55 protein-coding genes (2 of these 55 running past the window's edge) are annotated in these 55,810 nt (G+C 67.3%); 24 read left to right on the forward strand and 31 right to left on the reverse strand.

All coding sequences use genetic code 11. From position 1 onward, the window contains the following. The 5 genes in view from ACZY08_RS27680 to ACZY08_RS27700 are tightly spaced (at most 32 nt apart) and all read left to right on the forward strand, a layout consistent with a single transcriptional unit that may run on beyond the window. A protein-coding gene (locus ACZY08_RS27680) for an urease subunit beta (RefSeq protein WP_463747805.1) crosses the window boundary here: on the forward strand, positions 1–300 show its 3' portion. It extends 15 nt beyond the left edge of the window; only the last 300 of its 315 coding nucleotides appear in the window; its start codon lies beyond the left edge, outside the window; it ends in the stop codon at positions 298–300. Further along, positions 297–2,030: an urease subunit alpha gene (locus ACZY08_RS27685; protein WP_463747806.1), complete on the forward strand. Its 1,734-nt coding sequence runs from the start codon at positions 297–299 to the stop codon at positions 2,028–2,030. Before ACZY08_RS27680 ends, ACZY08_RS27685 begins: the two co-directional genes overlap by 4 nt. Before the next feature lie 14 nt (positions 2,031–2,044). Then, positions 2,045–2,680: an urease accessory protein UreF gene (locus tag ACZY08_RS27690; protein ID WP_463747807.1), complete on the forward strand. Its 636-nt coding sequence runs from the start codon at positions 2,045–2,047 to the stop codon at positions 2,678–2,680. A gap of 32 nt (positions 2,681–2,712) precedes the next feature. Then, entirely contained in the window at positions 2,713–3,399 is a 687-nt protein-coding gene (gene ureG / locus ACZY08_RS27695) for an urease accessory protein UreG (protein WP_463747808.1), read from the forward strand. Further along, positions 3,399–4,046 (forward strand): urease accessory protein UreD, encoded by a 648-nt coding sequence (locus ACZY08_RS27700; protein WP_463747908.1) that lies wholly within the window; start codon positions 3,399–3,401, stop codon positions 4,044–4,046. The genes ureG and ACZY08_RS27700 overlap by 1 nt, the downstream gene beginning before the upstream one ends. Here ACZY08_RS27700 and ACZY08_RS27705 read toward each other — a convergent pair. The 3 genes from ACZY08_RS27705 to ACZY08_RS27715 form a co-directional block, all read right to left on the reverse strand. Further along, positions 4,043–5,416: an NAD(P)/FAD-dependent oxidoreductase gene (locus ACZY08_RS27705; RefSeq protein ID WP_463747809.1), complete on the reverse strand. Its 1,374-nt coding sequence runs from the start codon at positions 5,414–5,416 to the stop codon at positions 4,043–4,045. The two genes, ACZY08_RS27700 and ACZY08_RS27705, sit on opposite strands and share 4 nt — an antisense overlap. 98 nt (positions 5,417–5,514) lie before the next feature. Then, the gene (locus ACZY08_RS27710; protein ID WP_463747810.1) at positions 5,515–6,444 is read right to left on the reverse strand and encodes an LLM class F420-dependent oxidoreductase; all 930 of its coding nucleotides are present in this window, start codon (positions 6,442–6,444) and stop codon (positions 5,515–5,517) included. A gap of 19 nt (positions 6,445–6,463) precedes the next feature. After that, positions 6,464–7,138: an SDR family oxidoreductase gene (locus ACZY08_RS27715; RefSeq protein ID WP_463747811.1), complete on the reverse strand. Its 675-nt coding sequence runs from the start codon at positions 7,136–7,138 to the stop codon at positions 6,464–6,466. Between the two features lie 177 nt (positions 7,139–7,315). Between ACZY08_RS27715 and ACZY08_RS27720 the strand changes: the two genes are divergently transcribed. The 5 genes from ACZY08_RS27720 (at position 7,316) to ACZY08_RS27740 (ending at position 11,945) form a co-directional block, all read left to right on the forward strand. Beyond that, a complete protein-coding gene (locus ACZY08_RS27720; protein WP_463747812.1) occupies positions 7,316–8,110 on the forward strand; it encodes an ABC transporter permease in 795 nt (264 codons plus the stop codon). Beyond that, positions 8,107–9,195: a sulfate/molybdate ABC transporter ATP-binding protein gene (locus ACZY08_RS27725; RefSeq protein ID WP_463747813.1), complete on the forward strand. Its 1,089-nt coding sequence runs from the start codon at positions 8,107–8,109 to the stop codon at positions 9,193–9,195. Before ACZY08_RS27720 ends, ACZY08_RS27725 begins: the two co-directional genes overlap by 4 nt. A 241-nt stretch (positions 9,196–9,436) precedes the next feature. Next, complete coding sequence (locus tag ACZY08_RS27730; protein ID WP_463747814.1) at positions 9,437–10,465, forward strand: APA family fibronectin-binding glycoprotein; 1,029 nt, start codon at positions 9,437–9,439, stop codon at positions 10,463–10,465. A gap of 147 nt (positions 10,466–10,612) precedes the next feature. Next, positions 10,613–10,915 carry a GlsB/YeaQ/YmgE family stress response membrane protein gene (locus tag ACZY08_RS27735; protein WP_463747815.1) on the forward strand — a complete coding sequence of 101 codons (303 nt, stop codon included), beginning with the start codon at positions 10,613–10,615 and terminating at the stop codon, positions 10,913–10,915. A gap of 13 nt (positions 10,916–10,928) precedes the next feature. Beyond that, on the forward strand, positions 10,929–11,945 hold the full coding sequence (locus ACZY08_RS27740) for a zinc-binding alcohol dehydrogenase family protein (RefSeq protein ID WP_463747816.1): 1,017 nt from the start codon (positions 10,929–10,931) through the stop codon (positions 11,943–11,945). 8 nt (positions 11,946–11,953) lie between these two features. Here the strand turns inward: ACZY08_RS27740 and ACZY08_RS27745 are convergent, their stop codons facing one another. After that, positions 11,954–12,427, reverse strand: coding sequence for a hypothetical protein (locus ACZY08_RS27745; protein WP_463747817.1), 474 nt, complete (start codon positions 12,425–12,427; stop codon positions 11,954–11,956). A gap of 120 nt (positions 12,428–12,547) precedes the next feature. Between ACZY08_RS27745 and ACZY08_RS27750 the strand changes: the two genes are divergently transcribed. Then, positions 12,548–13,126, forward strand: coding sequence for a CGNR zinc finger domain-containing protein (locus tag ACZY08_RS27750; protein WP_463747818.1), 579 nt, complete (start codon positions 12,548–12,550; stop codon positions 13,124–13,126). On the opposite strand, the gene ACZY08_RS27755 is transcribed toward ACZY08_RS27750, so the two are convergent. Both ACZY08_RS27755 and ACZY08_RS27760 read right to left on the reverse strand, forming a co-directional pair. Continuing rightward, positions 13,123–13,887: a lysostaphin resistance A-like protein gene (locus ACZY08_RS27755; RefSeq protein ID WP_463747819.1), complete on the reverse strand. Its 765-nt coding sequence runs from the start codon at positions 13,885–13,887 to the stop codon at positions 13,123–13,125. The genes ACZY08_RS27750 and ACZY08_RS27755 overlap by 4 nt on opposite strands. A 38-nt stretch (positions 13,888–13,925) precedes the next feature. Beyond that, positions 13,926–16,295: a phosphoketolase family protein gene (locus ACZY08_RS27760; protein ID WP_463747820.1), complete on the reverse strand. Its 2,370-nt coding sequence runs from the start codon at positions 16,293–16,295 to the stop codon at positions 13,926–13,928. Between the two features lie 166 nt (positions 16,296–16,461). Here ACZY08_RS27760 and ACZY08_RS27765 point away from each other — a divergent pair, with 166 nt between their 5' ends. Next, positions 16,462–17,949, forward strand: a complete 1,488-nt coding sequence (locus ACZY08_RS27765; protein WP_463747821.1) for an acetyl-CoA acetyltransferase — start codon at positions 16,462–16,464, stop codon at positions 17,947–17,949. Here ACZY08_RS27765 and ACZY08_RS27770 read toward each other — a convergent pair. The 5 genes from ACZY08_RS27770 to ACZY08_RS27790 form a co-directional block, all read right to left on the reverse strand. Next, positions 17,919–21,071: a helicase HerA domain-containing protein gene (locus ACZY08_RS27770; protein WP_463747822.1), complete on the reverse strand. Its 3,153-nt coding sequence runs from the start codon at positions 21,069–21,071 to the stop codon at positions 17,919–17,921. The genes ACZY08_RS27765 and ACZY08_RS27770 overlap by 31 nt on opposite strands. After that, positions 21,071–21,718, reverse strand: coding sequence for a hypothetical protein (locus tag ACZY08_RS27775; RefSeq protein WP_463747823.1), 648 nt, complete (start codon positions 21,716–21,718; stop codon positions 21,071–21,073). The genes ACZY08_RS27770 and ACZY08_RS27775 overlap by 1 nt, the downstream gene beginning before the upstream one ends. Positions 21,719–21,869: 151 nt before the next feature. After that, a complete protein-coding gene (locus tag ACZY08_RS27780; protein ID WP_463747824.1) occupies positions 21,870–23,096 on the reverse strand; it encodes an NAD(P)/FAD-dependent oxidoreductase in 1,227 nt (408 codons plus the stop codon). Between the two features lie 11 nt (positions 23,097–23,107). Continuing rightward, positions 23,108–23,836 (reverse strand): DUF72 domain-containing protein, encoded by a 729-nt coding sequence (locus ACZY08_RS27785; protein ID WP_463747825.1) that lies wholly within the window; start codon positions 23,834–23,836, stop codon positions 23,108–23,110. Positions 23,837–23,845: 9 nt separating this feature from the next. Beyond that, positions 23,846–24,418 carry a hypothetical protein gene (locus tag ACZY08_RS27790; RefSeq protein WP_463747826.1) on the reverse strand — a complete coding sequence of 191 codons (573 nt, stop codon included), beginning with the start codon at positions 24,416–24,418 and terminating at the stop codon, positions 23,846–23,848. A gap of 55 nt (positions 24,419–24,473) precedes the next feature. On the opposite strand from ACZY08_RS27790, the gene ACZY08_RS27795 reads away from it, so the two are divergent. Then, complete coding sequence (locus ACZY08_RS27795) at positions 24,474–25,172, forward strand: DUF998 domain-containing protein (protein WP_463747827.1); 699 nt, start codon at positions 24,474–24,476, stop codon at positions 25,170–25,172. Here ACZY08_RS27795 and ACZY08_RS27800 read toward each other — a convergent pair. From ACZY08_RS27800 to ACZY08_RS27835, 8 genes are all read right to left on the reverse strand, one after another. Beyond that, positions 25,140–25,391 (reverse strand): hypothetical protein, encoded by a 252-nt coding sequence (locus ACZY08_RS27800; protein WP_463747828.1) that lies wholly within the window; start codon positions 25,389–25,391, stop codon positions 25,140–25,142. The genes ACZY08_RS27795 and ACZY08_RS27800 overlap by 33 nt on opposite strands. Beyond that, entirely contained in the window at positions 25,391–26,257 is an 867-nt protein-coding gene (locus tag ACZY08_RS27805; protein WP_463747829.1) for an oxygenase MpaB family protein, read from the reverse strand. The genes ACZY08_RS27800 and ACZY08_RS27805 overlap by 1 nt, the downstream gene beginning before the upstream one ends. A 14-nt stretch (positions 26,258–26,271) precedes the next feature. After that, the gene (locus tag ACZY08_RS27810; protein WP_463747830.1) at positions 26,272–26,496 is read right to left on the reverse strand and encodes a hypothetical protein; all 225 of its coding nucleotides are present in this window, start codon (positions 26,494–26,496) and stop codon (positions 26,272–26,274) included. Between the two features lie 68 nt (positions 26,497–26,564). Then, the gene (locus ACZY08_RS27815) at positions 26,565–26,897 is read right to left on the reverse strand and encodes a TfoX/Sxy family protein (protein WP_463747831.1); all 333 of its coding nucleotides are present in this window, start codon (positions 26,895–26,897) and stop codon (positions 26,565–26,567) included. A 15-nt stretch (positions 26,898–26,912) separates the two neighbouring features. Then, positions 26,913–28,343, reverse strand: a complete 1,431-nt coding sequence (gene cycA / locus ACZY08_RS27820; RefSeq protein ID WP_463747832.1) for a D-serine/D-alanine/glycine transporter — start codon at positions 28,341–28,343, stop codon at positions 26,913–26,915. A 62-nt stretch (positions 28,344–28,405) separates the two neighbouring features. Beyond that, complete coding sequence (locus ACZY08_RS27825; protein ID WP_463747833.1) at positions 28,406–29,197, reverse strand: lysophospholipid acyltransferase family protein; 792 nt, start codon at positions 29,195–29,197, stop codon at positions 28,406–28,408. 103 nt (positions 29,198–29,300) lie between these two features. Continuing rightward, positions 29,301–31,631 carry an endopeptidase La gene (lon, locus tag ACZY08_RS27830; protein ID WP_463747834.1) on the reverse strand — a complete coding sequence of 777 codons (2,331 nt, stop codon included), beginning with the start codon at positions 31,629–31,631 and terminating at the stop codon, positions 29,301–29,303. Positions 31,632–31,728: 97 nt separating this feature from the next. Next, the gene (locus tag ACZY08_RS27835; RefSeq protein ID WP_463747835.1) at positions 31,729–32,997 is read right to left on the reverse strand and encodes an HNH endonuclease; all 1,269 of its coding nucleotides are present in this window, start codon (positions 32,995–32,997) and stop codon (positions 31,729–31,731) included. Positions 32,998–33,104: 107 nt separating this feature from the next. Between ACZY08_RS27835 and ACZY08_RS27840 the strand changes: the two genes are divergently transcribed. Genes ACZY08_RS27840 through ACZY08_RS27850 form a run of 3 tightly spaced genes read left to right on the forward strand, consistent with a single transcriptional unit; the run spans position 33,105 to position 34,991 of the window. Next, entirely contained in the window at positions 33,105–34,031 is a 927-nt protein-coding gene (locus ACZY08_RS27840) for an NADP-dependent oxidoreductase (RefSeq protein WP_463747836.1), read from the forward strand. Between the two features lie 20 nt (positions 34,032–34,051). Beyond that, complete coding sequence (locus ACZY08_RS27845) at positions 34,052–34,774, forward strand: SDR family oxidoreductase (RefSeq protein WP_463747909.1); 723 nt, start codon at positions 34,052–34,054, stop codon at positions 34,772–34,774. A gap of 16 nt (positions 34,775–34,790) precedes the next feature. After that, positions 34,791–34,991, forward strand: a complete 201-nt coding sequence (locus ACZY08_RS27850) for a hypothetical protein (protein ID WP_463747837.1) — start codon at positions 34,791–34,793, stop codon at positions 34,989–34,991. A 9-nt stretch (positions 34,992–35,000) separates the two neighbouring features. Here the strand turns inward: ACZY08_RS27850 and ACZY08_RS27855 are convergent, their stop codons facing one another. The 4 genes from ACZY08_RS27855 to ACZY08_RS27870 all read right to left on the reverse strand — a co-directional run bounded on the left by ACZY08_RS27855 (position 35,001) and on the right by ACZY08_RS27870 (position 41,355). Beyond that, a complete protein-coding gene (locus ACZY08_RS27855; RefSeq protein WP_463747910.1) occupies positions 35,001–36,503 on the reverse strand; it encodes a molybdopterin-dependent oxidoreductase in 1,503 nt (500 codons plus the stop codon). A 142-nt stretch (positions 36,504–36,645) separates the two neighbouring features. Next, positions 36,646–37,641 (reverse strand): esterase family protein, encoded by a 996-nt coding sequence (locus ACZY08_RS27860; RefSeq protein WP_463747838.1) that lies wholly within the window; start codon positions 37,639–37,641, stop codon positions 36,646–36,648. Between the two features lie 163 nt (positions 37,642–37,804). Next, on the reverse strand, positions 37,805–39,205 hold the full coding sequence (locus ACZY08_RS27865) for a mechanosensitive ion channel family protein (RefSeq protein WP_463747839.1): 1,401 nt from the start codon (positions 39,203–39,205) through the stop codon (positions 37,805–37,807). After that, the gene (locus tag ACZY08_RS27870; protein WP_463747840.1) at positions 39,202–41,355 is read right to left on the reverse strand and encodes an adenylate/guanylate cyclase domain-containing protein; all 2,154 of its coding nucleotides are present in this window, start codon (positions 41,353–41,355) and stop codon (positions 39,202–39,204) included. The genes ACZY08_RS27865 and ACZY08_RS27870 overlap by 4 nt, the downstream gene beginning before the upstream one ends. Positions 41,356–41,416: 61 nt before the next feature. Between ACZY08_RS27870 and ACZY08_RS27875 the strand changes: the two genes are divergently transcribed. Next, positions 41,417–41,857 (forward strand): DUF1810 domain-containing protein, encoded by a 441-nt coding sequence (locus ACZY08_RS27875; protein ID WP_463747841.1) that lies wholly within the window; start codon positions 41,417–41,419, stop codon positions 41,855–41,857. Here the strand turns inward: ACZY08_RS27875 and ACZY08_RS27880 are convergent. The 3 genes from ACZY08_RS27880 to ACZY08_RS27890 are packed head-to-tail and all read right to left on the reverse strand — an operon-like array spanning position 41,841 to position 45,243. Further along, on the reverse strand, positions 41,841–43,148 hold the full coding sequence (locus ACZY08_RS27880) for an alpha-amylase family protein (protein WP_463747842.1): 1,308 nt from the start codon (positions 43,146–43,148) through the stop codon (positions 41,841–41,843). The genes ACZY08_RS27875 and ACZY08_RS27880 overlap by 17 nt on opposite strands. Continuing rightward, entirely contained in the window at positions 43,141–43,620 is a 480-nt protein-coding gene (locus ACZY08_RS27885; RefSeq protein ID WP_463747843.1) for a nucleoside deaminase, read from the reverse strand. Before ACZY08_RS27885 ends, ACZY08_RS27880 begins: the two co-directional genes overlap by 8 nt. 36 nt (positions 43,621–43,656) lie before the next feature. Further along, complete coding sequence (locus ACZY08_RS27890) at positions 43,657–45,243, reverse strand: hypothetical protein (RefSeq protein ID WP_463747911.1); 1,587 nt, start codon at positions 45,241–45,243, stop codon at positions 43,657–43,659. Between the two features lie 162 nt (positions 45,244–45,405). Between ACZY08_RS27890 and ACZY08_RS27895 the strand changes: the two genes are divergently transcribed. Beyond that, complete coding sequence (locus ACZY08_RS27895) at positions 45,406–46,035, forward strand: PaaI family thioesterase (protein ID WP_463747844.1); 630 nt, start codon at positions 45,406–45,408, stop codon at positions 46,033–46,035. Here the strand turns inward: ACZY08_RS27895 and ACZY08_RS27900 are convergent. Beyond that, positions 46,032–48,053, reverse strand: a complete 2,022-nt coding sequence (locus ACZY08_RS27900; RefSeq protein WP_463747845.1) for an FUSC family protein — start codon at positions 48,051–48,053, stop codon at positions 46,032–46,034. The two genes, ACZY08_RS27895 and ACZY08_RS27900, sit on opposite strands and share 4 nt — an antisense overlap. A gap of 85 nt (positions 48,054–48,138) precedes the next feature. Between ACZY08_RS27900 and ACZY08_RS27905 the strand changes: the two genes are divergently transcribed. Beyond that, positions 48,139–48,882, forward strand: a complete 744-nt coding sequence (locus ACZY08_RS27905; RefSeq protein ID WP_463747846.1) for an EthD domain-containing protein — start codon at positions 48,139–48,141, stop codon at positions 48,880–48,882. Between the two features lie 37 nt (positions 48,883–48,919). Then, entirely contained in the window at positions 48,920–49,675 is a 756-nt protein-coding gene (locus ACZY08_RS27910) for an enoyl-CoA hydratase/isomerase family protein (protein WP_463747847.1), read from the forward strand. On the opposite strand, the gene ACZY08_RS27915 is transcribed toward ACZY08_RS27910, so the two are convergent. Further along, positions 49,672–49,887 carry a (2Fe-2S)-binding protein gene (locus ACZY08_RS27915; protein ID WP_463747848.1) on the reverse strand — a complete coding sequence of 72 codons (216 nt, stop codon included), beginning with the start codon at positions 49,885–49,887 and terminating at the stop codon, positions 49,672–49,674. The genes ACZY08_RS27910 and ACZY08_RS27915 overlap by 4 nt on opposite strands. Continuing rightward, positions 49,887–50,522 carry a fatty-acid--CoA ligase gene (locus tag ACZY08_RS27920; protein ID WP_463747849.1) on the reverse strand — a complete coding sequence of 212 codons (636 nt, stop codon included), beginning with the start codon at positions 50,520–50,522 and terminating at the stop codon, positions 49,887–49,889. The genes ACZY08_RS27915 and ACZY08_RS27920 overlap by 1 nt, the downstream gene beginning before the upstream one ends. A 242-nt stretch (positions 50,523–50,764) precedes the next feature. On the opposite strand from ACZY08_RS27920, the gene bfr reads away from it, so the two are divergent. The 4 genes from bfr to ACZY08_RS27940 all read left to right on the forward strand — a co-directional run bounded on the left by bfr (position 50,765) and on the right by ACZY08_RS27940 (position 54,346). Continuing rightward, positions 50,765–51,244, forward strand: a complete 480-nt coding sequence (bfr, locus tag ACZY08_RS27925) for a bacterioferritin (protein ID WP_209916222.1) — start codon at positions 50,765–50,767, stop codon at positions 51,242–51,244. A 136-nt stretch (positions 51,245–51,380) separates the two neighbouring features. Beyond that, positions 51,381–53,444 (forward strand): MDR family MFS transporter, encoded by a 2,064-nt coding sequence (locus tag ACZY08_RS27930; protein ID WP_463747850.1) that lies wholly within the window; start codon positions 51,381–51,383, stop codon positions 53,442–53,444. Positions 53,445–53,486: 42 nt separating this feature from the next. Beyond that, positions 53,487–53,969, forward strand: a complete 483-nt coding sequence (locus ACZY08_RS27935; protein ID WP_463747851.1) for a carboxymuconolactone decarboxylase family protein — start codon at positions 53,487–53,489, stop codon at positions 53,967–53,969. An 11-nt stretch (positions 53,970–53,980) separates the two neighbouring features. Continuing rightward, entirely contained in the window at positions 53,981–54,346 is a 366-nt protein-coding gene (locus ACZY08_RS27940; protein WP_463747852.1) for a VOC family protein, read from the forward strand. Between the two features lie 12 nt (positions 54,347–54,358). Here ACZY08_RS27940 and ACZY08_RS27945 read toward each other — a convergent pair whose 3' ends face one another. Together ACZY08_RS27945 and ACZY08_RS27950 are read right to left on the reverse strand one after the other, a co-directional pair. Continuing rightward, positions 54,359–54,775: a nuclear transport factor 2 family protein gene (locus ACZY08_RS27945; protein WP_463747912.1), complete on the reverse strand. Its 417-nt coding sequence runs from the start codon at positions 54,773–54,775 to the stop codon at positions 54,359–54,361. Between the two features lie 31 nt (positions 54,776–54,806). After that, on the reverse strand, positions 54,807–55,810 hold the 3' portion of the coding sequence (locus tag ACZY08_RS27950) for an N-acyl-D-amino-acid deacylase family protein (RefSeq protein WP_463747853.1). Its footprint extends 787 nt past the window's final position; the window shows 1,004 of its 1,791 coding nt (coding positions 788–1,791); its start codon lies beyond the right edge, outside the window; its stop codon occupies positions 54,807–54,809.

The following is a 55,810-nucleotide window of genomic DNA, read 5'->3' on the forward strand; positions in this document are numbered from 1 at the left end:
ATCGTGTTCGGCGACGGCGGCATCGTGCTCAACGCCGGGGCGCCGCGGTTGATTCTCGACGTCGTCAATACCGGTGACCGGCCGGTCCAGGTCGGCAGCCACGTACACCTGCCGCAGGCCAACCCCGCGCTGGATTTCGACCGAGCGGCCGCCCGCGGGCACCGTCTGGACATCCCGGCGGGTACCGCGGTTCGCTTCGAACCCGGTGTGGCCCAGCGGGTTTCCCTGGTGCCACTGGGCGGCTCCCGCGAGGTGCACGGAATCAGTCTCGACGCTCCCGGCCGATTGGATGCCCAATGACCGAACTGACCCGTGCGCGCTACGCGGCGCTGTTCGGCCCCACCGCCGGTGACCGGATCCGGCTGGCCGACACCGACCTTTTCGTCGAGATCACCGAGGACCGCAGTGGCGGACCCCGGCACGCCGGTGACGAGGCGGTGTTCGGCGGCGGCAAGGTACTGCGTGAGTCGATGGGCCAGTCGAGGGCGACCCGCGCGGACGGCGCACCGGACACCGTCATCACCGGTGCGGTGATCATCGACCACTGGGGAATCATCAAGGCCGACATCGGGATCCGCGACGGACGTATCGTGGGGATCGGTAAGGCCGGCAATCCCGACATCATGTCCGGGGTACATCCTGCCCTGGTCGTCGGCCCGTCGACCGAGATCATCGGAGGCAACGGCCGCATCCTGACCGCGGGTGCGATCGACTGTCACGTCCACCTGATCTGTCCGCAGCTCATGGCAGAAGCGCTAGGGGGCGGCATCACCACCATCGTGGCCGGGGGTACCGGACCGGCCGAGGGCAGCAAGGCCACCACGGTCACGCCGGGCGCCTGGCATCTCGCCCGGATGCTGGAAGCGCTCGATTCCTGGCCGCTCAACGTCGCGCTGCTCGGCAAGGGAAACACCGTCAGCTCCGAGGCGATGTGGGAGCAGTTGCGCGGCGGCGCAGCCGGATTCAAGCTGCATGAGGACTGGGGCACGACTCCGGCGGCCATCGACGCCTGCCTGACCGTCGCCGACGCCGCCGGCGTGCAGGTCAATGTCCATACCGACACCCTCAATGAGGCCGGATTCGTCGAGGACACGCTGGCCGCCGTCAAGGGCCGCAGCATCCACGCCTATCACACCGAAGGTGCCGGTGGTGGGCACGCGCCCGACATCATCACCGTCGCCGCCCATCCGAATGTGCTGCCCAGTTCGACGAATCCGACGCGCCCGCACACGGTCAACACCCTCGACGAGCACCTCGACATGTTGATGGTCTGCCACCACCTCAACCCGAGTGTGCCCGAGGATCTGGCGTTCGCCGAGAGCCGGATCCGGCCGTCGACCATCGCTGCCGAGGACCTGTTGCACGATATCGGGGCCATCTCGATGATCGGCAGTGACTCGCAGGCTATGGGCCGGATCGGCGAGGTGGTGCTGCGGACCTGGCAGACCGCGCACGTGATGAAGCGCAGGCGTGGCGCCCTGGAAGGGGACGCGTGCGGAAAAGCTGGAGCGGACAACAACCGCGTCCGCCGGTACGTCGCGAAATACACCATCTGCCCGGCCATCGCGCACGGTCTCGACGATGAGATCGGTTCGGTCGAGGTCGGCAAGCTCGCCGACCTGGTGCTGTGGGAACCCGCGTTCTTCGGGGTGCGCCCGCATGCGGTTCTCAAGGGCGGCATGATCGCCTGGGCGGCGATGGGTGATGCCAACGCTTCGATCCCCACGCCGCAACCGGTGCTGCCGCGGCCGATGTTCGGCGCGGCGCCCGCCGCGGCGGCGGCCACGTCGATGCACTTCGTTGCCCCGCAGGCGATCGAGGACGGTCTGGCGGACCGTCTCGACATCCGTCGAAAGCTGGCTGCGGTCAAGAACGTTCGGCAGATCGGGAAGGCTCAGATGCCACTCAATGATGCGATGCCGCGCATCGAGGTCGATCCGGACACGTTCACCGTCCGGATCGACGGGCAGGTGTGGCAGGAACAGCCTGCCGTGGAACTGCCCATGGCGCAGCGATACTTTCTTTTCTGATGAGCAGCTTCTAGATGACCAGCCTGGCAACACTTCTGACCCTGGCCGATTCGCGGTTGCCGACGGGCGGACACGTGCACTCCGGCGGCGTCGAGGAGGCGGTGACCAGTGGCCTGCTCACCGACGTCGACACGTTGCGCGCGTATCTGGTCCGGCGCATCCGTACCAGCGGGGTAGTTGCTGCCTCGGTGGCGGTGGCGGTACACACCGGGGCCCTGGATCCCGAGGCTGCCGATGCCGAGACCGATGCCCGGACACCGGCTCCGGCGGCGCGTGATGCCTCCCGTGCCCAGGGCCGCGGACTTATCCGGTTGGCCCGGCGGGTGTGGCCGCTGCAGTCGTGGGAGGTGCTCGGTCCCCGTCCGCACCTGCCGGTCGCGGCCGGCTCGGTCGGGGCGGCCGCCGGGCTGGATCCGGATCAGACGGCACTCTCGGTGGTCTACACCACCATGACGGGTTCGGCGACTGCCGCGCAGCGGTTGCTCGCGTTGGACCCCGCCGACGTCGCGGCCTTGACCTTCGAATTGTCCGGGTTGTGTGACGAAGTGGCGGCCGAGGCGGTCACCGGGTTGGCCGACCTGTCCGATCCGTTGCTCGACGTCCTGGCGCAGCGTCACACCGAACGCGACCGGCCGCTGTTCGTCTCCTAACCCTGTCTGTCACCGCACTCGAAAGGCCCACCATGCCACCGCATTTCCTCGACGGCGAACCGCACACCCATGTGGACCGGCCCAAGCGGGTACGTCAGCCCGGTGAGCCGCTGCGCATCGGTGTCGGCGGTCCCGTCGGATCCGGCAAGACCGCCCTGGTGGCGGCGCTGTGTCGGCAGTTGCGCGACGAGTTGTCGCTGGCGGTGTTGACCAACGACATCTACACCACCGAGGACGCCGACTTCCTGCGCCGGCATGCGGTGCTACCCGACGAGCGGATCGCCGCGGTGCAGACCGGGGGATGCCCGCACACCGCGATCCGCGACGACATCACCGCGAACCTGGATGCCATCGACGATCTGATCGAGGCCAACCCGGCATTGGATCTGATTCTCGTCGAATCCGGCGGCGACAACCTCACGGCGACGTTCTCGTCGGGACTGGTGGATGTCCAGATCTTTGTCGTCGACGTGGCCGGGGGAGACAAAGTGCCACGCAAGGGCGGCCCCGGTGTCACGTACTCGGACCTGCTGGTGGTCAACAAGACTGACCTGGCGCCCCTGGTGGGAGCCGATCTGGACGTGATGCGCCGCGATGCGGCGAAGGTCCGCGCGCACCGTCCGACGGCGCTGGTTTCGCTGACCGAGGATCCGACAGCGGGCCCGGTGCTGGCCTGGGTGCGCGAACAATTGAGGGTCGCGCAGGCACTGCCGTCGTGATGCACTCCGAGGTCGTGATCGTGGCCTCGCCGGGGCGGTTGCCGCGGATCGAGGCGCGCGGCGGTCTGGCCGGACGGTGCACCGAACCCGACACGGTGCATCTGGTCTCCACGGCAGCCACCCCGCTCGGGGGCGACACCATGACTGTGCGGGTTGTGGTCGAAGCCGGTACCCGGCTGCGGATTCGCACTGCCGCAGCGACGATGGTGCTGCCCGGCGCGGCCACTCTACGGTCGACCGCGCACTGGGAGCTCGAGATCGCCGGGCAGTTGGATCTCGATCTCCAACCCACCGTGGTGGCCGGCGGTTCGGTGCATCACAGCACCACGCTTCTGCGGCTGGCCGAGTCGGCACAGGTCCGCCTCCGGGAGCGGGTGCAGATCGGCAGATCCGGTGAGCGGCAAGGGTTCTGGTCGTCCAGCTTGCATGCCGACGTCCAGTCGGTGCCACTGTTGCGTCACCGCATCGAGCTCGGTTGCGGCGCAGTGGGTGAAGATGTGCTGGCGACGCCCAGGGCGTGTATCAGCGAACTGCGCTATCCGGCACCCGTATTCGACGCTCCCGGAACCGTGCTGGCGCTGGCCGGCGGTGGCAGCCTGGCCACCTGGCAAGGTGACCGGCTGCCGCCTGATGCCGGAGGGCCCTAGGACGCCGCCTTCTCGGTTTCCTGCACCGAGGCGGCGATCTCTTCGAGCTCCTCGATCCTGGTGCGGGCGTAGGCCTGCTGTTCGGTGATGGTGAGCTGACCGCGCTTGGTGCTCAAGAAGGTCACACCCCACGACAGCACGGTCACCAGACGGCTCTTGAAGCCGACGATGTACACGAGGTGCAGCACCAACCAGCACACCCAGGCGAAGAACCCGGAGAACTCGACCGGGCCGACCTTGGCCACCGCCGAGAACCGGGACACCGTCGCCATCGAGCCCTTGTCGAAGTACTCGAAGGGGGCCCGGATCTTCGGGCTGGTCCCGGCGACCTCGCGTTTGATCAGTTTCGCCGCGTAACGGCCGCCCTGGATCGCTCCCTGGGCGACGCCCGGCACACCCTCCATCGCGGCCATGTCGCCGACCACGAAGACGTTGGGATGGCCCGGAAGCGTCAGGTCCGACCCGACCTTGACCCGGCCGGCCCGGTCGAGTTCCACGCCCGACTGTTCGGCCAGATCCTTGCCGAGCGGGCTGGCCGAGACACCGGCCGACCACACCTTGCACGCCGATTCGATACGCCGCAGCGTGCCGTCGGAGTCCTTGACCGTCAGACCGTTGCGGTCGACGTCGGTCACCATGGCGCCCAGCTGAACCTCGACACCCATCTTTTCCAGCCGTTCCTGGGCCCGCTTGCCCAGCTTCGGCCCCATGGGCGGAAGGACGGCCGGCGCCGCGTCGAGCAGGATCACCCGGGCCTCGGTGGGATCGATGTGACGGAAGCTGCCGCGCAGGGTCTGATCGGCCAATTCGGCGATCTGCCCGGCCATTTCGACGCCGGTCGGCCCGGCGCCCACGACGGTGAAGGTGAGTAGCTTGGCCCGGCGCACGGGGTCGCTGGAGCGCTCGGCCTGCTCGAACGCACCGAGGATGCGGCCACGAAGCTCCAGCGCATCGTCGATCGACTTCATGCCGGGAGCGAACTCGGCGAAATGGTCGTTGCCGAAGTAGGACTGCCCGGCGCCGGCGGCGATGATGAGGCTGTCGTAGGGGGTGGAGTAGGTGTGCCCGAGCAGCACCGAATCCACCGTCCGGTTCTCCAGATCGATGTGGGTGACGTCGCCCAACAGCACCTGGGCGTTCTTCTGCTTGCGCAGGATCACGCGGGTGGCCGGCGCGATCTCACCTTCGGAGATGATTCCGGTGGCCACCTGGTACAGCAGCGGCTGGAACAGGTGGTGGGTGGTGCGGGCGATCAGCTTGACGTCGACGTCGGCACGTTTGAGGGTCTTGGCGGCGGTCAGGCCGCCGAATCCCGATCCGATGATGACTACCTTATGCCGATCCGATGCCGTAGCTCCGGGATGGCTCATTGCTGCTCCTCGCGGACGTGTTTGCCACTCGTAATAACCGTTAGGTTAGTCGGCGCCATTCCTGCCTGTGCGGTGAGATGGGCAACCGAACCGAATGTTTACCCGAATAGCAGTGGTTTCAATGCCTCGCCGACCGCCGTGATATCGCCGGGACGGTAGCCGTGCAACTGAGTCGGCAGGTTGAGGACCACGCCGCCGATGCCCGCGTCGAGCACCTTCGTCTTGACCTGTTCGGCGATCTGCTCGGGACTGCCGGCGACGGTGCGCTGCCTGAACGCCTCGGGGACCGCGTCGACGGTCACGTTCTCGTCGACGAGCGAGGTGAGCAGGACGCTGGTTTCCAGCGTTGCGGGGTCGCGGTCGATCGCCTCACATTGCTGTTGGACCACCTCCACCTTGCGCCGCAACTCGTCGAAGCCGGCGATGACGTTGAGATGGTCGAAGTGGCGGGCCGCCAGTGGGATGGTCTTCTTCTCGCCGCTGCCCCCGATCATCAGCGGAATCTGGTCGCGGAAACGGGGGTTGGCCATCGCGTCCTGCACGCGGTAGTACTTGCCGTCGAAGGTCGGCCGCTGGCCGGCGAGCATCGGAAGGATGATCTGCAGCGCCTCGCCGAGCTTGTCGAACCGTTCGGTGAACGTGCCGAATTCGTAGCCGAGTTGATCGTGCTCGAGTTCGAACCAGCCGGTTCCGACGCCGAGAACAGCACGGCCCTGACTGATGACGTCGAGTGTGGTGATCGCCTTGGCCAGCAGGGTCGGATTGCGATAGGTGTTGCCGGTGACCAGTGTCCCGAGTTGCACCCGCTCGGTCGCGGTGGCAAGCGCACCGAGCGCGGTGTAGGCCTCCAGCATCGGCTGATCGGGGGTGCCGAGCCCGGGCAGCTGATAGAAGTGGTCCATCACGAAAACGGTGTCGAAACCGGCGGCCTCGGCTTCACGGGCCTGCGCGATGACAGTGGGGAAGAGTTCGGAAACCCCGGTGCCGTAGGAGAAATTGGGTATCTGGAGTGCGAGTCGGATCGTCACTCCGTCAACCGTAACCTTCTCAGCCGAGGGTCGCCATCGCGCCGCGGCTGACGTGCATGGTCTGACCGGTGATGTGGCGGGCCGCCGGGGTGCTCAAAAACACTGCGAGACGGGCGTATTCATCGGCAACCGAGGGCGGCGTGCTTCCCAGTCCGTCGTAGCCGGGTTCGGCGGACAGGCCGGTGGCGATGGCGTTGACGGTGATTCCGCGGGTGCCGAAGTAGGCGGCCTGACCGGCCGTCCAATCGCTCAGCGCTGCCTTGACCGCAGCTTCGATGCTGCCTTCACGCGGGCTCGCGGGTACGACGTTGACGATCGAACCGCCCGAGCGCAACTGGTCGCCGACGATCTGCACGGTCAGCACGGCCGAGACCACGGTGGCATCCAGCGCGTGGCGCCAGGCGGTGGCTTGTTCGGCCAGCGTGAACGTGCGGGGGTCCTTCGCCTCGAACAGCGGGGCCGGGACGTTGACGAGGGTGTCGAGGTAGTGGGGGAACTGCGCGCGGGCGTTCTCGACACTGGCGGGATCGGTGTTGTCGAACACGATCGAGGAGATGTCGAGCTGCTTGGCCGCCAACTCCAGATCTTCGCGGCGGGCGCCGGCGATAACCACGTTGTGGCCGGCGTCAAGGAAACCTGCCGCAATCGCGCGGCCGAGTTCGGTGTCGCCGCCGGTGACCAGCACCTCCGCCATGATGTACCTCCGTGTACCTGGGGTCGCCGCGCCGGGCGGGGGCGACCAACACTCAATGTTACTGGACAGTAGCTAGGTCGGGAAATTCGGCGCGCCAATCATCGGCTCGCATAAGGTGGCCGAGATGATCCGACCCAGCGCCACGACCGGCGTCGACGTGGTCGGCGAGGGTGTGTCGTGACCAATTCGCCACAACTTCCACGCTGGATATATCTCCCTGCCGCCGTGGGTGCGATCTTCGTCGTGCTGCCCCTGGTGGCGATGGTGGCAAAGGTGGACTGGCCGCAGTTCGGGTCACTGATCTCGAGCGCGTCGTCGACGGCGGCGCTGAAGCTCAGCCTGGAGACATCGCTGGCCAGCACGGTGTTGTGTGTCCTGTTCGGTGTCCCGTTGGCGTTGGTGCTGGCCCGCACCGGAGGCTCGGTCACCCGAATCGTGCGGCCATTGATCCTGTTGCCGCTGGTGTTGCCGCCGGTGGTCGGCGGTATCGCGCTGCTCTATGCATTCGGGCGGCTGGGATTGATCGGCCGGTATCTGGAGGCCGCCGGGGTGCACATCGCGTTCACCACGGTCGCGGTGGTGCTGGCGCAGACCTTCGTCTCCCTGCCGTTCCTGGTCATTTCGCTGGAAGGCGCCGCGCGCACCGCCGGCGCCGATTTCGAGGTCGTGGCCGCGACGCTGGGTGCGTCGCCGGGAACCGTGTGGTGGCGGGTGACTCTGCCCCTTTTGGGGCCGGGCCTGATCTCGGGAGCTGTCCTGGCCTTCGCGCGTTCCCTGGGCGAGTTCGGTGCCACGTTGACGTTCGCGGGGTCACGCCAGGGAGTGACCCGCACCTTGCCGCTGGAGATCTATCTGCAGCGCGAGAGCGACGCCGACGCTGCGGTGGCGTTGTCGGTGCTGCTGGTGGCGGTGGCGGCGGTGGTGGTCATCGGGCTCGGCAGTCGCCGGCTGCGGGCGGGTGGTTGGACATGACGCTGCAGGCGCGAGTCGTCATCGAAAGTCGTGGCCTGGAGCTCGAATTCGGTGTGGCGGCGGGGGAGGTCCTCGCGGTACTGGGCCCCAACGGCGCGGGTAAATCGACCACATTGCACTCGATCGCCGGACTGGTCGGTCTGGATGCCGGGAGAGTTCAGGTGGGGGACCGGGTGCTGACCGATACCGCCGCCGGTGTGCACGTGCCGACGCATGCCCGCCGGGTCGGCCTGTTGCTGCAGGACTCTCTGCTGTTTCCGCACCTGAGTGTGCTGGCGAACGTGGCATTCGGTGCCCGCAGCGCGCGCCGGACAGGTCGCCGCGCCGCCTATGAGACCGCTCGCCGGTGGTTGGCCGAGGTCGAGGCCACGGATCTGGCTGACCGGCGGCCCCGCCGGCTGTCGGGCGGTCAGGCGCAACGGGTGGCCCTGGCCCGGGCGCTGGCCGCCGATCCCGAGGTCCTGCTGCTCGATGAACCGCTGGCGGGATTGGACGTGGCGGTCGCGGCGTCGATGCGGAAAGTGTTGCGCCGAGTGCTCGCCACCGGGGGCAGGTGTGCGGTGCTGATCACCCACGAGCTGCTCGATGTCCTGACGCTGGCCGACCGGGTGATCGTGGTCGAAGATGGGCGTATTGCCGAAAGTGGTTCTGTCGCAGAAGTATTGGCTACACCGAAGAGTCACTTCGCAGCGCGGTTCGCCGGCGTCAACCTGATCGGAGGCACCGCCGCCGATCGGGCTGTGCTGACCACCGCGTGGCAGACGAACTGGTACGGCACGGCGGCGGCCGACGTGCAGCCCGGCGCGCCGGCCGTTGCACTGTTCTCACCGGCGTCGGTGTCGGTGTACCGCGACGAACCGCACGGCAGTCCGCGCAACACCGTCGCGGTGACGGTCGCCGAGCTCGACAGCCGGGGGCCCGGTATCCGGGTGCGGGCCGATGAGCAGCCCGACGGCGCACCTGGCCTGGCCGCTGACATCACCGCGGAATCGGCCGCCGAGCTGCGGCTGGCCCCGGGCGACACGGTGTACTTCTCGGTGAAGGCGCAGGAGGTTGCCATCCACCCGGCCGGACACCGGAAGTGACTAGGGGATCCGGTACGTAACGCGGGCGTGCGCAGGCCCGAATCACCTGTTGAGGGGACCGGCGCGGTGAGTGTCGGAAGCGGGTTGCCGGCACCGGCGTGGCGCCCGACGCAGCCGCGTGTCAGCAACCGGTCTATAGGGCATTTAACTGGATGTTTCCTGTGTACAGCAATCTCACTTTTTAGCACTCTAAGAGCAACTCACACTTGCGTCACGGCCGTAACACGGTAGTTTCATCCCCATGGACGAGTCGGATGCGATGTCACATCGGCGCAGAGGTCTGTCGAACAAACTGGCACTGGTCGCGATGACCGGCGTGACCGCCGCGGCCGTCGCGCTGCCGGCGGTGGCGTATGCGGATCCCGTGCCCCCGGCGCCCCCGGTGCCGGCACCCGCTCCCGCTGTGCCCGGTGCGCCGGCCCCGGCCGCACCCGGAGCGCCCGCGCCGGCCCCCGGAGCGCCCGCACCCGCGCCGGCCCCCGGAGCGCCTGCTCCCGTGGATCCCAACGCTCCGGCCGCCCCCGCCCCCGCCCCCGCCCCCGCACCTGCTCCCGCGGATCCCAACGCTCCGGTTCCCGCACCGGCTGACCCGAACGCTCCCGTCCCGGCGCCCGCACCGGAGCCCGGCCGGGTGGACAACGCCGCGGGTGGCTTCAGCTACCTCGTGCCTGGCGGTTGGAAGATCTCCGACGCGACCCAGTTGTCATACGGACAGGCGCTGTTGACCAAGATTCCGCCGGAGGGCACGCCCGAACCGCCGAACGACACCAGCGTGCTGCTCGGACGCCTGGATCTGAAGTTGTTCGCGGGCGCCGAGGCCGACAATGCCAAGGCGGCAGTCCGGCTGGCCTCCGACATGGGTGAGTTCTTCATGCCTTTCCCCGGAACCCGGGTGAATCAGGAGACCGTGCCGCTCGACGCGAATGGGCTCTCCGGTGTCGCCTCGTACTACGAGGTGAAGTTCACCGACACCAACAAGCCCAACGGCCAGATCTGGGCCGGAGTGGTCGGTGCGCCACCGGCCCCGGGTACCCCGCGCGGGCAGCGTGCTCCCGAGCGCTGGTTCGTGGTCTGGCTCGGCTCGGCGAGCCATCCGGTCGACAAGGCTGCCGCTGCGACATTGGCCAACTCGATCCGGCCGTGGACGCCGCCGGCGTCGGCCGCTCCTGACCCCAACGCACCGCCACCGCCGGCCGACCCGGCGCATCCCGGTGTCGGGGTGCCGGTGCCGGTCACCAACGCCCCGCCGGAGATGCAGCCCCCGGCCTGATGCCGGGCGTGCCGGATCCCAGGAATCCCGCAGACGAACGCTGATCGTTCCCAATTGGCCAACTGAATTGTTACGTTCGGGAGGTACATCTGGGGTGTGGCTCAGCGAGCCCGCTGGGCATAGCCAGTGACAGGTAGGAGACCTGCAATGGATGTAATGGCGTCGACCGAGTTTCTGGCCCGGTCCTCCACGCTGACCAGTGTCGGCTGGATCGGCTACATCATCATTGGTGCGATCGCCGGTTGGATCGCCGGCAAGATCGTCAAGGGCGGTGGCTCCGGCATCCTGATGAACATCGTCATCGGCGTGGTCGGTGCGCTCATCGGCGGATTCCTGCTCAGCTTCTTCCTCAACACCGGAGGCGGCGGCTGGTGGTTCACTCTCTTCACCGCCATCCTCGGATCGGTGATCCTGCTCTGGATCGTCGGAATGGTGCGCAAGGGCAGCTGATTCGGCGCCGGTGATGGACACGGGGACCATGACGGCCTGGCAGGTCGTCGCCCCCGGTCCGGTGAGTACGCATCCGCTGCAACGGGTAACCGTGACCACCCCGCGGCCCGGCCCTGACGAACTGCTGGTCAAAGTCCTGGCCTGCGGGGTGTGTCGTACCGATTTGCATGTGGCCGAAGGCGATTTGGCCGTGCACCGGCCGCGGGTGATCCCCGGGCACGAGGTCGTCGGCGAGGTTGTCGCGGTCGGTGCCGATACCGGCGGCGGGTTCGTCCCCGGCGATCGGGTCGGCGTGGCGTGGCTGCGGCACACATGCGGGCAGTGCGTCTATTGCTTACGAGGACGGGAGAACCTCTGCCCGTCCTCGCTGTACACCGGCTGGGACGCCGACGGCGGCTATGCCGAATTCACCACCGTCCCCGCGGCATTCGCGTTGCGATTGCCGGCCGGATACTCCGACGTCGAGCTGGCGCCGCTGTTGTGCGCGGGCATCATCGGCTATCGCGCTCTGTTGCGCACCGACCTACCGTCGGGTGGACGGCTGGGACTCTACGGCTTCGGCGGCAGTGCGCACCTGACGGCGCAGGTGGCGTTGGCGCAGGGGGCTCGCGTGCATGTGATGACCCGCGGCGAGCGTGCCCGCGAACTGGCGCTGACACTTGGGGTGTCGTCGGTGCAGGGGAGCGCTGACATGCCACCCGAACCCTTGGATGCCGCAATCCTGTTCGCTCCCGTAGGGGATCTGGTGCTGCCCGCGCTCGCGGCCCTGGACCGCGGCGGCGTCCTGGCGATCGCCGGAATCCACCTCAGCGATATCCCGACCCTGAACTATCAACAGCATCTGTTCCAGGAACGGGAGATCCGCTCGGTGACCGCCAACACCCGTGCCGATGCCCGCGATTTCCTGGCGTTCGCGGGTGCGCACCGGATGGCGGTGAGCACCCCCGAGTACGGCCTGGACCGCGCCGATGACGCGTTGGCCGACCTGGCCGCCGGACGCGTTGCGGGTGCTGCGGTGCTCCGCGGATAGCGGCCTCCTCACAGCGCAGCGAGCGCGGCACCCAGCCGACCGTCGAGATCTCCGCGACCGAATGCGTACAGGGGCCCGAGCCCGTCGTTGATCACCCGGTTCAGGCGCGCCATGCCGCGTGCTTCGACCGGCAACGGGGAATGCAGACGAAGGGTGATCGCGTCGATGGTCGCCTCGGCTGCGGCGATATTCTTGCGGTGCAACGGGATTCGTGATGACCACACGATGGTGTCGTTGGCGGATTCGACCACGCAGCGGCGCAGTGCACGGGCAATGGCTTCTCGTTCGGAGGTTGACGTCAACCGGTCCGCACGGGCCGCGATGGCGCTGCCCGGGGTCGTCGGCGTCCCGACGGCCAGCATGGCGTCGAGGCGCCCAGATCGAATACGTGCGGTCAGGCGGGCTCGGATGGACGGGCGCTGGGGGACGGGTGCACGCCGGGGCGTGAGCGCGGGTGTCGCAGAAATTCGGTTGTCGTTCATGGCGATACCTCGTAATTTTCGTGGTGCCCGAGTGCGGAGAACGTGACTACCTAAGACCGTACGCCGGTCATGAATGACTAGTCAAACCAATTTAGCGGTCACGGCGGTACGCTTGGTGTCATGACGACAAGGTGGGCCGGCGACACCGAGACCAAACCCGCGCCCGGGCCGCTGGCCCGGATTCAGGCCCTGGTCAACACGATCGAACTGCCCGCCGGAACGGACCGCCTTGCGCATCCCGACGACGCGGCACCGTGGCTGGCCGCCAACGGGTTGCTCACTGCCGGTGCCGGCCCGACGGAGGCCGAGCTCGACCTCGTGCGCAAGGTGCGCGAAGCGTTGCGTGCACTGCTGATCCACAATGCCGGCGGCCCGGCACCGCCCGCCGATCACCTTGCGGTGCTGCAGGCGCTGACCGACGTGTCCACTGCGAAGGTGGATCTCGCTCCCGACGGACAGGTGCAATTGTCAGCCGCGGGCGCGGCAGTGGGCGAGCGTCTGATCGAACTGCTGCTGGTGATGCGCGACGCGCAGCGGGACGGTACCTGGGCGCGTTTGAAGGCGTGTGCGAACGACGAATGTACGTGGGCGTTCTACGACCGGTCCCGCAACCATGGTGGTGCCTGGTGCGACATGGCCAGCTGCGGGAACATGCTGAAGAACCGTGAGTTCAGGGCGCGGAAACGCGCCGACGGTTAAGTCGACAGGTGCCACACGAGGGCGGCTGCCAGTGCGCCGATCCCGTTGAGTGACCAGTGCAGGGCGATCGGCGCGATCAGGCTGCCGCTGCGCCGACGCAGCCAGGTGAACACGAAGCCGGCGGCGCCGGTGGCCAGCACCGCCATCACCACGCCGATGACCGTGCCGAAGATCCCGCTGCCGAACAGCCGGGTGAACCCGACATTCCCGCTCGTCAGCCCGAGTGAACTTGCGATGTGCCACAGGCCGAACAACAACGAGCCGCCCGCCGCGACACCGCGGAAACCCCAGGCTCGGTCCAGGGCGCCGTGCAGGACGCCGCGGAACGCCAACTCCTCGGGAATTACGGTCTGCAGCGGGATGATGACCATCGACGCGATCAGCGCGCCGGAGATCGTCGCGTAGTGATCGTTCATGAACATCGGCCGCGTCCACGGCAGCATGGCGCCGATCGCGATCACCGAGACCACCAGGGCAACGGCGCCGAGCGCGTATCCGGCACCCGAGCGCCAGTGCTCACGGCCCAGTCCGAGTTCGGTCCAGCCGATCCCGCGGGCCCGGACCAGGACCAACAAGCCGAGCGCAGCGGCCGGGACGGTGGCGATACTCGCCCAGGGCGTCGTGAAATGGGCGATCAGGTTGGTCAGCGTCAAGATGACGACGACGATCCCGATGTCGGCATAGATGCGGAAATGGTGCAACGCCGAGAGCTGGGCCACCAAGGGATGGGGGTGCGCGGCCACGGCGCTCTGATCAGACATAACTTGCCAAGCGTACCGGTGGGGCGCAATTACCCAGGTCACACTGCATCCCAGGTCCAATCTGAGATCGCCGGGTCATCTTCGCCGTGCCGGCGGGTGTAGCTGCGGGCGGCCAGCCGGGCGTCGACCATCTCCTGCCGCAGCCCGGCCGCCCTGACCGCCAGGCCGTCGACCCGGTCGATCACGTCCATGACGAGGTGGAATCGGTCGAGATCGTTGAGCATGACCATGTCGAACGGCGTCGTCGTCGTACCCCGCTCCTTGAACCCACGTACGTGGAGTTGGTCGTGGTTGCTGTGCCGGTAGGCGAGCCGGTGAATGAGCCACGGGTAGCCGTGATAGGCGAAGATGATCGGCTTGTCCGTGGTGAAGATCGAATCGAACTCGCGGTCGGGCAGCCCGTGGGGGTGTTCGGACTCGGGTTGCAGACGCATGATGTCGACGACGTTGACCACGCGCACTTTCACCTCGGGAAGCCGGCGGCGCAGGATGTCGGCAGCGGCCACGGTCTCCAGCGTCGGGATGTCTCCGGCACACGCGAGCACCACATCAGGTTCCCCGGTCGTGTTGCTCGCCCACTCCCAGATCCCCAAACCGCGGGTGCAGTGCGCGACGGCCTCGTCCATCGTCAGATACGTCAGCGCCGGTTGCTTGCCCGCCACGATGACGTTGACGTACTGGCGGCTGCGCAGGCAGTGGTCGGCCACCGAGAGCAGGGTGTTGGCGTCCGGTGGCAGGTAGACGCGGACCACCTCGGGGCGTTTGTTGGCGACGTGGTCGATGAAGCCCGGGTCCTGGTGTGACGCGCCGTTGTGGTCCTGGCGCCACACATGGGAGGTCAGCAGATAGTTCAGCGAGGCGATCGGCCGCCGCCAGGTCAGGTGCGAACTGCTGGACAACCACTTGGCGTGCTGGTTCAGCATGGAGTCGACGATGTGGACGAAGGCCTCGTAGCAGTTGAACAGCCCGTGCCGCCCGGTCAGCAGGTAGCCCTCCAGCCAGCCTTGGCACAGGTGCTCGGACAGCACTTCCATCACCCGGCCGTCGGGGGCGAGGTTCTCGTCGACGGGAAGGGTCTCGGCCTGCCATGCCTTGTCGGTCTTCTCCAATACCGCAGCCAGGCGGTTGGAGGCGGTCTCGTCGGGACCCATCAGACGGAAGCGGTCCGAATTGGCGGCGATGACATCACGCAGAAATGTGCCGAGCACTCGGGTGGCTTCCGCGGTGCCCGTGGCGGGGCTCTCCACGGTGACCGCGTAGTCGGTGAAGTCCGGCAGGTCGAGGTCACGCAGCAGCACGCCACCGTTGGCGTGCGGATTGGCGCTCATCCGCCGGGTGCCCGAGGGTGCCAGGGCTCGAAGCTCGGGCCGCAGCGCACCGGTGTCGTCGAACAGTTCCTCGGGCCGGTAGCTGCGTAGCCATGTCTCGAGCTGGGACAGGTGCGACGGGTTGGTCCGGGTCTCGGACAGCGGCACCTGGTGCGAGCGCCAGGTGCCCTCGACCAGTTTGCCGTCCACCTCGTGCGGGCCGGTCCAGCCCTTGGGGGTGCGCAGGATGATCATCGGCCACAATGGACGGCCCGGCTCGCCGTCGAGGCGGGCCGCGCGTTGGATCGCCGCGATCTGGTCGAACGCCTCGTCCATGGCCGCGGCCAACTGCTGGTGGACGTTGGCCGGGTCGTCCCCGGCGACGGTGATGGGCCGGTAGCCGTAGCCGTAGAACAGTGATTCGAGTTCCTCGGCCGGAATGCGCGACAGCACTGTGGGATTGGCGATCTTGTACCCGTTGAGATGCAGGATCGGCAGCACTGCGCCGTCGACCACCGGGTTGAGGAACTTGTTGGAATGCCAGCTGGCGGCGAGCGGTCCGGTTTCGGCCTCGCCGTCGCCGACGACGCAGGCCACCACCAGGTCGGGATTGTCGAATGCGGCGCCATAGGCATGCACCAGGGCGTATCCGAGTTCGCCACCCTCATGGATGGAGCCGGGTGTCTCGGCGGCCACGTGACTGGGTATCCCGCCGGGAAAAGAGAACTGGCGGAACAGTTTTCGCAGACCGCCGGTGTCCTGCTCGATTCCGGTGTAGACCTCGCTGTAGGTGCCTTCCAGATAGGCGTTGGCCACCAGGCCCGGGCCGCCGTGACCGGGCCCGGTGACGTAGATGACGTTCGCGTCGCGCTCGCGGATGATCCGGTTGAGGTGGGCGTAGAGCAGATTCAATCCCGGGGTGGTGCCCCAGTGCCCCAGTAGGCGCGGCTTGACGTGCTCCGCGGCCAGTGCCTCATGGAGCAGCGGGTTGTCCAGTAGGTAGATCTGCCCGACGGACAGGTAATTGGCCGCCCGCCAGTAGGCGTTGAGCTGCTCGAGTTCCGTGTCGGTCAGTGCGGGTGATCCGGTCGCGTCGCTCATGTTCTCCATAGTGGCCGGTGTCGGTGAATGGCGCCCGCGATCTGGGTTACCCGAATTCGCAACGGTCAACCAACAGCACCCGAAACGCCCGGCCGCGATGGGGCCGGGTGATCGGTCGCCGACCAGATTCTGAGGTCCGTATACCGCGTCGGCTAGGTTCGTGGGCATGACCGCCCCCAGGACTCTCGACCCACAGACCCCGGTACTGATCGGCTACGGCCAGGTCAACCAGCGGGAGGAGAATCCGGATGTCGAGCCGGTCGATCTGATGGTCGCGGCCGCGCGGGAGGCTGCCGATCCGCGGGTGCTGGAGGCGGTCGACTCGGTGCGGATCGTCAATCTGCTGTCCTGGCACTACCGGGACCCGGGTTTGCTGTTGGCGCAACGCATCCGGGCCGACAAGGCCGCGACACGCTACACCGGGGTGGGCGGCAACGTTCCGCAGTCGTTGGTGAACGAGGCCTGTCGGGATCTGCAGGGCGGACGGGCCGAGGCGGTGCTGATCGCCGGCGCCGAGACCTGGCGGACGCGCAGCCGGCTGCGTGCCCGCGGCGAAAAGCCGGACTGGACCCGCCAGGATGAATCGGTGCCGGAGGCGCCGGGTGCGCATGAAGGTGTGCCGATGGCCGGTGAGGCCGAGATGCGGATCCAGCTGGACCGCCCGGCCCACGTGTACCCGATGTTCGAACAGGCACTGCGCATCGCGGCCGGCGAGACGAGCGACGAACACCGCAGACGGATCGGTGCGTTGTGGTCACGGTTCAGCGCGGTGGCGGCGGACAACCCGCATGCCTGGAGCCGGGAGATGGTGCCTGCCGAGCAGATCTGGCAGCCGGGCCCGGCCAACCGGATGATCAGTTGGCCCTACACCAAGTTGATGAACTCCAACAACATGGTCAACCAGGGGGCGGCGTTGATCCTGACCACCGTCGAGAAGGCAACGTATCTCCAGATCCCAACCGATCGTTGGGTTTTCCCGTACGCGGGCACCGATGCGCACGACACCTACGCGATCGGCGAGCGGGCGGAGTTCTACCGCTCACCGGCGATCCGGATCGCCGGTGAGCGGGTCCTGGAACTGGCCGGTGTGAGTCTTGACGACATCGACTTCGTCGACGTGTACTCGTGCTTCCCGTCGGCGGTGCAGGTGGCGGCGGCCGAAATCGGTCTGCCGCTGGACGATCCGGCCCGGCCGTTGACGGTCACCGGCGGGCTGACATTCGCGGGCGGTCCGTGGAACAACTACGTGTCCCACTCGATCGCGACCATGGCCGAACGGTTGGTGGCCAATCCGGGGACCCGCGGGCTGATCACCGCCAACGGCGGGTACCTCACCAAACATAGTTTCGGTGTGTACGGCACAGAGCCGCCGGCCCATGAATACCGTTGGCAGGACGTGCAATCCGAGGTCGACGCCGAGCCCACGCGGCAACTGGAGGTCGACTTCACCGGCACCGGGACGGTGGAATCCTGGACCACGCCCGTCGGTCGGGACGGTACCGCCGAGCGGGCTTTCCTGGCGGTGCGTACTCCTGACGACGCGCGCACGCTGGCCCGGATCGTCGACGAGTCACAGGCGGCCGCGACCATGTCCGAGGACATCGCCGGGGCCGCGGTGCAGGTTCACGCCGACGGCAGCGCCACCCTGCTCTGAGCGGCGAGCGCCAGCACTTCGTCAGTGGTCGGTGGGCTGGGCGGATGGTGTGACAGGCACCAGGGCGTCTGGATCTTGTGGAAGGCGTTGCCTTCCAGCGCGAGATAGAACTGGCCCGACCGCAGCTTGCTGATGTCGGGTACGTGGCCGCCCTTCACCCGGGCCATCTCCCGCGCCACCGCGATCTGGGCGGGGGAGTTCAGCAGGCCGTAGAACTGCGTGGTGGCATTGCCCGGAATGTGGTTGTGCAGGCCTCGTGGGGACTGCGTCGCGAACACCAGTCCCAGCCCGTACTTTCGGGCCTGCGAGGACAGTGCCAAGGTGCTGTGCGTCGAGGCAGTCGTGTGGCTGGACGGCGCGAAGTTCTGTGCCTCGTCCATCACCAGCAACCCGCCCAGCGGCCGGTCGCCGGCGGGGTTGCGCTTGATCCAGGCGAACAGCGCCATCTGTAGCTGGTTGACGAACCCTTCGCGTTGTTGATCGCTGGTCAGACCGACCATGCTGATCACCGACACCCGCGCCCGGTAACCAGGAGACGGTGTCAGGAGCACCCCGGGGTCGGCAGCGGTCCCGGTGCCGCCGAACAACGGATCGTTGACGGTTGCCGCGCGGAGGTTCTGGGCCAGCTCGGCGGCCAGCTTGTTCGCCCCGCCCAATGCGCTGACCTCGGTGGGCAGATCGGCGAGCAGGTCGATGAAGCCGTCCAGGCTGATCGAGGGCCTCGCCCCGTAGAACCGAAGCGCTTCGCGCAGCACCGCGCGGGACCGCTCGGCCTTGGCGGTGTTCCCGGCGATCAGGGCGCGCGGTTCGAGTGCGGCGACGGCAGATTCGACGGCGTCGGAGAACTCGTCGTCGTCATCGATGACACTGGCGAAGTCCGGTAGCGGCTGGAACGACAACGGCCGCCCCGTCGACCGGCGTGGCGTCCACACCACCACCTCGGCGTTGTCGAAATACGCGTCGGCGCGCTCGTCGTCGGCCGGGTTCCACCCCGGCGGGTTCTCGGGCCAGCGGGCACCGAGGCGGGACAGGTCGTTGTTCGGGTCCAGCACGATCGATGACACGCCTCGCAGCGCGCACTCCTCGACCAGGCGCCGGATCAGCACGGTCTTACCCGAACCGGAGCCGGCGAATATCGCCGTGTGCTTGCGCAGCGCGGCGAGGTCTACCGAGACCGGGCGGCCGCCGGGACTTTCCAGGCCCAGGGTCACCGCGGTGGGCGAGTGCTCGATCACCGGGGTGGGCGGCTGCACACGGATCGGACCGGTCGCGAGCTCGGCGTCCACATCGATCTGGGCCGGTGGCGGAGGATCACCCGCGATGTCCCCGAGGGCGGCGCGCAGCCAGCCGATCCCGTGGGCGGGACGGCGCCGCCGCAGCCACTCGGGCAGGTCGGGGTGGTTGTCGTCGATGAGGTCGCGCAGCGCCGTCATCGTGCGCACGTCGTCCTCGCTCATCGGCAGCACCCGGCCGCCGGCCGCCTCGAACTCGGCGATCATCACGGCGGTTTTGGCGCCCTTGGGCCACGCGGTGTTGCGCAGCAGGAACAGCTGCCGCCGGTCGGGGTTGAAACCCGTTGCTTCCCACGCCTTTCGGATCCGGTTCTGCACCGCTACGGCGTTGCCGGACGAGATGGAGCGGAATGCCCAGTGCCGCTCGTCGTCGGTGGCGGCGTCGAGGGTCTGACGGAGCCGACCGTGAAGCACCACCCGCTGGCCCGGAGGCGGATCGGGGCGGAATGCCTGTCCGGCTTCGCCGAGTTCGGTGATCCACGCATCCAGCGCCGCCGACAGCAGGCCGGGCATCGTGGTGTCCTCACCGTCGGGGTCGAGGGCGGCAACCGTCACCGCGCGGCGCCGGTAATCGGCGAAGCGCCGGTCCAGTTCGCCGGTGTCCCCGATGGCGGCGTCGCCCGTGGAGGCGTCGTGCGTGTCGGTCACCTCGGCGGTGAGTTGGACGAGTTCTTCGATCGTGTCGCGGTCCAGGCAGCGGCGGATATGGGTGTCGACGCGCTTGAGCAGCTGACGCGGGGTGTACTGGGTGGCCTCGTCGAACGCCGAGGGCAGGATCGGCCAGCTCGCGTACGGCGCGGTGAATCCGATGGCCGAGTAGCTGGCGGTGAACCGGCGTTCCAGGATGGCGCGGCCGACGTCGGGCGTCGGCAGGCCCTGCAACAGCGCGGTGGTGCGGAACCTGTCCTGCACGGTGGCGGTGGCGCGGTCCTGGATCGCCTCCCATGCCGCGGGGAGGCAGGCCACCACACCCACGGTGCGGCGCATGGTCTGGCGGATCGACATCAGCCCGTGGGCGACGTGTTCCAGATCCCCCGCGGTCTGGGTAGTTCGGCCGGCATCGGCGCCTGCGGTGTCGGTGCGCTCGATGGACTGGGCCAGCAGCGTGTCGATCTGGTCGAGGGCCAGCACCGACGGCCCGGCCAGGGCGATCAGGCGCGAGATGTCGCGGACCGATTCCTGCGCGGTGAGCGTCGGTGCCGGCAGGCCCCAGGATTCTCGTTCGCCGCTGCCGGTCAGGAATGCTTCGCCGATGTCTTGCAGCTCGAGATCGCCGGAGCCCAGTAGGACGAGCGCGCGCAGGGTGTGGTGCGCGCGTTTGACGGTGTGGCGGTGCACCTTGTGCAGGGAGTTGACGAAGTCGCTGAGGATCTCGGGCGTCAGGTCGTCGTCGCCGATCACGGCCCGGCGGTTGGCCCGGGAGATGTGGGCGACCGAGGACAGCTCCCACAGCACGTCTTTGAGTTGGGTCTCGCGCTCGCTGCCGGGCCGGCCCAGGCTTTCGAGGATCCCAGCGCGGGCGGACTGCCAGAAGCTCGCCGCGTCGAGCAGTTCGACCAGGAAGAAGTAACCGCCGCCGGTTTGCACCTGTTCGCGGACCTGGCCGAGGAGGTGGGTCTTGCCGGATCCGGCGGGGCCGCGCACCACAACGCCCAGCGGACTGGAGTCGGATTCCCGTTCGGCATCACCGAAGGCGGCCATCACATCGGCCATCGGCCGGTCGTGCATCCCGCGTACGTGCAGGGCGCCCTGTGAATGCCACAGATCGTCGGCCGTCGGCGCCCAGGTCAGGCGAAGCGCGCTGAGCGCTTCGCGGTGCTGTAACTCCATCAGGACTCGATCGCGATCAGGTGCTTGTTCTGGTTGCCTATCTCCACCGCGGCGTCGCGGTCGGCTGGGGTGAGCACCTTCTGGTTCTCCTCGGGGATCAGGCTGACGCCGGGTTGCTGGTAAAGGCTGATCAGCGCGGCGTCGACGGTGGGGCGGGGCAGACCGGGGACGGCCTGGCGCAGCCGCAGCAGGCTGACCCAGCTGCCGGGCCGGGTGGTCAGCCCGGCGTAGGCGGTGCGCAATTGGATTTCGGGGGCCTCGTCGGGGGCTTGGTCGGGGGCCGGGTCGGACGGCACTTCGGCAGGCAGGAACACGTCGGCGGGAACCAGGTCGGCGTGTTCGAAGTAGCGGTGCAGCGCACCCAGCAGTGTGTACAAGGCTTTGCCCTGCCCGGTGGACCGGGGCGGTGCGTCCGCCCCGAACAGGGATCGGCACAGCGCCCATCCCGCGTCGGTGAGTTCGTGGACGAGCGGCCGGGTGCCGGTGGTCTCGATCAGGCCCAACCGGTTGAGCCGGTCGCGCTTCGGTTTGTCGAGTTTGGGGCCGAGCCGCTCCAGCTCGGCGTTGGGCACCGGCCGGGACTCGGCCATCAGTACCAGCAGGACCGCCTGCTCGGTGCCGGTCAGCTCGTCGGACGCGACATTCACCGGATGCTCACCTTCCTGCCGTCGTGGATATTGCACGCGGGCGGGGTGATACCTGCACGTGTCTCATGCACGTTAGCGTGTACCCCGGACCGCGCGAGAATGTTGTTGTGCTGCACGGTATTCGCCCGCCCGGCGGGCGCGGTGCCCGCAGCTACCGGGTGACCAGCGGCTGCGAGGAGTCGGCGATGCGGTCAGGATCCACCGGGCCACCCGATCGGATCAGCGCCTTGACGTCGTCAAGGACGTCCCACACGTTGACGTTCATCCCCGCCAGCACCCGGTTGTCGGCGTCGAGCCAGAAGGCCACGAACTCGCGCCCAGCAACGTCGCCGCGGAAAACCACTCGCCGATATTCGGGGGCGTGGCCCACGTATTCCATTCCGAGGTCGTACTGATCGGTGAAGAAATAGGGCAGCTCCGCATATTCGGCGTGGTGTCCCAACATGCCTGCGACCGCCACCGCGGGCTGCTTGAGCGCGTTGGCCCAATGCTCGGTGCGGATCCGGACCCCGAACAGCGGATGCTGCGCGGCGGCGATGTCGCCCACCGCGTAGATGTCGGGGTCGCTGCTTCGCAACGACGCGTCGACGAGCACCCCTCCGTCTGCGGTCGCCAGCCCGGCCTGTTCGGCGAGCCCGATGTTCGGCGCCGCACCGACGGCGATCAGTACCGCGTCCGCGGCGACGCTCGAGCCGTCCTCGAGCCGCAGCCCGGTGGCGCTGCCGTTGTCGGTGGTGACCTCCTTGACCGACTGGTCCAGTCGCAGATCGACCCCGTGCTCGCGGTGCAACTGCGCGAACACCTCGCCGACCTCGGCGCCCAGGGCGGCCAGCAGCGGCAGGTGTGCGGACTCGATGACCGTGACGTTCACGCCGCGGCCGCGCGCACCGGCGGCGACCTCCAGTCCGATCCACCCGGCTCCGACGATGGCCAGCGTCGAACCGGGGGTCAGCGCGGCGCTCAGGGCGGCGGCGTCATCGATGGTGCGCAGATAATGCACACCGGCGGCATCCGATCCCGGGATTGGTGGTCGTCGTGACGAAGAGCCGGTGGCCAGCAGCAGCTTGTCGTAGCCGACTGTGGTGCTGTCGGGTAGTGCGAGGGTGTGCTCGGCGGCGTTGACGGCGCTGACCTCGGTTCCCAGCCGCAGGTCGATGTTGTGGTCGCGGTACCAGGACGCCGGATCGGTGGTGAAGTCGTCGAGTTTCTTCTTGCCGGCCAGGTACTCCTTGGACAGCGGCGGACGCTCGTAGGGCAGGTGGTCCTCGGCGGCGAAGAGTACGACATGGCCGTCAAAGTCGTTGTCCCGCAGCGCTTCAGCGGCCTTGGCGCCAGCCAGGCCCCCGCCGACGATCGCGAATGTGGACGACGTTGTCATGTCGATTCAGCCTACTCGCCCGAAACCAACTGCCTCAGCTTTCGGGCGTTGCGTACCGCGTGACCACCGAGATCGTTGTTGAAGTACACGACGACGCGGTGCTGGTCCCGGTCCCACCGGCGGACCCGCTGTGCCCACCGGTGCAGCTCGTCGTCGGAGTAACAGCCGGCGTACATGCCGTCGCCGCCCGGGCCGTGCATGCGGACGTAGACCAGGTCGCTGGTGGCCACCGTGCGGCACGTCAGCCCGGGACCGCTCATCACGACGTAGGCGGCGCCGAAGCGCTCCAACAGCCGGTACACCGCGGGCTTGTGCCACGAGGGGTGGCGTAGTTCCATCGCCACCCGCACCTCGTGGGGGAGTTGCCCCAGGAAATCCGCCAGTAGGTCGTCGTCGCGCTCGATGGCGGGGTGAAGCTGGACCAGCAGGGCCTCGTTGTGGGGGTTCATCAGTTGCCAGTACTGCTCGAACCGTGGGGTCCAGGTCTGCGGTGACCGCAACCGCCGAAAGTGGGTGAGCCCGCGGTGCGCCTTGACCGACATCGTGAAACCGGGCGGCAGCTGTCGGCGCCAACTCGTGAAGGTGGTGTCGGTGGGCCACCGGTAGAAGCTGCCGTTGAGTTCCACGGTGTCGAACTCATCGACGTAGTGGGCCAGCCGCGCGTTCGCCGGGGTGCCCCGCGGATAGAGCACCCCGGTCCAGTGGTCGTACGACCAACCCGAGGTGCCGATCCTGATCATCTGCCATCGCTAGGGGACGTCTGTGTAGTGCAGGGTGTAGCCCTCGGCCGAGAACGTGAAACCTCGGCCCGTCACCTCCCGCACGCAGGACACCCCGGACTGCTCCTGCACGTTGCACCGGAATCCGGCTACTGCCAGCACCTTCCCGAACGGCAACACCACTGCGGCCGATTGCGCGAAATCCGGCTGCGTCAGGTTGGCGAAATGTGCGTCGGTGTCCCGGTCGAGAACCAGCGCGTTGGGTGCTGCGGTTCCGCCGGTCGCGTCGGGCACGGTGGCGGGGGCGCCGGTCACGCTCATCGCCGAGGTACCACCTGCCGGCTGGCACCCGGCCCGGTCGCGCGGCAGGATCGCGCACTGCCAGCGCCCGCTCGGGGTGCTGAAGTAGTAGGCCTTACGACCGTTGACCTCGATGGCGTACTCAGCGGCGTCGACCAGGTTCGCGGTGCCGAACTGCGGTGGCGGAGTGGTGCTGCTCGTGGGCGGGCCGCCGGCGGCGTCGTCGGTGTTGACGACGGTTCCCGACGCGCATCCGGTGAGCGCCGCTGCGGCGGCGGCGACTACGACGAGGCAAGCCTTCACGACGCAAGACCCTAACCAACCTTCGGGGCGGCCGGAACGGTAGCGTCGACTTTCCGTGACTTCCCACGCGCGCCCGGCAGATGTCCGGGTCACCTCGGCCCTGCTCACCGCCGGCGTGGCGGCCGGCCTGTTGCTCACCGTGGTGTCGTACACCCTGGCGTTCACCCGTCCCGGCTTCGACCTGACCCGGCACGCCAATTCGATGCTGGTCCTTGGGGATTGGGGCTGGATTCAGTCGGTCGACTTCGTCGTCTGCGGCTTGCTGCTGATCGCGTTCGGTGCCGGGGTCTGGCGAGTGGCCGCCGGCGTCACGTCGGGCCGCGTCGCGGCGATGTGTGTGGCGCTCTACGGTCTGCTGGCCGGGGTCGTGGTGGGGCTGAACCCGACCGATCCGGGGTTCGGGTTTCCGCCCGGCGCATCCCAGGGCTATCCCGGCGTCGAGGAGGTGAGTACCTCGGCGAAGATCCACGGGGTGGCCGGCGGGCTGGGTTTCCTGGCCATGACGTGCGGATGCTTCGTGCTGGCAAGGTATTTTGCCCGCACTGGGGATCGGGCCTGGGCGGTCCTGTCTGCGGGGGTCGGCGTCGCGGTGCTGGCGGTGTGTGTCTACCTGGCCTCCCACGCCGGCGCGCAGACCGAGACCTTCAACTATGTGCCTACGTGGGTGGTCGGCACATTGCTGTGGCTGTATGTCGCGGGCCTGGCCGCGCGGCTGCGGCGCTCACATCGCGACGCACACGTCGGCGCCCAATAGCAGCACCGGCCACAGCAGCGTCACCTGGCCGAAGGCCACCAGATCGGCGCCGGCGGGAAACTTGGTGAGCAGGCTCGACTCGATCAGCTGCACCTGCTCGGGGTGGAAGAACGTCCAGACCAGGCCGATCACCAGGTAAGGCAGGGCCAGCCACATCAAGGTCTCGAGCATCTGCTCGACGCTGACCCGGTGGCCCAGGATCCGTTGGATCCGGTTCATCAGATCAGCGCCTTGTCGGCCGCCATCCGCCGGCGCACGTCGGCGAGCAGCAGGTAACTGCCGCCCTGGCGGATGAACACCGGCAGGAACCGGTTGCCCAATGCCACGGCCAGAAACAGCCATTCGAACAATCGCTGCCGGCCGCGGCCCCAACCGAAGCCGACGGCGTCGCGGAACACGGGCGCCAGAAATCCGGCGGTCAGGAATTTCAAGAGCGGCCGGAACGGTATTCGCAGCAGCGGGTTGATCATCCGCAGGTCCACCAGGTCGTGCAGATACCGCCTGACGACGTCGTCCATCTGTACCTGCCCGCACGCGGTGTCCCAGTACGTATCGAAATCGGACCGCGTCGGCGGCCACTGCTGCTCGGTGACCTGCAGGGTGGTGCCCAACGTGGCGGCAGATTGGTAGAACTGCTCGGCTTGTGCGTCGGTCATCTGGCCGCGGAGCAGTTGATAGACATCCTCGAGGCCGACGAACAGGCAGGCGGCCACCCACATCTGCAGGTCGCGGTCGAAGGCGTTGTACTGCACGGGACTTGCCGGCCCGGATCGGACCTGCCGATGAGCCACGTCGACCGCATCGCGGAACGCCGCCCGGTCCTCGGAGTTGCCGAGGATCGCCACCGCCAGATAGCTCAAGGTGGTGCGGGCGCGTTTCCACGGGTGCTTGAGCAGATTGCCGGAATCCACCGTGCTCTCCACGACGCCGTAGCCGACGCCGGGCGCGGACAGCTGCATGATCACGTTGGCCGCGCCCGCGGCGAAACCCCAGAGGTCCATCGCATCGGCGATGGTGACGTCGTCGTCGGACCAGCGCGAGGTGCGCCGGGTGATCGAGATCCGGTTGGCGGGGGCGGAATTCATGCGGAGTCTCCCCGTCAGCTCATGCACACGTTGGTGAACAGCAGGACCGGCCAGGACACGATGGAGCCCAGGAAGGACACCGCGGCATCGGCACCGTGCATCCCGGCCAGATGGCCGGTGTGGGTGAGCGACCAGATCAGGCCGATGAGCAGGTAGGGGACCGCGAGGATGATGGCGGTCCCGATCCACTCGGCGATGGTCATCTGGAAGCCGAGAATCTTGCGTACTGCGGTCAACATCTGAGTGCGCCCCCGTCGTTGTCAGGCGGGTTCTATGTTAATGGTGATTCTGACCGGCGTCCCGGAAACTACTTGGGCGGCAGGCTCTTGGCGTAGTCGATGCCGCGGGCAACCCACGATCGGAGCTGGCGCTTGGTCTTGATGCCGGGGCCTGCGATCCGCAACCATCCCCGCATCTCCCGGCCACCCATCACCATCGGCTCGACATGGTCACGCAGCAGCAGTCTGTCGCTGTCGGCCCGCGCGACCCGCACCATCAGGCCGCCCTCGCGGCTGGCCGCGACGGCCATGTTCCCGTTGATCAGAAACGCCAACCCGCCGAACATGCGCTTCTCGTCGAGACCGCTCTCGGTTGCGGTCAATTCGCGGATGCGGCCGGCCAGGTCGGCGTCGAAGGCCATGTCGGTTGAGACTCCTCAGTCGGAATTCTTCGACTCGAGCTCGGCGCGGAAGGCGGCTTCCCGGGCCAGATGCCCGGGGCGGCGCCGCAGCACCAGCCAGGCGATACCGAGCACCAGGAACCACACCGGGGTCACGAGTTCCGCCTGCAGGGTGTCCTCCTTCTGGGTGAACGCCCACAGCAGGAAGGCGAAGAAGGCCAGGACGACGTAGCACATCACCACGCCGCCGGGCATCTTGAACTTCGACGCCTCGTGCAGTTCCGGCCGGCGCCTGCGGTACACGAGGTAGCTGACCAGGATGATCGTCCAGACGAAGATGAAGCACAGCGACGAGATCGTGGTGACCAACGTGAAGGCCGCGACGATCGAGTCGCCGGCCGCCACCATCACCACCCCCGACAGCAGGAACACCCCGGACAGGAACAACGCGTTGGCCGGCACGCGCCGCGAGGTGAGCCGGCCGAACAGGCTCGGTGCATCGCCTTCGGAGGCGAGGCCGTAGACCATCCGGGAGGTCGAATAGATGCCCGAGTTGGCTGACGACGTCGCCGAGGTCAGGACCACGAAATTGACCACCGATGCGGCGATTCCCAGGCCCGCGAGGCTGAACATGGCCACGAACGGGCTCAGTTTGGGATCGATCTCGCGCCACGGTGTGACCGCGATGATGATGGTCAGGGCGGCGACGTAGAAGAGCATGACGCGCACCGGGATCGAGTTGATGGCCCTGGGCAGGTTCCGCTCGGGGTCCTTGGCCTCGGCCGCAGTGGTGCCCACCAGTTCGATGCCGACGAATGCGAAGGTCGCGATCTGGAATCCGGCGACGAATCCCATTGGGCCGGTGGGGAAGAACCCGCCGTCGTTCCACAGATTGGCGAAGGACGCCTGGGCGCCACCGGGTGCTTGGAAACTGGTGAAAACCATCACGAGGCCGATGACGATCAACGTCACGATCGCGATGATCTTGATCAGGGCGAACCAGAACTCGGTCTCGCCGAAGGCCCGCACGGTGGGCAGGTTCAATCCGATGAGCACGACGACCGTGGCCAGTGCCGGTATCCAGAGCGGCAGGTCCGGCCACCAGAAGGCCACGTACCCGGCGATCACCACGACGTCGGCGACGCCGGTGACGATCCAGCAGAACCAGTACGTCCAGCCGGTGAAGAATCCCGCCCACGGGCCCAGCAGGTCCGCGGAAAAATCGGCGAAGGATTTGTAGTGCAGGTTGGACAGCAGCAGCTCGCCCATGGCCCGCATGACGAAGAAGAGCATGAAGCCGATGATCATGTAGACGAAGAGCACCGACGGGCCAGCCAGGGAGATGGTCTTGCCGGAGCCCATGAACAGGCCGGTTCCGATTGCTCCGCCGATCGCGATCAGCTGGATGTGCCGGTTCGACAGCTGGCGGGAGAGATGGCGTTCGTCTGTGGATGTATCTGACGTCACACCGTGAAGGATTGCAGGCGGGGAGATGAGGGCTGCAGCCAGCCCGGCATTCTCCCCGGCTGCTAACCCAATATCGGGAACCGGCGCTGTGAGGCGAGCCGGTCCAGCGCCGTCTGCATGACTTCTCGGATATGCGAGTCGACGGCGTCGATGTCAGGATCGGCGCCGAACCGTGCGTTGATGTCGATCGGAGGCAGGACCTCGGTGACGATCTTGGTCGGCAGGGGCAGGTTGGGCGGCACGATGACGCTGAGGCCGAACGGAATCCCGATGCTCACCGGCAAGATATCCAGGCGGAAGCGTGGCAGCCCGAGCCGCTTGGCCAGCCAATTGCCCCGCGTGAGGAACAGCTGGGTTTCCTGGGCGCCGATCCCGACGGTCGGCACGATCGGGACCCCGGCGGCGAGCGCGGTGCGGACATACCCGGTTCGCCCGTTGAAGTCGATGGTGTTCGCCTCGGCGGTGGGGCGGTAGGCGTCGTAATCCCCGCCGGGAAACACCAGCACGACCGCACCGGCACGAAGGGCAGCCGCGGCGTTCTCACGGCTGGCGTGGACCACCCCGAGTCGCCGGAACAGATCCCCGGTCGGACCGAGCAGGACTCCGTAATGGGCCAGGGTGTACAGCGGTCGGTCGTATCCGAAGTGGCGGTAGAACTCCGGTGCGAAGACGAGGACGTCGGGTGTCAGCATGCCGCCGGAGTGGTTCGCGACCACGAGAGCACCGCCGTGGCCCGGAATGTTCTCCAGGCCGCGGACCTCGGAGCGGAACCACCACTTCGCGATCGGGCCCGCCAACGACTTCGCCCGCTGGGTGACGGCGGGATCCCACTGGTCGAGCTCGCTTTCGTCCATCGCCGCCAGATTGACCCGAATGCCGAACAAATAAACCGCCCGCCGTTGTGACCTCGGGTGTCACAACGGCGGACGGCAGTTTGGCGGCGAGCCCGTCGGCTCCTTATGCGGCGACCGACGCGCCCTCGCGGACCGGTTCCAGCGCCTCGGCGATGATGTCGGCCACATCGGTCATCGGCTTGACCTCCAAGGCCTCCAGCACCTCGGCCGGGACCTCATCCAGGTCGGGCTCGTTGCGCGCCGGGATGAAGACCGTCTTCAGTCCGGCCCGTTGCGCGGCCAGCAGCTTCTGCTTGACGCCGCCGATCGGCAGCACCCGGCCGTTCAGCGTGACCTCACCGGTCATGCCGACATCGCCGCGCACCTGCCGCCCGGTGGCCATGGACACCAGTGCGGTGACCATTGTGACGCCGGCCGAAGGACCGTCCTTGGGCACTGCGCCCGCGGGGACGTGCACGTGGATCTGGCGGTCCAAGGCCTTGGGGTCGACGCCCAACTGCTCGGCGTGGGCCCGCACGTAAGACAGCGCGATCTGTGCCGACTCCTTCATCACGTCGCCCAGCTGACCGGTCAGCTTCAGGCCCGGCTCGCCCTCGTTCGAGTTCGCCTCGATGTAGAGGACATCGCCGCCCAACCCGGTGACGGCCAGACCGGTCGCCACCCCCGGCACCGCGGTGCGCTCGGTGGATTCCGGGGTGAACCGCGGACGGCCCAGATAGTCAACCAGATTCGGCTCATCAACGATGATGTTCGTGGTTCCGCCGTCTTCCAACTTCGTCGTCACCTTGCGCAGCGCCTTGGCCAGCAACCGCTCGAACTGCCGGACGCCCGGCTCGCGGGTGTAGTCCGCGGCGATCTTGCGTAATGCCGCATCCGTCACCGTCACCTCGGCATCGGTCAGCGCCGCACGCTCGGCCTGCCGGGGCAGCAGGTAGTCACGGGCGATGGCCACCTTGTCGTCCTCGGTGTAGCCGTCGAGCTGGATCAGCTCCATCCGGTCCAGCAGCGCCGACGGGATGTTCTCGATGACGTTGGCCGTCGCCAGGAACACCACATCGGACAGGTCCAGATCCAGCTCCAGGTAATGGTCGCGGAACGTGTGGTTCTGCGCCGGGTCCAGCACCTCCAGCAGTGCGGCCGACGGGTCGCCCCGGTAGTCCGAGCCGACCTTGTCGATCTCGTCCAGCAGCACAACGGGATTCATCGAACCCGCCTCGCCGATGGCCCGCACCACGCGACCCGGCAGCGCCCCGACGTAGGTACGCCGGTGGCCACGGATCTCGGCCTCGTCACGCACGCCGCCCAGGGCGACACGCACGAACTTCCGGCCCAATGCGCGGGCCACGGACTCACCCAGCGAGGTCTTGCCGACCCCGGGCGGACCGGCCAACACCATCACGGCACCGGATCCGCGACCACCGACGACGGCCATGCCGCGCTGGGCGCGACGGGCTCGGACGGCCAGGTATTCGACGATGCGGTCCTTGACGTCGTCCAGTCCGTGGTGGTCGGCGTCCAGAATCTCGCGAGCACCCTTGAGGTCGGTCGAATCCTCGGTGCGCTCGTTCCACGGCAGCTCCAGCACGGTGTCCAGCCAGGTGCGGATCCAGCCGCCCTCGGGGCTCTGGTCACTTGAGCGTTCCAGCTTGCCGACCTCGCGCAGCGCGGCCTCCCGGACCTTCTCCGGCAGGTCGGCCGCCTCGACGCGGGCCCGGTAATCCTCAGACCCCTCGGGCTCACCCTCGCCCAGTTCCTTGCGGATGGCCGCCAACTGCTGGCGAAGCAGGAATTCCTTCTGCTGCTTGTCCATGCCCGAGCGCACATCCTCGGCGATCTTGTCGTTGACCTCGACCTCGGCCAGGTGCTCGCCGGTCCATTGGATCAGGTTGCTCAGGCGGGCGGTTGTGTCCTCGGTCTCCAGGAGTTCGCGCTTCTGGACGTCGGTCAGGTACGAGGCGTAGCCGGCAGTGTCGGCCAGAGCGGACGGGTCGGTGATCTTGTTGACCACGTCGACGATCTGCCAGGCCTCGCGCCGCTGGAGCATGGCCAGCAGCAGCTTCTTGTACTCGGCGGCCAGCGCCTTGGTTTCGTCGGTCGTGGAATCTGTGGTCTCGGCTGCTTCCTCCACCTCGACCCACAGGGCCGCACCCGGTCCCGTGGTTCCGGAGCCGATGTGAGCGCGGCGTTCACCGCGGACGACGGCAGCTTCCGCGCCGCCGGGCATCCGGCCGACCTGCACGATCGATGCGATCACACCGTGGGTCGGGTAGCGATCGTCCAGGCGTGGAGCGATGAGTAGCTTGCCCGATTCGCTGGCCTGGGCGGCGTCGACCGCCGCGCGGGCAGCGTCGTCGAGTTCGACGGGCACCACCATTCCGGGCAGCACGATTGGTTCGCTCAAGAACAGGACCGGCACCGCGTTTGCTTGAGACATCAAACCTCCAAAGTTCAGTCTGATGCGCTCAACCTTGCCGGGGTCGTGTTTGTTCCCGGCGCGTCCGGTGTCCGAGTTCGCCGTGAGTGAACGGAAGCTAAGCGGCGCGCTTGTTGATCACGACATGGACTTCGCGGGTGAGTATCCGGAGGCCTCCGGATAGCGGCGGCGCGGTGGATCGATAGGTCGCGCCGGTCGGGGTGATGTGCTCGGTGGTGTGGCGGCCCGATCTGTCGGTACGGGTGCGGACTTTCCAGCCAGGTGTTTCTTTGACGTAGTTGCAGTGCTCGCATAGTCCCTGACCGTTGGCGGCGGTGGTCGGTCCGTTGCGGTGGTGCGGTGTGATGTGGTCGATGTGGCGGATCGGGGCGTTGCAGTAGGGGCCGCGGCAGGTTTGGTCGCGGGTGGCGATGAACCGGGCCAGGCCTTTGGGGAAGCGTCGTGAGCGGGATTCCATGGCGACCAGTGCGCCGGTGTCGGGGGTGGCGTAGAGCCGTCGCAGGGTGGCCCAGGAGTTGTCGTGGGCGAGCGCGTCGCCGATCATGCGCCTGGCTGCCGCTGCGGGAATGGGTCCGTGGCCTTGCAGGTGGGCGGGTTGGATGCCGCCGGCGAACAGGGTGTCGTCGGAGAGTACGAGGTTGACCGCGACGGGCGCCGGTGTGGTGATATCGCGACCGGTGACGCGGGCGACGAGTGTGTCGGCCATGGTTTGGCCACGGTTGCGGCCGTCGGCGCAGCGGTCGGCCGCTTGGGTGAGGGTGTAGCGCACGGACGCCGCGTCGGTCGCAGGTAGCAAGGCGGTGAGGATGGCCATGTTGTCGGTGGCGGGCCGGAAGGTGACGCGGCGATCCTCGGGCGCTCTGGTGGCTCGATCGATGACTGCTGTCGGGTCGAGTTGGTAGGCAATGGTTTTGGCATCACCGCGGATGCGCGTGTCGCCGACGCCGATCAGGTTGGTGTGGTCGGCGCAGAGTTGGTGGTCGAGGCGGTGCCGGTCGGCGGGGGACAGGCAGGCGGCTTCGCGGATGATCAGCCGGGCGCGGGTTTCGGTGAGGACGCCGGTTTCGAGGGCGGCCAAGGTGTGGGGCAGATCGTGGACGAGAATGCGGGCGTCGGAGAGATGTTGGCGGCCGTTGGTGGGAGAGTCCATGCGGGCCAGTCCGATTTCGGTGCCGAGTCCGCGGCCGCGCCGTGCGACGGGGACTTTGGTGGCAGCTTCGGCGGCGTGGCGGGCGGACTCCAAGGCGACGGTGGCGCGAGCTTGTGCGGCTGCGGCGGCGGATTTGAGGCGTTCGAGTTCGGCGATGCGGTCCCGCAGTGCCGCCTCGCCGGCAGCGGCATCAACCTTCGCGATCAATTCGAACACATATTCGATAGTACGGCGCTGCGGTGACACTGCATCCCGAACCCCGCTACCGGAATGTTTTCGGGGCCGGCGCGGTCATACGAAGGACGGATGAAGGGGAAGCGATCATGAGCAGAGCAGTGCAGTTCGACCAGTACGGAGAAATCGACGTCCTGCAGGTCCGTGATGTGCCACGGCCCGTCCCTGCCGCCGGCGAGGTATTGGTGCAGGTCCGTGCCGCCGGTATCAACCCGGGCGAGGCCATGATTCGTCGTGGCGCGCTGCGCGACCGGTTCCCGGCCACCTTTCCCTCCGGGCAGGGCAGCGACCTCGCCGGCGTGGTGGCCGAGCGCGGACCGGGAGTGACCGGGTTCGAGGTCGGTGACGAGGTGCTCGGATTCACCGACGAGCGCGCCAGTCACGCTGAATATGTCACGGTGCCTGCCACCCAGTTGACTTCCAAACCCTCGGGCCTGCCGTGGGAGGTCGCCGGGTCGCTGTATGTCGCGGGCGCCACTGCCTATGCGGCGGCGCGCGCCGTGCGGCTTCGCCCCGGCGACACCGTTGCGATCGCGGGTGCCGCCGGCGGTGTCGGCACCATCGCGGTGCAGCTCGCGAAGCGCGCCGGCGCCACCGTGCTCGGCATCGCCGGGTCCGCGAACGATGAGTGGCTGACGACGCACGGCGCTGTCCCGGTCAACTACGGCGACGATCTGGCTGCCCGGCTCCGTGCCGCGTCCCCGTCAGGTCACGTCGATGCTTTCCTCGATTTCTTCGGCGGTGGATACGTGAAGCTGGCCGTCGAGGAGTTGGGTGTCCCGCCGGAACGCGTCGACACTGTCATCGACTTCCCGGCCATCGAGCAGTTCGGCGTCCAGGCTGCCGGCAATGCCGAGGGGGCCGACATCGCGATCATCGCCGAGTTGGCGGATCTCGCCGCCAACGGGAACCTCGACGTGCCCATCGCCGGCGTGTTCGCCCTCGACGATGTCAGGGCTGCGTACACCGAGCTCGAAAAGCGGCATACCCGAGGGAAATTGGTGCTGCGACCGTGACCGGTGACCCGATCGCCGGAATGGTGGTGGCGGTCACCGGAGCCAGTAGCGGCATCGGTGAGGCGACGGCACGCCTGCTGGCGGCGCGGGGCGCGAGGTTGGTGCTGGGCGCCAGGCGAGAAGACCGTCTCGAGCGGATCGCCGCCGAACTCGTGGCGGCGGGATCGCGCGTGGTCGCGCTGGCAGTCGATGTCACCCGCCGGGCCGATGTCGAAGTGTTCGTCGAAACGGCGGCAAACGAGTTCGGCAGGCTGGATGTGTTGGTGAACAATGCGGGCATCAGCAAGATCGGGCCGCTGTCCGACGGTGACGTCGACGGGTGGTCGGCGATGATCGATGTCAACGTGCGTGGCGTGCTGCACGGAATCGCGGCGGCCGCGCCGGTGTTCCGGCGCCAGGGTCACGGGCATTTCGTCACCACGGTATCGACCGCCGGGTTGAAGATCGTGCCGGACATGGGCGTGTACGCGGCGACCAAGAATGCGGTGCGGACCGTGATGGAGGCACTGCGCCAGGAATCCACCGACGGTGTCATCCGGACCACCTCCATCTCACCGGGATTTGTCCGCACAGAGCTTGACGGTTCGATAGATGATCCGGTGCTGCGCGCCCAGATCCGGGCCAATATGGACGAATTCGGCCTACCGCCGGAAGCGGTGGCGCGCGCCGTGGCATTCGCGATCGAGCAGCCACGCGGCGTCGAGATCGGCGAGATCGTCATCCGGCCCACCGTGCAGGGTTGACGCGTAACATCCAACTATGAACAGGGGATACGTTGTGACGTTCGCGGTCGGTGTGATCGTGGCGCTGTTCGGCCTCATCTGGGCGCTGCAGGGTTTCGGTGTGTTGCAGGGCAGTCCGATGAGCAACACCGTCACCTGGTCGGTGATCGGCCCGATCACCGCGGTGGTGGGCGCCGTGATCGCGGCATTCAGCTGGCGAAGGCTCTCGTCGAAGTGACGGCCGGTATCAGGCCACGGTGAAGTGCACCGAATGCCAGCCGGTGGCACCGTCGGGCACGGTAGGCGCATCGTCTGAAGTCTGCACCGCTCCGGTGTTGTCGGTGGCCCGCACCGTGATGGTGTGGCTGCCCGGGCCGTTCGCCTGCCAGGGCAAGCTCCACAGCCGCCACGTCTGGTCGGAATAGGCGGCGCCCAGCTGCGCGGGTTGCCATGGGCCGTCGTCGATTTGGACCTCGACACCTCTCACTCCACGGTTCTGCGCCCACGCCACGCCGCCGAAGGTCGTCGGCCCGGCCGTCACCTGTTGTCCTCGCTTCGGGACGTCGATGCGCGATTCGGTCTTGATCGGGCCGCGCGGTGCCCAGCCCTGTCGGGTCCAGTAGGCCTCCGCGCGGTCGAAGCGTGTCAGCTCGAGGTCGGTGACCCATTTGGTGGCCGATACGTAGCCGTAGAGTCCGGCCACCACCAACCTGGCCGGGTAGCCGTGCTCGACGGGAAGCGGCTGCCCGTTGAGGCCGATGGCCAGTATCGCGTCCCGGCCGTCGTTGAGGGCGTCGACGGGGGTGCCCACGGTGAATCCGTCCACCGAGGTCGACAGCAACATGTCCGCGCCGGGGTCCACCGCCGCCGCCCGCAGCAGGTCGGTCAGCCGATACCCGGTCCACATCCCATTCGAGATCAAGTCGCCGCCAACCGGATTCGATACACAGGTCAGCGTCACGGCCTTCTCGACGGCTTCGAACCGGGCCAGATCGTCGAAACTGTAAGTGATCTCGCGGCCGACCATGCCGTGAATGCGAAGCCGCCAGGCATCGCGGCTGAGCTGCGGAACGCTGAGTGCGGTGTCCACCCGGTAGAAGTCGGCGGCATCGGTGATGAAACTCGGCAGCGCAATGTTTTTCGGCTGGACATCGGGCGGGATCGACAGGGCCGGTACGCGCGGTCGGGGCAGGACCGAGGTGTCACGTTCTGCCGCGACCGAACTCGTCACCCGGCCGACGACGACACCGAGAAGCCCGGTTGCCGCCCCGAAACCGAGCAGGCCGGCGGTGGTCAACCACATCCGCCTGCTGGTGTCGAACTGCTCGGTGCCGTCGTCCGGGGCGGTCCAGAGACGCTGCACGAGCAGGCGCAGCACTGCCACACCACATGCGGTGCCCACCACTGTGGGCACGATGTCGAGCAGTGTCGCGCCGGGCCGAGAGAGCACGGCCGCGCAGGCGATCAATCCGGCCGCGATGAATATTGCGGTGCCGATCGGGCGCTGCCGGGTCTCGTACGTCGCGGCCAGTGCGGCGACGGCGGCGATCACCACCAGGACGACGACCGCCAGGAACAGTTTGTCCAGGCTGCCGAGGGCTTGGATCACCCATTCCTTGACCGGGCCTGGTGTCAGGTCCACGACCGCCGATCCGACGGCGTTGCGTGGATCGGCGGGTGGCCCGAACGGAATGCTGACGAGCTCGGCGATGCCGAGCGAGACCGCGGCGGCAGCAATCCCGCCGAGCATCCGTGCGTTCGGCGAGGAACTCGACGTGGACCCCGACGTGGACCCCGACGTGGACTGAGCCATCGTCACCAACCTACTACCGCGGACAAAGGCAGGGAGCCTGCCGTTGGGGTGACGACAGGCTCCCCGGGTGGGTGGATTTCTAGGTGGCCGACTGAGCGCCGAGCACCCGCTGGATGTCGGGCAGCATCTGCTGCAGCTGCTGTCCCCAGTAGCCCCAGGCGTGCGTGCCGTTGGCCGGGAAGTTGAACACCCCGTTCGTGCCGCCGGCCGCGATGTAGTTGTCCCGGAAGGTGACATTGGTGCGCAGCGTCAACCCTTCGAGGAACTGGGCTGCCATCAGGTTGCCGCCGTTGGTCCCCGAATCGAGATCCGACGGGGTTCCGGTGCCGCAGTAGATCCAGATGCGGGTGTTGTTGGCGACCAGCTGGTTGATGTTGACCATCGGGTCATTGCGCTTCCAGGCGGGGTCGGTCGACGGGCCCCACATGCTCTCGGCGTTGTATCCGCCGGCGTCGTTCATCGCCAGGCCGATCAGCATCGGCCACCAGCCCTCGGACGGGTTCAGGAAGCCCGAAAGCGTTCCGGCATAGATGAACTGCTGCGGGTGATGGATCGCGTAGGTCAGCGCCGCGCTGCCCGCCATCGAGATGCCGACGACGGCGTTGCCGGTCTGCGAGACGCCACGGTTGGCGGCGAGCCAGGTGGGAAGTTCCTGGGTCAGGAAGGTCTCCCACTTGTAGGTGTAGTCCTGACCGTTGCCCTTCGAGGGCTGGTACCAGTCGGTGTAGAAACTGGACTGCCCGCCGACCGGCATGATCACCGACAGACCGGACCCGTTGTACCACTCGAACGCCGGGGTGTTGATGTCCCAGCCGTTGAAGTCGTCCTGGGCGCGCAGTCCGTCGAGCAGGTAGACCGCGTGCGGTCCGCCGCCCTGGAACTGGACGCGGATGTCGCGGTTCATCGACGGCGAGAACACGTCGAGGTACTCGACCGGCAGACCCGGACGGGAGAATGCCCCAGCGGTCGCCGAACCTCCTGCGAAACCGATCAGCGCGGGCAAGGTAGCGGCTGCCATTGCTCCCGCCGCCAGTCGGCGCGTCCACGCTCCGCGAATCTTGTTGAGGAACTTCATAACGGCAACCAACCGTCCTTTCTGCACGTGTGCCAAGCAGTTTGCCGCTTGCTCCGGTAGTGAAACACGCGCCACATGAGTCACACGCGTAACAACACCGCTCGCGCAGATCGCGGTTTACTAACGGTTGGAACTCGGCACCGAGATCCTAGGGCTACGACCCTCAGCGTCCGGCCGCGGTCAGGGCCTGTTTGACGTTGGCCCGGCGCTCCTCGATCGCCCGGCCGATGTCCTGCAGCAGCACTGGCTTTCGCGATACGAGGTCCTCGATGCAAGCGCGGTCGAATTGCGCGACCGTGACCTCGGTCAGCGCGTATGCCGTGGTGGTGACGGGTTCCCGGGTCAGAGCGGTTTGACCGAGAAAGTCGCCCTGCTCCAAGGCGAGCACGGGGACGAACAGATCGTCCGCGTCGGCGACGGCCAGTTGCACCGTGCCGGCGACGATGAAGGTCATCTTCTTCGGAACTTGACCGACGACCTGGATGACCTCGTCCGTGCCGTAACGGGTGAGACGGGCGTGCGGCAGCAGATCGAGCTGATCCTCCGGGCTCAGACGCAGGGTCGGTGCGATGAGACGAAGCGTCTGCTCGACGCGTTCGGTGGTGGCGAACTCGTCCTCGGCCTCATCCAGATGCAGACCTGCGCGTCGCGAGGCGTACCACGTCCAACGCAGAAACGTGGATCTGGCGGCGAAGTCGTCGGCCGGCGAATGCAGCGGGATCAGGGTCTTGTACTGCAACGAGCCGGCGGCCACCGTGGACACCACACCGTCGCGACGTAGCTGGGGCAGTCGGCGCGCGACCTCGTTGAGTACGCGGCAGACCTCGTCGGGCGCGTCGTCCACGGCGAACACGGTGATCACGGTGATGGTGTGTGCGCCGGGGGGACGGCTCAGGTTGGCGAACGATCCGCCGGCCAGCACGGAGTTCGGGATCACCTGCAGGCCGCTGCCGGTGTCGATGTGGGTCGCGCGCCAGTTCACCTCTACGACCCGCCCGCGCGCGGACGGGGCGTCGACCCAGTCGCCGAGCCGGAACGGCTGCTCGAAAAGCACCAGAAGTCCGGAGATGATCTGGCCGACCGAGTTCTGCAGGGCAAGCCCAAGCACGATCGAGGACACACCGAGGGCCGTGAAAAGGCCACCGACGTTGGCGCCCCAGATGTAGGCGAAGATCAAACCGATGCCGACGGCGATCAGTGCGAACCGGGCGACGTCCAGGAAGATCGACGGAATGCGTTTGCGCCAGCTGCCTTCCGGGGCGCTCTGGAACAGCGTCGCGTTGAGCCCGGAAAGCAACAGGACCAGGACGACAAAGCCGAACACCGTCGCCACGATCCGCACCGGTGTGGTTTCACCGGAGATCTGCATCGCCTGGATCAGCAGGATCAGCAGCGCACCCAGCGGCAGGATGTAGGTGCGGACCAGGTGCACCGGTCCGGCCAGGAAGCTGCCGCGCCGGCGCAGCGCGCTGTGCAGTTCGGTGAGCAGAACCAGGCAGACCGGAAAACCGACTGCGACACCGACGGCCCAGTAGAACCACGGGGCGTCGAGCACGCTGTTCACCGTCGGTCCTGTAGTTGCCAGATCAGTTCGTCGGACCCGTCGACCTGCACCGTGCCGGCCGGCTGGAGGTCGCGGGTGTCGCCCATGGCTTCGAACACCCGCTCGGTGACGTACACGCCCGGCTGCGGTGAGCCACGTTGCACCCGGTAGGCGAGGTTGACCGCCGAACCCCACATGTCGTAGGCAAGGTTCGAGCGTCCGACCAGACCGCTGCTCACCGCGCCGGTGTCGATACCGGCGCGCAGGTCCAGTGCCGTCCCGGCCTCGGTGTTGAACCGTTCGATGATGCGCTGCATTTCGAGTGCGAAGTCGACGGTGCGTCGCACGTTGTCGAGCCTCGGCACGCTCAAACCGGAGCTGGCCCAGTAGCCGTTGCGCAGGGTGCGAACCCGTTCGACGCCCAGATCGTCTGCGGCGGCATCGAATTGGTGCACCAGACGGTTGACGATGGCCAGGGCCTCCTCCGATGGCATTCCGGACGTCAGTTCGTCCAACCCGACCGTGTCGGCGAACAGGACCGTCACGTTGTGGTGGTCCTGCGCGATCGTCTCTTCGCCGTCCCGGTAGCGCTGCACCACCGACTCCGGCATGAGGGTGCGCAGCAAGCGGTCGTTCTCCCGGCGCTGCTCGGCGAGCAGATCCTCCTTGATCGCCAGGTTGCGGCTCATGTCATTGAATGCTGTTGTCAGATCACCGAATTCGTCCCTCGATTGCACAGGCAGCGAGATGTCGTAATCGCCGGCGCCGATCTGCCGGGCACCGGCTTCCAGCCGGCGCAGTGGGCGGACGAACAACCGCGCCAACAGCATTGCCGCCAGACACACCAGGAAGGTGATGACGACGGTCGACAACACCAGCGTGCGGGTGAATGTCGCGACCGGAGCGAACGCCTCGGCCGTGTCGATCTTCGCGATCACCGTCCAGTTCAGCCCATGCAGATTGACCGGTGCGTAGGCCTGCAGAGTTTCATTGCCCAGATAGTCGTCCTCGATCACGGTGCCACTCTGGCCGCGTAGGGCCAGCCGGGTGGCCTCTGTCTCCACCGGTTGCACCAGTGTGGTTCCGTGCTGGCTGAGTGATTTCGCCGCAACAGCCGGGGGCGTTCCAGCGTCGATCACGTCATGTTCGAACTTCTCGGGATTCTCGATAAACAAGCGTGAGTCCGACCGCATCAAACCGTCGGGACCGACCAGGAATGTCTCGCCCGTCGCACCCATCCCGGCGGATTCCCACTGCTTGTCCGCTGTCATCATCCGGTTGATCTTGGAGATCGGGAACTGGAGTGCGAGGACCCCCTCGACCCGGCCCGGAGGGCCGACCGGGGCCATCATCCAGGCCGTGGGCTCGTCGGCAGGTTGGTAGTCGCCGAAGTCGGTGACCCCGACGTAGTCGACGGCGTTCGACGCCAGGGTCTTTTCGTATGCATCCCGCAGCAGGCTCTGCCGGTATGGGCCGGTGACGACGTTGGTGCCGAGGTCCACACCCTTGTAGGCGCTGTAGACGACATTGCCCGCGGTGTCGAGCAGGAGGGCATCCTCGAACTGGAAGCGTTCGACGATCTCTCGGAAGTAGTCGTTGAACCTCGCGTTCGCGGCCGACCAGGCGCTGCCGTCACGGGCATCGTCAACCCTGATCGCCTTTTCCGGGTCGGCAAACGGTGCCGTGTAGTAAGCCTGCAGATATTTCTGCGCGTTGGAGGTGGGCAGCAGTCGGGAGACGTCCACCGTGTCGCCGGTCTGCTGCTGTTCGTCCGGCTTGAACTGGGTGTTGTAGTAGTCGACGACCGATTGCCACTGTTGGGGGTTGGTCGTCGAGGTGTTGAGCTGACCGAAGCCACCGGAGAACGCCTCGACCGCTTCGATGGTGGTCGTCCCTCGGGTGTACACGATCAGTGAATCCTCGAGGTCGGCGAACTTCGATTCCAACTGCCGTGCCTGGGATTCCCGCAGCTCGGTCAGGCGGTCGAATACCGACTGCCGAAGCGATGACCTCCCGGACTGGTATCCGATCGCGCCGACGACGGCAGCCGACAGAATGCTGGTCACCAGCAGCATGACCAGCAACTTTGACTGGATGCTGATCCGGGACACCGCGCGCCGATGCGCACTTCCGGTGGGAGCGACGCGCTCGGCGTCGGCTGTTGTAGTCATTGAATCCCGAAGATTAGCTTGTCACGATGTATTACGTGGGGCTGCGCGACAAACTCCGGTCATGACTGACCAGTTCGACTTGCAGAGATTCGTCGACGCCCAGGCCGGCGTCTATGCCGGCGTTTGCGCCGAGTTGCGGGCCGGCCGCAAGCGCAGCCATTGGATCTGGTTCATCTTCCCGCAGTTGCGGGGGCTCGGTCGTAGCTCGACGGCCGACCACTACGGCATCGGGTCTTTACGGGAGGCCGGCGCCTACCTGGCCCACGACGTCCTGGGTCCACGGTTGCGGGAGTGTGTTCGGCTGGTTACGCAGGTCGACGGGCGGTCCGCCGAGCAGATCTTCGGCCGGCCGGACTGCCTCAAGGTCCGCTCGTCCATGACGCTGTTCGCGGTGGCCGCCGCCGATGAGGCCCAGCGAGCAGACTTCCAGGCCGTGCTGGACAAGTTCTATGACGGGCTCGGGGATCCGTTGACCCTCGAAATGCTCAGTGCGGCTGGATGATCAGCCATCCGTGCGGAGGAATTTCCGGGTGGCTGATGTCGTCCTGCGGTGGGGCGCCCGAACCGGCGATCATCCGGCCCGACGTCACCCCGAGGTCCGGCAGCGACACGGGCAGCGGCGCGTCGTCGATGTTGAGCGCCACGATCAGGGCCTCGGAGCCGGCGTGGGTCCGATACACGTAGCCGGTGTTGGTCAGCAGCATGGGCGCGGTCCGCGCCGTGTGCAGCCAGGGATGGCGCCGGCGCAATCCGATCAGGTACTGGTGCAGCCGCAGTGAATCGGAATCGTCTGGGGGAGTGGTAAATTCGGGCCGGACGGCGTCGTCGCCGCCGCGGCGTTCCTCTTTGAGGCCGCGGTAGGCCGACTCGTCGCCGGCGTAGATGCTCGGGGTTCCGCCGCTGGTCAGCAACAACACCAGCGCATGCTCGAGGTGTGCTGAATTCTGTAGCTGGCTGGCGATCCGGGTCACGTCATGGTTTCCCACGAAGGTCAGCGGTACGAACGTGTCGAGAAAATCGTTGTGCCGCTTCAGCGCCCAGTCCAGTTCGTGGAAGTTGCCGTCGTTGAGGCTGCTCCAGGTCGCCTTCCACAGCTCGTACTGGGTCACCGAGTCGAAGGTGGAGGCGTGGACGGTCGCGGCGTAGTCACCGTGGATCACCTCGCCGACGAACCACGCTTCGGGGAACTCGCCACGCACCGACGGCAGCACCTGCGCCCAGAACCGGTCGGGTACCGCGTACGCGGCGTCGAGGCGCCAGCCGTCGGCGCCGCGGCCCAACCAGTGCCGCATCACCGCGGCGGTGTGGTCCACCACCTCTGGCTCGTCGTGGTTGAGCGCGATCAGCTCGTCGTGACCTTCGAACGTATCGAATCGTGATGCCTTGCCGCGGCGGCGAAACCAACGGGACGCGGGGTGGTCGGGGCCGCCGTCGACGGCCTGCCGGTACTGGTCGAATTCGGTGCCCACATGGTTGAACACGCCGTCGAGCAGGATGCGCAGCCCGCGTTGCCGGGCCTCGGCCACCAGATGGTCGAAGTCGCTCTCGTCGCCCAGGCGCGGGTCGATGCGGAAGTGGTCGGTGGTGTCGTAACCGTGGGTGCGTGAAGCGAAGATCGGGCCGAGCGCGATTCCGGAGGCACCGAGTTGCACGGCGTGATCCAGCCATCCGACGACCCGGCGCAGCCGGTGCTCGTCGGGCGACGGTCGTGGATCTGCGGGGAACGCGCCGACGAAACCCAGTGGATAGATCTGCCACCAGACGGCATGCGCGACCCAGGACGGCTCAGACACGAAACTTCGCCGCGTACAGATCTTTCATGGTCTCTGCCAGGTCCCGCGCCGGCCCGTCCACCTCGAGGCCGGGGGCCACGGTGGCGATCGGCAGGGCGGCCACCGGACCGGCCGGCACACCCCATTCGGACAGCCAGCCCACCAGCTGCTCCGACGAGGTGGCGTAGACGATCCGGCCCAGCCCGACCCAGGCGTGCGCCGCGGAGCACATCGGACAGTGCTCACCGGAGGTGTACACCGTGGCGCGGGCGCGGTCCTGGGGGCTCAGGTGCTCGACGGCCCAACGGGCGATGGCGAATTCGGGATGCTGGGTGGCATCGCCGTCCTTGACCCTGTTGCGGTCGGCGAACACCGTGGCTCCGGTGTGATCGACCAGGATCGACCCGAAGGGCTCGTCGCCGTCGTCCAGCGCTTCGCGGGCCAACTCGACACATCTGCGCAACTGACCGAGGTCGTTCTCGCTGATAGCCACGTCGGCGAGTTTACGCCCGGGGCGACGCCGGACCGATCAGTCGCCGCCACAGCAGGCGTTCGTCACCTGCAGGCGGCACGCGCAGGAGGCCTGCACCGCGACGTCCGCGCGGGCCAGCGCCAATTCGAGTTGCTGCCCGATGATGGCGGCCTCCGCGTCGCGGCCCAGCCGGCGCAGGCATTCGTGGTAGCCGTGCAGGCTCCACACGTTGTTCGGGTGGTGGCTGGACCGGCTCAGCGCGGGGTCAAGGCCCAGGTCGGCGGCGTAGACGACGGCGGCCTCCTCGACATGCCCCTGCTCGAGCAGCAGTGCCCCGTATGCGTGGCGGGTGGGCTGCATCCATCCCCATGGCTCGTCGTAGGGCAGCGCGTCGTCGAGTTCGATTGCCCCGCGCAGATGGGCGAAGGCCGTCTCGTAATCGCCTTCCCGGTAGGCGATCTCACCGCTCAGCATCTTCTCGGCGATGGCCAGGATGTCCCGACTGGTGTTGTTGAACAGATACCGCGTGTCCGGGATGCGCCGGTATGCCGCGATGAAGTTGTCCCGCTCGGTGCGGGCCTGCTCAACCTGTCCGGTGGCGGCGTACGCGACGCCGCGGCCGTAATGGATGGTCGCCGTCGTGGTGCAGTACAGCTCCGGATCCGCGGGCAGCGGTTCGGAGATCAGATCGGCCCAGCGACCGAACCGCACCAGCACATGCACCCGCAACGGGACAAAGGCCTCCAGCCAGTCCGCCATCGGCGGCGAGGCAACCGAGAGCACCTCGGGGGTCAGCTGTGCGGCCAGTTCTTCGGCCGCGTCCAAGGCGATCTGTGAACTGCCCTCGAACATGGCCGAATACACCACGAAATGCAGGTCGTGCGCCCGGTACAGCGAATAGAAGTTCAGCGCACCCTCGCGTGCGACGAATTCCCTGTCGGCTTGTACCGCAGCCAGATTGGCGTTCACGGAGTTGCGGTAGTAGCCGCACAACACGTCGATGTGGCTGGCCATGTGTTGCAGATGCCCGGCGTCGGGCACCAGCCCACGCAGCAGGTCGGCGGCGGGTAGCGCGGCCTGCGGTGTCGTCGACATCTCCATCGCGTGGATGTAGAGGTGCAGCACGCCAGGATGTTGCCGGCCGGCGGCGGTGGCCAGCGCGGCGTCGAGGATCCGTTTCGCTTCCACCACACGCGATCCCGGCGCCGGCTCACCGGTGCGGCCGTCCCACAATGCCCACGCGGTCACGTTGAGGAGGGCATCGGCAGCCAACGTCTGCACATCGATGTCCTCGGGATGGGTCACGGCCAGCGCCACCATCGCGTCGGCGTAGGCGGCGTGCCCGGCCGTCAGGGCGTCGGTGTCATCGGGGTCGGCGGTCGGAAATCGCTTCTGGAGAGCGCAGATCAGGCCGCGCTCCACCACCGAGGCGCGGCCCGCTCCGGCGCGGTCGAGTTCGGTCCGGGCGCGGGCCAGCGAGGTGCTCAGATCTGTCGGGTCGAACGCGTCCCACGCCTTGTTGTAGTTGGGGCCGACGGCGTAGGCGATACCCCAGCGGGCGAGGGCAAAGTCCGGGTCGAGGTGCAGGGCACGCTCGAAGCACCGGATGGCCTCCTCGTGGTTGAAGGCATACGACCAGACCATGCCGCGGTCGAACCAGACCTGGGCCGGGACCGAGGGCGTCTCCGTCGGCCGGTGATAGCTCCCCAGCCGGTAATACCGTTCGGTCTCGGCGGGATCTGTCACGGTCCCGACGCTACCCCGGGTGGCTCGACACCGGAGCGTCGAACATGTTCTAGTGCTGGGATGCCGGGTTACACCCATGTCGAGGGTCTCAGTTCTGTGGACGTGCAGCGTCTGCGGTCGGTGTGGGCGCCGTTGGCCGGTTCGGTGCGTGCGCTGATCGACGCCAGCATCCGCTCGGAGGTCGACGCTGACGAGGTGGCCGCGGTCCGGGCCCAGATCGACGACGCGACCGCGCGGTTGCGGGCCAAACAGATCGACGGCCCGTTCGGTGTCCGCTACACCTCCGAGGGTGACCGGATGCCGTGGGGCAACCCGGCGATCGGTATCCGGAACCCGATCGCGCCGCCATTGGTCATCGTCAAGGATCCCGACGGCGGGGTGCGGACCGATTTCCACCTGGGTGCGCCCTACGAGGGCCCGCCGGGTCACGTGCACGGCGGGATGGTGGCGATGGTGCTCGATCATGTGCTGGGCGAGGTGGCTGCCAGCGACTCGGATCGCCCGAGGTTCACCGGCACCCTGACCATCCGTTACCTGCGCGCCACGCCGCTGGGCGATCTGCACGCCGAAGGGCGGATCACGCGCACCGACGGGATCAAAGCCTTTGCCTCCGGCCATGTTTCCGACGCCCAGGGAATCACCGCCGAGGCTGAAGGGGTGTTCATCCTGCCGAAATGGGCGCGGGGCTAGCGCGCGTCATCCGCGGGTTCCACCCGATCGATCGCGATGTCCTGCAGGCTGCGGGTGATCGTGGTCAGTTCGCCGATCAGAATGCGCGCAGCGCCGTTGTCGGCGGACAGCGTCGAGGCCACGTTGTGCACCCGCCGCAGGGCTGTCGACAGTTCAGCGGTGTCCAGGCTCCAGGGCACCGCGGGGCTCGGTGGCGCGCCGCGCAGGGCCTCCACGTAGTCGTCCACCGCAGCGATGAACTCGCTGTGGAGGGCCGACGAGGGGTGCGTCGGCAGGCTGTTCTCCAGCGTGGTGCAGGCGCTGGTCACCGAATTCAGCGCGGCGCGGTAGGTCCGCAGCCAGCGCCGCAGGACCGGAGGTTCCAGGCTGGTGGCGCCCCACGCGGCCTCGAATGCCGCGCGGGCCCGGAAGGCCCGCTGCCAGGCCGCCGACAGGATCTCGGCCGGGTGGTCGATTTCGTGTACGAATGCCTTGATCACGAGTGCGGCGTAGTCGATCTCGGTCATCAGCAGTTCCCCGGCGCGTTGGCGCAACCGGATGAGGGCGTGGTCGGGCAGTGCCACGTGGGCCATTACGGCCAGGGTGCCGCCGATCATCACGGCGAACAGTCGGTCGGTGTTGCCCGACCAGGGCGCGGACGCGCTCACCCCGACCGCGAACATGACGATCGCGCCCACCGTCGCGCCGACCGCGAGATAGCCGAACTGCGCGACACCGTAGGCCAGTCCGACGAACGCCAGCGCGCAGATCGTCGAACCGATCGGCCCGGGTTGCCACATGAGCGTGAGGATCGAGGCGACGACGATGCCGACGCCGAGGCCGGCCATCCGTCCGGCGCACCGCGTGTAGGTGTGCGCCGTTTCCGGCCGCAGCACCACCACGACCGTCAGGGGCATCCAGTAGCCGTGCTCCAGCCCGCCGTAGCGGGCTGCTGCCACCGCCAGCGCGGTGGTCACCGACAGCCGGATGGCGTGCCGCAGGATCGGCGAGGTCCAGGTCAGGTGCGATCGGACCACGGACGGTGCCGAGGCCAGCGAGCCGATCAGGTCGGGCCGGTGCAGCTGGCCGAACCTCAGCACCGCGGCCTCCCGCAGCTGTTCGCAGAAGCGTTGTGCCAGCGCCGCTTCGGGTCCGGTCACGGCGGAAGTGGCGGTGTGAACCCGCACCAGGGCGTGCTCGGCGTCGCGGCGCGCGGTGTGACCGTGGTCGGCGATCGCGTCGAGCAGCACCGCTGCGGCGGTCAGCAGCTGGGGTAGGCCCGTGCCGCCCTGGTTCTCGACGTCGGTCGAGCTGTCACGGTCAGCGGTGGAGCGCAGGGACGCCAAGGTGCCGGCGAGACGCTCGGGGAGGCGATATCCGCCGTGATAGGCACGTGGCCGCTGGCTCACCTGACTGTCGGCGAACACCTCACGTAGCCACGTCAGCGGGGCGTCGTCGACTGTCGCTGTGCAGTCGGCGGCGACGTTGCGGGCGTCACCGGCCAACGACTGGTAGGCCCGGGTGAGTCCGTCGCGCTGGGCGCGCCAGCGTCGCGGTGGCCACACGGCGATCAGCGCCGCCTGGACCACTCCGGCGACGATGACCAGGGCGGGCGCCAGCAGTGACTGGCCCACCGTCGGTGCGACCGGCGGCGCCAGTACCAGCAGCGCGCTGGCCGCTGAGGCCACCAGGCCGGCGTTGGCACCCAGCGACCACTGCATGCCCGCGGCGAAGCACCACAGGGCCACCACGCCGATGAAGATGGGGCTGTGCCCACCGGCGAGGGTGCCGAGCAGCACTGCGATGGCCAGTTCCACGGAGCCGGTCACCACCAGTGGCACCCGGCCGCCGGGACTGCGCTGCAGCGCGATCGCACCGGCGATCACGCCGCCGCCCAGTGTCCACATCGCTGTCGCACCAGAACCCAACGCCAGGGCGAGCGCAGTCACCGCCAGAACGCCGATCAGGCTTCGGGCCACCGCACCGGCGTCGGGGGTGTTGAGCCGGAGCGCGTCGGCTGCCTGCCCACCTGTGTGCACCGCACCATTCTCACTCGCAACCCGCCGCCGGTGGTACAACCGCCCACGCGTGGCGCGGATCGGTTCGCCGGTAGGTTCTCCCTTCGTGGAGAAAGTCATCGTTCTGCTACGTGCCCCGCATTCGGATCAGCAGTGGTGTCAGCGGCTGCGCACAAGTGTCGCCGACGAACTGCTGGCGCTCGGGCTGCCCGGCCTGACCATCAATGTCCGGGACGACGCGGTGCGGGAGTCGTTGATGACGCTGACGACGTTGGATCCTCCGGTGGTGGCGGTGGTCAGTCTGTGGGCCCGCCAGTACTACGGCGAACAGGTTTCGCGGGCGTTGGAAGTGCTTGCTGCCGAATGTGATTCGCTCGCGGCCTATCTGGTGACCGAATCGGTCCCGATGTGCGCGCCGGCGACCGGGGTGGGCGAGCGGACCGATGGTCTGGCCAATATCGCGCTGCTGCGCCGGCCCGTCGACCTCGATGAGGCCACCTGGCTACACCGCTGGCACCGCAACCACACCTCGGTGGCCATCGAAACCCAGGACACCTTCGGCTACACCCAGAACACCGTGGTGCGTGCGCTCACCGAGGACGCCCCGGCGATCGACGGCATCGTGGAGGAATTGTTCCGCCAGCAGGCGGTGTCGGATCTGCACGCGTTCTTCGGTGCTGCCGACGACGACGATCTGGCCGATCGCATGCGCAAGATGGTGGCCAGCACCGACGCCTTCGGCGCCAGCGCCAACATCGACACCGTGCCGACCAGCCGGTATGTCTACTCCAGCCCGTTCGCCGGCCCGCCGGTAGACCCGGGCGACGAGAGTGGAACGTGTTCTAGTTAGGCTGCAGCGGTCACGGCGCGAACTCGAGGAGTGAGAGATGACCCTGCTGATCGAGGACAACAACCGGGTTCGCACGTTGACCCTCAACCGCCCCGACGCGCTCAACGCGTTCAACGAGGCGCTGTACGACGAGACGACGGTCGCCCTACGGGCGGCCGCCGAGGATCCCGACGTCGCAGTGGTGTTGCTGACGGGTGCCGGCCGGGGGTTCAGCGCGGGCAACGACCTCGTCGAGATGCAGGCCCGTATCACCAACCCGGAATCCACCCCCGGTGAGCACGGGTTCTACGGAATGCTCGACGTGCTCGCGGATTTCCCGAAGCCGTTGATCTGTGCGGTCAACGGGGTCGGCGTGGGTATCGGCGCCACCATCCTCGGGTTCGCCGACCTGGCGTTCATGTCGTCCTCGGCGCGACTGAAGTGTCCGTTCACCAGCCTGGGCGTGGCGCCCGAGGCGGCCTCGTCGTATCTGATGCCACGGCTGCTCGGCAGGCAGAACGCCGCGTGGCTGCTGATGTCCTCGGAGTGGGTGAGCGCGGCCGAGGCCCGCGAAATGGGTCTGGTGTGGAAGGTCTGCGAGCCCGACACGCTGCTGACCGAGGCCAGGGGATACGCAGAAATCCTTGCGGCCAAGCCGATTTCCAGTTTGATCGCTGTCAAACAAGCCATGATGGCGCCGATCCGCGACCAGATCTCGGCGGCCGTGGAGCGGGAGAAGGCACTGTTCGTCGAACTGGTGGGCGCGGCGGCCAACGTCGACGCGCTGGCTCAGTTCGCCGATCGCAAGCGCTAGCGGGTGGCCCGCGACGGGCAGCCGTTGAATGGGGTGGGGCACCCCTCGGCCGCCTGATGGGCGGCGATGATGGCGCGGATGGTGCGCCGGCACCGTCCGCAGTCGGCGCCGGCGCCGCAGGCCTCGGCCACTTCCTTGGATGTGGTGGCGCCGGACTCCACGATCTCGTTGACAACCTGACTGGTCGCTCCGGTGCAGAGGCAGACGAACATCAGTCGTCCTGTCCGTCGACGTCCATGATGTACGCCAACTTGCCCACGAACAGGCTGGGGTATGCCCCGAATCCGGCCGTCGTCATCCACTCGGCGGCGGCGTCCGGGTGGTCGATCCACTGTCGTGCGCTGACCTCGTCGGAGACCTCCTGCAGGATCATCACTTCCTGGCCGTCGTCGAGCGCCTGATAGACCCAGATCTTGCGGATGCCGCCCTGCTCGAAGCGCTCCAGACCGTCGTGCACCTTGCGCATCAAGGTGGGAACGTCGTCGACGGTGGCCACCGCTCCGACGATCACGCCCGCCACGTGCCCCTCCGGGGACGGCTCGGTCAGGTCGATCTTCTCGACCACTTCGCCGCCGAATATCGGCGGAATATCTTCGACGCCGGAAATATCGAACCACTCGAAAATTGCGGGCGAACGCAGGACATCGCGGATGGACCGGGCATGGCGAATGCCTATTGTCACCAATACCCGGCCCGGTTCCCAAATTGATTTGTAGAGCACCACGTGATGAGCGCCGATAGACAACAGTCCTGAGCGATGTTTCCTCATCCATTTCCACATTTGTTCGACATCGTCGACGCGGAAATCGCAGGACAGAATGAGCGAGTGCAAGTCGTACTCACTCATTTCTTACCGGCCTTTCTTTCGTGGTGTCCCAAGAGATTAGCGCAGTCTAACCTTAGTTAGGACAGCCAGTCCACTCTTCGTGGCCACGCCTCGGTCCCACTGCCGCCGAGGGTCGGGCAATGTCGCACGAACACGCCGAATTGGGTGTTAATCATTGCGTCACGCCAGGCTTTCTGGACTAGATTGGATGTGCACGGCAGACGGCAACACTTGACCAGCCCTCAAGGTGCTTAGGAGCGACGATGCAAGGCGATCCCGATGTTCTGAAATTGCTCAACGAGCAATTGACGAGCGAACTCACTGCAATTAACCAATATTTCCTGCATTCGAAGATGCAAGATAATTGGGGATTTACCGAATTGGCGGAACACACCCGCGCCGAGTCCTTCGAAGAGATGCGGCACGCGGAGACCATCACCGACCGAATCCTGCTTCTGGACGGTCTGCCCAACTATCAGCGGCTGTTTTCGCTGCGCGTGGGTCAGACGCTTCGGGAACAGTTCGAGGCCGATCTGGCGATCGAGTACGAGGTGGTCGCTCGGCTGCGTCCGGGGATAATCATGTGCCGCGAAAAAGAGGACGCGACCTCGGCGCGGATCCTGGAAACCATCTTGGGTGACGAGGAAGGTCACATCGACTACCTCGAGACCCAGCTGGAGCTGATGGAGAAGTTGGGCGACGCGCTCTATGCAGCGCAGTGCGTCTCCCGCCCGCCGCAATAGCTTCGGCGTTTCGGTTCAAGCCGCCCTGGGTAGCCGGTCAGCCGCCGGTTGCCTGGGGCGGCTTTGTCCGTGCTGTAACTTTCATAGGCTATCTAACGATATCGCTGGTGAACCGGCAGGCCGGCGAAAGGAAGTTATGACCAGCCCGACAACGACAACCGCCGAGCAACCCGCCGGCGGTCCGATCCTGAGCGTGCGCAGACGCAACCTGGTGTTCGTCGCGGTCCTGCTCGGAATGCTGTTGGCCTCCCTCAACCAGACCATCGTCGCCACCGCGCTTCCCACGGTCGTGGCAGACCTGGGCGGTGCCGGTCATCAGGCATGGGTCGTGACCAGCTACCTGCTGGCCTCCACCGTCGTCACCGCCGTTGTCGGGAAGGTCGGCGACATCTTCGGCCGGAAAGTGGTGTACCAGGGCGCGGTCCTGTGCTTCCTCGCCGGATCGGTCCTCAGCGGCCTGTCGGGATCGATGGCCATGTTGGTCGCGGCGCGGGCGCTGCAGGGGATCGGCGGCGGCGCGATCATGGTGACATCCTCGGCGCTGATCGCCGAGGTCATCCCGCTCCGGGACCGCGGGCGGTATCAGGGTGCGCTCGGCGCCGTATTCGGCGTCACCACCGTTGCCGGCCCGCTGTTGGGCGGTTTCGTCACCGATCATCTCGGCTGGCGGTGGGCCTTCTGGCTGAGCATCCCGGTCGGCGTCGTGGTCCTGATCGTCGCGGCCGCCACGATCCCGGCAATGGCCTCCCGTGGCCCGCGCCCGCTGATCGACTATGCCGGAATCGTGTGGGTCGGGATCGGGGCCTCCGGTCTCACGCTGGCCACCAGCCTGGGCGGCGAACTGGCCTGGACCTCGCCGGCCATCATCGGATTGGTCGTCGGGTCCGTCCTGGCGCTGGCGATGTTCGTCCGGGCCGAAACCCGGGCGGCAGAACCGATTCTGCCGATGCGCCTGTTCCGAAATCCGGTGTTCACCACGTGTTGCGTGCTGTCGCTGGTCGTCGGCTTCGCCATGCTGGGTGCCTTGACGTTCATGCCCACTTTCATGCAGTTCGTCGACGGCGTATCGCCGTCCGAATCCGGCCTGCGCACCATGCCGATGGTCATCGGGCTGCTGATCACCTCAACCGTCAGCGGCAGCCTGGTGGGCCGCACCGGCCGGTACAAGATCTACCCGATCGCCGGTACCGCGATCATGCTCGTCGGGTTCGTCCTGCTGTCGCGCATGAACGCCGCGACCCCGATTCCGCTGCAATCGCTGTATCTGCTCATCCTGGGCGCCGGTATCGGCATGTGCATGCAGGTGCTCGTTCTCATCGTGCAGAACACGTCGGACTTCAGCGATCTGGGCGTGGCGACGTCGGGGGTCACGTTCTTCCGGACCATCGGCAGTTCCTTCGGTGCCGCGATCTTCGGGTCGTTGTTCGTCGGCTTCCTGTCGGATCGCCTGCCCGGTGCCCTCGCCGCCAGCGGCGCGCCATCGGTGGCGGGGGCATCTCCGGCGGCGCTGCACGAACTACCGCCCGAGGTCGCCGCCCCGATCGTCGACGCCTATGCGGATGCGCTGGACCTGGTGTTCCTTTGCGCCGCGCCGGTGGCGCTGATCGGCCTGATCGTCGCGCTGTTCCTCAAGGAGGTGCCACTCCTCGAGTCGGAGGCGACGATGGCGGGCGATCTCGGCGAAGGCTTCGGCATGCCGAGCTCGGAATCGGCGGACCAGGTGCTCGAGACCGTGGTCAGCCGGCTGATGCGCAGTTCACCCGAGATCCGGCTGCGGAACGTTGCGGGCGGGTCGGGGTGCGAGCTCGATGTCGCGGGGCTGTGGGCGCTACTCAAGATCTACCGGCACAGCCAGATATTCGGCGCGGCTCGCCTGACCGAGATCGCCGACCGCCTGGTCGTGCCCTTCGAAGTGCTCGAGCCGACCTTCAACCGGTTGGTGCAGGACGGGTATGTGTTGCGCACCGGGGACAACCTGTGGCTGACCCAGAGCGGGGTGCGGCAGGTCGACGGCGTCTCGGCCGCACTGGTGGAACGGATCGTCGACAAACTGGGCGATTCGTCGTCGTTCGAGGGCCGCCCGGACCGGGCCCAGGTGGAGGCCGCGCTGGAGCGCATCGCGCACCGGGTCGTGGTGCAGCGGGACTGGGGAGACGACGACCGTGCCACGGAGCTGACCGGCTCGGGAACCAAAAACTAGAACTTGTTCCAGAACTGCCGAATATTGCGTACGATTCGGCCCATGAGCCGTATCGGAGAATTTCCCGACGACGACGTGGCCGGCTGGATCTTGAAGTCGCCCGAGATCGGCACCGCGATGGCCAACTTCACCAACGCGGTGTACACCAAGGGCCGGCTGCCCCTGCGGGTGCGGGAGCTCGCTCGGATGGTGATCGCGCTCGACAACGAGTGCGTGGTGTGCCAGAACACCCGCGACTCCGACGGCGCCGCGGCCGGAGTGGACGAGGATCTCTACGATCACGCCGCCGAGTGGCGGACCTGGCCTGGCTACAGCGCGCAGGAGCGGATCGCCGCCGAGTTCGCCGCGCGCTTCGCGAGCGATCACACCGGACTGCGCGATGACGAGGACTTCTGGGAGCGCGCGCGTGAGCAGTTCGACGCCGAACTGCTCACCGACCTGGCGCTGTCGTGCGCGATGTGGCTCGGAATGGGCCGGATGCTGCGGACTCTCGACATCGGCCAAACCTGCAAGATCACGCTGTAGCCTGCGGAGCCATGATCGGAAGCCTTCGCTCTATCGTGCTCGACTGCCGGGATCCTCGTGCGCTGGCCGCCTTCTACGCCGAGGTGCTCGGCGGTGACGTGGCCGCCGAGGACGACACGTGGGTGGTCGTCACAGACCCGGCGGGCCGACGGCTCGCCTGCCAGTACTCGCCGCAGCACGAGCCGCCGTTATTTCCCGATCCGCGGGGGTCACAGCAGATTCACCTCGACATCCAGGTCGACGACCCGGATGAGGCCCAACGTCAGGTGCTGGCGCTGGGGGCGACCCGGGTCACCGATGCCGTCGGTGAGACCTTGTTCCGGGTGTTCCGTGACCCGGCCGGCCACCCGTTCTGTCTGGTGTGGGGTATCGACTGAGCGGCTGAGCCGTCAGACCAGCGCGGTGGCGTCGAACACCCACGACATGTCGGCCGTGGCGAAGTTCTCCAGCCAGTCCGGCGGGGCGTGGTTGGCCAGGGCACTCATGTCCCAGTAGTCCTTCCACAGCGTCACCTTGCCGTTCTCGACCCGGTGCACGGTGACGAACTTGAGCACGGCGGATTCACCTGTCGCCCAATGCCATTCCTCGTGGTGTTCGTACATGGCATCACGACCGTTGTCGACCAGCAGGCCGGGGAAGTTCTCGTAGGAGGCCAGCGGTTCGAGACCGATCTTGAGCCGCTTGACGATGTCTTCGGGGCCCCTGGCGGCCGCGGCCGGGCCCACCGGCATGTCCAGGTAGATGCAGTCGTCCGACAGGTACGTCTTGAGAAGTTCCCAATCGCGTTCCGACAGCGCCTTCCACATGCCGTGGACGGTTTCTTCGATCGAGACGTCTTCAACGGGCACTGGTCAACTTCCCATCCTCGGCGGAGATCGACGGGACGCGTTGTGCGGCCCGCAGGAACTGGCCGGTGCGCCGATGTCCCACCAGGTCGGTCAGCGCACCGTCGGCGAACACGGTGCGTCCGCCTACGAGCACCGCGGTGACGGTGTCGTCGTTGCGGTTCACCATGCGGGACAACCCGCCGTAATGGTCGACGGTCTCCTCGGCGTAGGCATCGAGGGAGTCGTCGAGGCGCTCCGGGTCGATGACGACGACGTCGGCGCGGTCCCCGATGCGCAGATGGCCGGCGTCGATCCGGTACCAGTCGGCGAGTTCACCGGTGAGCCGGTGCACGGCCCGCTCGATCGACATGAACGGCGTACCGGACCGCTCGGCGTCGCGGACGTGGCGCAGCAGGCGCAGCCCCATGTTGTAGAAGGCCATGTTCCGCAGGTGGGCACCGGCATCGGAGAAGCCGAGCTGGATACCCGGATCGCGAGCCAGCTTCTTGAGCACCTCGGGACGGTGGTTGGAGATAGTGGTCCGCCAGCGGATCGCGGAGCCGTGTTCGAGCACCAGGTCCAGGAAGGCATCGACCGGATGCAGCTCGCCCCGCTCCTGACCGACCTGGCCGAAGGTCTTGCCCACCACGGATTCGTCAGGGCAGGCGACGATATCGGCGTCGAAGAAGTCCCGGTGCCAGACCCGCACGCCGAACTTGCTGTCGTAGTCCTGGCGGAACTTACGGCGGTAGGACTCGTCACGCAGCAGTTCGTTGCGCTCGACCTCGTCACGCAGATGTAGAGCCGCTGCGCCGGAACCGAATTCCTCGAACACCACCAGGTCGATACCGTCGGCGTACACCTCGAACGGCACCGGCAGATGCTGCCAGCGGAAGTCCCCGCCGAGCGCGTTCGCCGCCTTGGCCAGCGGTCCCATCATCCAGATCGCATACGGGTTGGCCTTGATGTCGGCAGCCGAGAGCAGGCTGGTCTTCAGCTGCTTGCGGAACAACC

The sequence above is a fragment of the Mycobacterium sp. IDUB_9 genome (genome assembly GCF_055419505.1).

Excerpts from the sequence above, each read along its gene's own strand:
- lon (WP_463747834.1), bottom strand. The coding sequence starts at position 31,631 with ATGTCTCAAGCAAACGCGGTGCCGGTCCTGTTCTTGAGCGAACCAATC.
- ACZY08_RS27785 (WP_463747825.1), bottom strand. The coding sequence starts at position 23,836 with ATGATCAGGATCGGCACCTCGGGTTGGTCGTACGACCACTGGACCGGG.
- ACZY08_RS27825 (WP_463747833.1), bottom strand. The coding sequence starts at position 29,197 with ATGGACGAAAGCGAGCTCGACCAGTGGGATCCCGCCGTCACCCAGCGG.
- ACZY08_RS27705 (WP_463747809.1), bottom strand. The coding sequence starts at position 5,416 with ATGAGCCATCCCGGAGCTACGGCATCGGATCGGCATAAGGTAGTCATC.
- ACZY08_RS27915 (WP_463747848.1), bottom strand. The coding sequence starts at position 49,887 with ATGTTCGTCTGCCTCTGCACCGGAGCGACCAGTCAGGTTGTCAACGAG.
- ACZY08_RS27860 (WP_463747838.1), bottom strand. The coding sequence starts at position 37,641 with ATGAAGTTCCTCAACAAGATTCGCGGAGCGTGGACGCGCCGACTGGCG.
- ACZY08_RS27780 (WP_463747824.1), bottom strand. The coding sequence starts at position 23,096 with ATGACAACGTCGTCCACATTCGCGATCGTCGGCGGGGGCCTGGCTGGC.
- ACZY08_RS27770 (WP_463747822.1), bottom strand. The coding sequence starts at position 21,071 with ATGGAGTTACAGCACCGCGAAGCGCTCAGCGCGCTTCGCCTGACCTGG.
- ACZY08_RS27740 (WP_463747816.1), top strand. The coding sequence starts at position 10,929 with ATGGACACGGGGACCATGACGGCCTGGCAGGTCGTCGCCCCCGGTCCG.
- ACZY08_RS27725 (WP_463747813.1), top strand. The coding sequence starts at position 8,107 with ATGACGCTGCAGGCGCGAGTCGTCATCGAAAGTCGTGGCCTGGAGCTC.
- ACZY08_RS27890 (WP_463747911.1), bottom strand. The coding sequence starts at position 45,243 with ATGGTCTGGTCGTATGCCTTCAACCACGAGGAGGCCATCCGGTGCTTC.
- ACZY08_RS27930 (WP_463747850.1), top strand. The coding sequence starts at position 51,381 with ATGACCAGCCCGACAACGACAACCGCCGAGCAACCCGCCGGCGGTCCG.
- ACZY08_RS27735 (WP_463747815.1), top strand. The coding sequence starts at position 10,613 with ATGGATGTAATGGCGTCGACCGAGTTTCTGGCCCGGTCCTCCACGCTG.
- ACZY08_RS27700 (WP_463747908.1), top strand. The coding sequence starts at position 3,399 with ATGCACTCCGAGGTCGTGATCGTGGCCTCGCCGGGGCGGTTGCCGCGG.
- ACZY08_RS27765 (WP_463747821.1), top strand. The coding sequence starts at position 16,462 with ATGACCGCCCCCAGGACTCTCGACCCACAGACCCCGGTACTGATCGGC.
- ACZY08_RS27850 (WP_463747837.1), top strand. The coding sequence starts at position 34,791 with ATGAACAGGGGATACGTTGTGACGTTCGCGGTCGGTGTGATCGTGGCG.
- ACZY08_RS27750 (WP_463747818.1), top strand. The coding sequence starts at position 12,548 with ATGACGACAAGGTGGGCCGGCGACACCGAGACCAAACCCGCGCCCGGG.
- ACZY08_RS27910 (WP_463747847.1), top strand. The coding sequence starts at position 48,920 with ATGACCCTGCTGATCGAGGACAACAACCGGGTTCGCACGTTGACCCTC.
- ACZY08_RS27940 (WP_463747852.1), top strand. The coding sequence starts at position 53,981 with ATGATCGGAAGCCTTCGCTCTATCGTGCTCGACTGCCGGGATCCTCGT.
- ACZY08_RS27935 (WP_463747851.1), top strand. The coding sequence starts at position 53,487 with ATGAGCCGTATCGGAGAATTTCCCGACGACGACGTGGCCGGCTGGATC.
- ACZY08_RS27800 (WP_463747828.1), bottom strand. The coding sequence starts at position 25,391 with ATGAACCGGATCCAACGGATCCTGGGCCACCGGGTCAGCGTCGAGCAG.
- ACZY08_RS27845 (WP_463747909.1), top strand. The coding sequence starts at position 34,052 with ATGGTGGTGGCGGTCACCGGAGCCAGTAGCGGCATCGGTGAGGCGACG.
- ACZY08_RS27945 (WP_463747912.1), bottom strand. The coding sequence starts at position 54,775 with ATGTGGAAGGCGCTGTCGGAACGCGATTGGGAACTTCTCAAGACGTAC.
- ACZY08_RS27755 (WP_463747819.1), bottom strand. The coding sequence starts at position 13,887 with ATGTCTGATCAGAGCGCCGTGGCCGCGCACCCCCATCCCTTGGTGGCC.
- ACZY08_RS27760 (WP_463747820.1), bottom strand. The coding sequence starts at position 16,295 with ATGAGCGACGCGACCGGATCACCCGCACTGACCGACACGGAACTCGAG.
- ACZY08_RS27805 (WP_463747829.1), bottom strand. The coding sequence starts at position 26,257 with ATGAATTCCGCCCCCGCCAACCGGATCTCGATCACCCGGCGCACCTCG.
- ACZY08_RS27745 (WP_463747817.1), bottom strand. The coding sequence starts at position 12,427 with ATGAACGACAACCGAATTTCTGCGACACCCGCGCTCACGCCCCGGCGT.
- ACZY08_RS27685 (WP_463747806.1), top strand. The coding sequence starts at position 297 with ATGACCGAACTGACCCGTGCGCGCTACGCGGCGCTGTTCGGCCCCACC.
- ACZY08_RS27815 (WP_463747831.1), bottom strand. The coding sequence starts at position 26,897 with ATGGCCTTCGACGCCGACCTGGCCGGCCGCATCCGCGAATTGACCGCA.
- ACZY08_RS27920 (WP_463747849.1), bottom strand. The coding sequence starts at position 50,522 with ATGAGTGAGTACGACTTGCACTCGCTCATTCTGTCCTGCGATTTCCGC.
- ureG (WP_463747808.1), top strand. The coding sequence starts at position 2,713 with ATGCCACCGCATTTCCTCGACGGCGAACCGCACACCCATGTGGACCGG.
- ACZY08_RS27715 (WP_463747811.1), bottom strand. The coding sequence starts at position 7,138 with ATGGCGGAGGTGCTGGTCACCGGCGGCGACACCGAACTCGGCCGCGCG.
- ACZY08_RS27840 (WP_463747836.1), top strand. The coding sequence starts at position 33,105 with ATGAGCAGAGCAGTGCAGTTCGACCAGTACGGAGAAATCGACGTCCTG.
- ACZY08_RS27810 (WP_463747830.1), bottom strand. The coding sequence starts at position 26,496 with ATGTTGACCGCAGTACGCAAGATTCTCGGCTTCCAGATGACCATCGCC.
- bfr (WP_209916222.1), top strand. The coding sequence starts at position 50,765 with ATGCAAGGCGATCCCGATGTTCTGAAATTGCTCAACGAGCAATTGACG.
- ACZY08_RS27855 (WP_463747910.1), bottom strand. The coding sequence starts at position 36,503 with ATGCTCGGCGGGATTGCTGCCGCCGCGGTCTCGCTCGGCATCGCCGAG.
- ACZY08_RS27870 (WP_463747840.1), bottom strand. The coding sequence starts at position 41,355 with ATGACTACAACAGCCGACGCCGAGCGCGTCGCTCCCACCGGAAGTGCG.
- ACZY08_RS27895 (WP_463747844.1), top strand. The coding sequence starts at position 45,406 with ATGCCGGGTTACACCCATGTCGAGGGTCTCAGTTCTGTGGACGTGCAG.
- ACZY08_RS27730 (WP_463747814.1), top strand. The coding sequence starts at position 9,437 with ATGGACGAGTCGGATGCGATGTCACATCGGCGCAGAGGTCTGTCGAAC.
- ACZY08_RS27690 (WP_463747807.1), top strand. The coding sequence starts at position 2,045 with ATGACCAGCCTGGCAACACTTCTGACCCTGGCCGATTCGCGGTTGCCG.
- ACZY08_RS27875 (WP_463747841.1), top strand. The coding sequence starts at position 41,417 with ATGACTGACCAGTTCGACTTGCAGAGATTCGTCGACGCCCAGGCCGGC.